The sequence below is a fragment of the Pantoea sp. JZ29 genome, assembly GCF_035190385.1.
Lineage (GTDB): Bacteria > Pseudomonadota > Gammaproteobacteria > Enterobacterales > Enterobacteriaceae > Pantoea > Pantoea stewartii.
In genome coordinates this window covers 115,344-171,560 of the sequence record NZ_CP045241.1, presented here as the reverse complement: position 1 = coordinate 171,560, position 56,217 = coordinate 115,344, and the positions used below count along the sequence as shown (strand labels likewise).

At 51.3% G+C, this 56,217-nt stretch carries 57 protein-coding genes and 1 pseudogene (2 of these 58 running past the window's edge); 36 read left to right on the top strand and 22 right to left on the bottom strand.

Translation table 11 applies throughout. The annotated features are described in order from the left end of the window. From fieF to cpxP, 3 genes are all read right to left on the bottom strand, one after another. Positions 1–810 carry the 5' portion of a CDF family cation-efflux transporter FieF gene (fieF, locus tag GC090_RS00810; protein ID WP_006121287.1) on the bottom strand. Its footprint begins 93 nt before the window's first position, so 810 of the gene's 903 nt are visible here — the first part of the coding sequence; the start codon lies at positions 808–810; its stop codon lies beyond the left edge, outside the window. Positions 811–1,041: 231 nt separating this feature from the next. Next, positions 1,042–1,206 carry a KGG domain-containing protein gene (locus tag GC090_RS00805; protein ID WP_028723167.1) on the bottom strand — a complete coding sequence of 55 codons (165 nt, stop codon included), beginning with the start codon at positions 1,204–1,206 and terminating at the stop codon, positions 1,042–1,044. Positions 1,207–1,641: 435 nt separating this feature from the next. Beyond that, the gene (gene cpxP, locus GC090_RS00800; RefSeq protein WP_033738090.1) at positions 1,642–2,151 is read right to left on the bottom strand and encodes a cell-envelope stress modulator CpxP; all 510 of its coding nucleotides are present in this window, start codon (positions 2,149–2,151) and stop codon (positions 1,642–1,644) included. 148 nt (positions 2,152–2,299) lie between these two features. On the opposite strand from cpxP, the gene cpxR reads away from it, so the two are divergent. The 3 genes from cpxR to trmL are packed head-to-tail and all read left to right on the top strand — an operon-like array spanning position 2,300 to position 4,883. After that, positions 2,300–2,998: an envelope stress response regulator transcription factor CpxR gene (gene cpxR / locus GC090_RS00795; protein WP_006121283.1), complete on the top strand. Its 699-nt coding sequence runs from the start codon at positions 2,300–2,302 to the stop codon at positions 2,996–2,998. Then, the gene (gene cpxA, locus GC090_RS00790; RefSeq protein ID WP_058701579.1) at positions 2,995–4,374 is read left to right on the top strand and encodes an envelope stress sensor histidine kinase CpxA; all 1,380 of its coding nucleotides are present in this window, start codon (positions 2,995–2,997) and stop codon (positions 4,372–4,374) included. The genes cpxR and cpxA overlap by 4 nt, the downstream gene beginning before the upstream one ends. 35 nt (positions 4,375–4,409) lie before the next feature. Next, the gene (trmL, locus tag GC090_RS00785) at positions 4,410–4,883 is read left to right on the top strand and encodes a tRNA (uridine(34)/cytosine(34)/5-carboxymethylaminomethyluridine(34)-2'-O)-methyltransferase TrmL (protein ID WP_006121281.1); all 474 of its coding nucleotides are present in this window, start codon (positions 4,410–4,412) and stop codon (positions 4,881–4,883) included. Here trmL and cysE read toward each other — a convergent pair. The 5 genes from cysE to GC090_RS00760 all read right to left on the bottom strand — a co-directional run bounded on the left by cysE (position 4,880) and on the right by GC090_RS00760 (position 7,990). Then, a complete protein-coding gene (cysE, locus tag GC090_RS00780; RefSeq protein ID WP_006121280.1) occupies positions 4,880–5,701 on the bottom strand; it encodes a serine O-acetyltransferase in 822 nt (273 codons plus the stop codon). The two genes, trmL and cysE, sit on opposite strands and share 4 nt — an antisense overlap. 67 nt (positions 5,702–5,768) lie before the next feature. Further along, positions 5,769–6,785 (bottom strand): NAD(P)H-dependent glycerol-3-phosphate dehydrogenase, encoded by a 1,017-nt coding sequence (gpsA, locus tag GC090_RS00775; protein WP_006121279.1) that lies wholly within the window; start codon positions 6,783–6,785, stop codon positions 5,769–5,771. Beyond that, a complete protein-coding gene (secB, locus tag GC090_RS00770) occupies positions 6,785–7,249 on the bottom strand; it encodes a protein-export chaperone SecB (RefSeq protein WP_006121277.1) in 465 nt (154 codons plus the stop codon). The genes gpsA and secB overlap by 1 nt, the downstream gene beginning before the upstream one ends. A gap of 38 nt (positions 7,250–7,287) precedes the next feature. Continuing rightward, positions 7,288–7,542 (bottom strand): glutaredoxin 3, encoded by a 255-nt coding sequence (grxC, locus tag GC090_RS00765; protein WP_033738087.1) that lies wholly within the window; start codon positions 7,540–7,542, stop codon positions 7,288–7,290. 16 nt (positions 7,543–7,558) lie between these two features. Continuing rightward, positions 7,559–7,990: a rhodanese-like domain-containing protein gene (locus tag GC090_RS00760; RefSeq protein ID WP_006121275.1), complete on the bottom strand. Its 432-nt coding sequence runs from the start codon at positions 7,988–7,990 to the stop codon at positions 7,559–7,561. A 252-nt stretch (positions 7,991–8,242) separates the two neighbouring features. Between GC090_RS00760 and envC the strand changes: the two genes are divergently transcribed. Further along, on the top strand, positions 8,243–9,544 hold the full coding sequence (gene envC / locus GC090_RS00755; protein ID WP_133745880.1) for a murein hydrolase activator EnvC: 1,302 nt from the start codon (positions 8,243–8,245) through the stop codon (positions 9,542–9,544). After that, positions 9,545–10,456 carry a divergent polysaccharide deacetylase family protein gene (locus tag GC090_RS00750; protein WP_205955841.1) on the top strand — a complete coding sequence of 304 codons (912 nt, stop codon included), beginning with the start codon at positions 9,545–9,547 and terminating at the stop codon, positions 10,454–10,456. Between the two features lie 62 nt (positions 10,457–10,518). Here the strand turns inward: GC090_RS00750 and tdh are convergent, their stop codons facing one another. Both tdh and GC090_RS00740 read right to left on the bottom strand, forming a co-directional pair. Beyond that, positions 10,519–11,547, bottom strand: a complete 1,029-nt coding sequence (tdh, locus tag GC090_RS00745) for an L-threonine 3-dehydrogenase (RefSeq protein WP_058709102.1) — start codon at positions 11,545–11,547, stop codon at positions 10,519–10,521. A 9-nt stretch (positions 11,548–11,556) separates the two neighbouring features. Then, a complete protein-coding gene (locus tag GC090_RS00740) occupies positions 11,557–12,753 on the bottom strand; it encodes a glycine C-acetyltransferase (protein ID WP_110268854.1) in 1,197 nt (398 codons plus the stop codon). A gap of 227 nt (positions 12,754–12,980) precedes the next feature. Here GC090_RS00740 and rfaD point away from each other — a divergent pair, with 227 nt between their 5' ends. Genes rfaD through GC090_RS00710 form a run of 6 tightly spaced genes read left to right on the top strand, consistent with a single transcriptional unit; the run spans position 12,981 to position 19,328 of the window. Continuing rightward, complete coding sequence (gene rfaD / locus GC090_RS00735; protein WP_033738074.1) at positions 12,981–13,913, top strand: ADP-glyceromanno-heptose 6-epimerase; 933 nt, start codon at positions 12,981–12,983, stop codon at positions 13,911–13,913. Positions 13,914–13,929: 16 nt separating this feature from the next. After that, positions 13,930–14,988 carry an ADP-heptose--LPS heptosyltransferase RfaF gene (gene rfaF, locus GC090_RS00730; protein ID WP_054632876.1) on the top strand — a complete coding sequence of 353 codons (1,059 nt, stop codon included), beginning with the start codon at positions 13,930–13,932 and terminating at the stop codon, positions 14,986–14,988. Beyond that, a complete protein-coding gene (rfaC, locus tag GC090_RS00725) occupies positions 14,976–15,944 on the top strand; it encodes a lipopolysaccharide heptosyltransferase RfaC (protein WP_054632875.1) in 969 nt (322 codons plus the stop codon). Before rfaF ends, rfaC begins: the two co-directional genes overlap by 13 nt. Beyond that, complete coding sequence (locus tag GC090_RS00720) at positions 15,941–17,110, top strand: glycosyltransferase (RefSeq protein WP_324020683.1); 1,170 nt, start codon at positions 15,941–15,943, stop codon at positions 17,108–17,110. The genes rfaC and GC090_RS00720 overlap by 4 nt, the downstream gene beginning before the upstream one ends. After that, the gene (locus GC090_RS00715) at positions 17,107–18,363 is read left to right on the top strand and encodes an O-antigen ligase family protein (protein WP_262959650.1); all 1,257 of its coding nucleotides are present in this window, start codon (positions 17,107–17,109) and stop codon (positions 18,361–18,363) included. Before GC090_RS00720 ends, GC090_RS00715 begins: the two co-directional genes overlap by 4 nt. Beyond that, positions 18,360–19,328, top strand: coding sequence for a glycosyltransferase family 2 protein (locus GC090_RS00710; RefSeq protein WP_033738069.1), 969 nt, complete (start codon positions 18,360–18,362; stop codon positions 19,326–19,328). The genes GC090_RS00715 and GC090_RS00710 overlap by 4 nt, the downstream gene beginning before the upstream one ends. A 22-nt stretch (positions 19,329–19,350) precedes the next feature. Here the strand turns inward: GC090_RS00710 and GC090_RS00705 are convergent, their stop codons facing one another. After that, complete coding sequence (locus GC090_RS00705; protein ID WP_324020682.1) at positions 19,351–20,322, bottom strand: polysaccharide deacetylase family protein; 972 nt, start codon at positions 20,320–20,322, stop codon at positions 19,351–19,353. Positions 20,323–20,642: 320 nt separating this feature from the next. On the opposite strand from GC090_RS00705, the gene GC090_RS00700 reads away from it, so the two are divergent. Continuing rightward, positions 20,643–21,728 carry a glycosyltransferase gene (locus tag GC090_RS00700; protein WP_324021502.1) on the top strand — a complete coding sequence of 362 codons (1,086 nt, stop codon included), beginning with the start codon at positions 20,643–20,645 and terminating at the stop codon, positions 21,726–21,728. A 104-nt stretch (positions 21,729–21,832) separates the two neighbouring features. Here GC090_RS00700 and GC090_RS00695 read toward each other — a convergent pair whose 3' ends face one another. After that, the gene (locus GC090_RS00695) at positions 21,833–22,213 is read right to left on the bottom strand and encodes a glycosyltransferase family 9 protein (RefSeq protein WP_416381863.1); all 381 of its coding nucleotides are present in this window, start codon (positions 22,211–22,213) and stop codon (positions 21,833–21,835) included. A gap of 214 nt (positions 22,214–22,427) precedes the next feature. Between GC090_RS00695 and GC090_RS00690 the strand changes: the two genes are divergently transcribed. The 6 genes from GC090_RS00690 (at position 22,428) to coaD (ending at position 28,277) form a co-directional block, all read left to right on the top strand. Then, positions 22,428–23,378: a glycosyltransferase gene (locus tag GC090_RS00690; RefSeq protein ID WP_324020681.1), complete on the top strand. Its 951-nt coding sequence runs from the start codon at positions 22,428–22,430 to the stop codon at positions 23,376–23,378. Positions 23,379–23,451: 73 nt separating this feature from the next. Next, positions 23,452–24,528 carry a putative lipopolysaccharide heptosyltransferase III gene (gene rfaQ, locus GC090_RS00685; RefSeq protein ID WP_033738063.1) on the top strand — a complete coding sequence of 359 codons (1,077 nt, stop codon included), beginning with the start codon at positions 23,452–23,454 and terminating at the stop codon, positions 24,526–24,528. Next, entirely contained in the window at positions 24,521–25,657 is a 1,137-nt protein-coding gene (locus GC090_RS00680) for a glycosyltransferase family 4 protein (RefSeq protein WP_324020680.1), read from the top strand. Before rfaQ ends, GC090_RS00680 begins: the two co-directional genes overlap by 8 nt. A gap of 90 nt (positions 25,658–25,747) precedes the next feature. After that, a complete protein-coding gene (gene waaA, locus GC090_RS00675) occupies positions 25,748–27,022 on the top strand; it encodes a lipid IV(A) 3-deoxy-D-manno-octulosonic acid transferase (RefSeq protein ID WP_039342468.1) in 1,275 nt (424 codons plus the stop codon). Continuing rightward, positions 27,022–27,801 (top strand): glycosyltransferase family 2 protein, encoded by a 780-nt coding sequence (locus GC090_RS00670; RefSeq protein ID WP_054632867.1) that lies wholly within the window; start codon positions 27,022–27,024, stop codon positions 27,799–27,801. The genes waaA and GC090_RS00670 overlap by 1 nt, the downstream gene beginning before the upstream one ends. Beyond that, on the top strand, positions 27,798–28,277 hold the full coding sequence (gene coaD / locus GC090_RS00665; protein WP_006121252.1) for a pantetheine-phosphate adenylyltransferase: 480 nt from the start codon (positions 27,798–27,800) through the stop codon (positions 28,275–28,277). Before GC090_RS00670 ends, coaD begins: the two co-directional genes overlap by 4 nt. Here coaD and mutM read toward each other — a convergent pair. The 4 genes from mutM to radC form a co-directional block, all read right to left on the bottom strand. Continuing rightward, complete coding sequence (mutM, locus tag GC090_RS00660) at positions 28,274–29,083, bottom strand: bifunctional DNA-formamidopyrimidine glycosylase/DNA-(apurinic or apyrimidinic site) lyase (RefSeq protein ID WP_033738058.1); 810 nt, start codon at positions 29,081–29,083, stop codon at positions 28,274–28,276. The genes coaD and mutM overlap by 4 nt on opposite strands. A 69-nt stretch (positions 29,084–29,152) precedes the next feature. Beyond that, positions 29,153–29,320, bottom strand: coding sequence for a 50S ribosomal protein L33 (gene rpmG / locus GC090_RS00655; protein WP_001051798.1), 168 nt, complete (start codon positions 29,318–29,320; stop codon positions 29,153–29,155). Between the two features lie 20 nt (positions 29,321–29,340). Next, positions 29,341–29,577 carry a 50S ribosomal protein L28 gene (rpmB, locus tag GC090_RS00650; protein WP_006121249.1) on the bottom strand — a complete coding sequence of 79 codons (237 nt, stop codon included), beginning with the start codon at positions 29,575–29,577 and terminating at the stop codon, positions 29,341–29,343. Between the two features lie 238 nt (positions 29,578–29,815). Next, positions 29,816–30,472 (bottom strand): RadC family protein, encoded by a 657-nt coding sequence (gene radC / locus GC090_RS00645; protein ID WP_033738055.1) that lies wholly within the window; start codon positions 30,470–30,472, stop codon positions 29,816–29,818. Between the two features lie 181 nt (positions 30,473–30,653). Here radC and coaBC point away from each other — a divergent pair, with 181 nt between their 5' ends. The 3 genes from coaBC to slmA all read left to right on the top strand — a co-directional run bounded on the left by coaBC (position 30,654) and on the right by slmA (position 33,027). After that, entirely contained in the window at positions 30,654–31,874 is a 1,221-nt protein-coding gene (gene coaBC / locus GC090_RS00640) for a bifunctional phosphopantothenoylcysteine decarboxylase/phosphopantothenate--cysteine ligase CoaBC (RefSeq protein ID WP_058701585.1), read from the top strand. Beyond that, positions 31,852–32,310 carry a dUTP diphosphatase gene (gene dut, locus GC090_RS00635; RefSeq protein WP_058701564.1) on the top strand — a complete coding sequence of 153 codons (459 nt, stop codon included), beginning with the start codon at positions 31,852–31,854 and terminating at the stop codon, positions 32,308–32,310. Before coaBC ends, dut begins: the two co-directional genes overlap by 23 nt. A gap of 120 nt (positions 32,311–32,430) precedes the next feature. Further along, on the top strand, positions 32,431–33,027 hold the full coding sequence (gene slmA / locus GC090_RS00630; protein WP_006121245.1) for a nucleoid occlusion factor SlmA: 597 nt from the start codon (positions 32,431–32,433) through the stop codon (positions 33,025–33,027). Positions 33,028–33,057: 30 nt separating this feature from the next. Here the strand turns inward: slmA and pyrE are convergent, their stop codons facing one another. Further along, a complete protein-coding gene (gene pyrE / locus GC090_RS00625; RefSeq protein WP_006121244.1) occupies positions 33,058–33,699 on the bottom strand; it encodes an orotate phosphoribosyltransferase in 642 nt (213 codons plus the stop codon). A gap of 49 nt (positions 33,700–33,748) precedes the next feature. Continuing rightward, complete coding sequence (rph, locus tag GC090_RS00620; protein ID WP_006121243.1) at positions 33,749–34,465, bottom strand: ribonuclease PH; 717 nt, start codon at positions 34,463–34,465, stop codon at positions 33,749–33,751. Between the two features lie 154 nt (positions 34,466–34,619). Here rph and GC090_RS00615 point away from each other — a divergent pair, with 154 nt between their 5' ends. Further along, positions 34,620–35,804: a NupC/NupG family nucleoside CNT transporter gene (locus GC090_RS00615; RefSeq protein WP_039342462.1), complete on the top strand. Its 1,185-nt coding sequence runs from the start codon at positions 34,620–34,622 to the stop codon at positions 35,802–35,804. A gap of 34 nt (positions 35,805–35,838) precedes the next feature. Here the strand turns inward: GC090_RS00615 and GC090_RS00610 are convergent, their stop codons facing one another. Continuing rightward, entirely contained in the window at positions 35,839–36,282 is a 444-nt protein-coding gene (locus GC090_RS00610; protein WP_054632866.1) for a DUF3574 domain-containing protein, read from the bottom strand. Between the two features lie 160 nt (positions 36,283–36,442). Between GC090_RS00610 and GC090_RS00605 the strand changes: the two genes are divergently transcribed. Then, entirely contained in the window at positions 36,443–37,306 is an 864-nt protein-coding gene (locus GC090_RS00605; RefSeq protein ID WP_033738048.1) for a YicC/YloC family endoribonuclease, read from the top strand. Between the two features lie 186 nt (positions 37,307–37,492). Here GC090_RS00605 and GC090_RS00600 read toward each other — a convergent pair. Then, positions 37,493–38,588: pseudogene (locus GC090_RS00600) on the bottom strand (IS3 family transposase). 338 nt (positions 38,589–38,926) lie between these two features. Here GC090_RS00600 and GC090_RS00595 point away from each other — a divergent pair. The 6 genes from GC090_RS00595 to GC090_RS00570 all read left to right on the top strand — a co-directional run bounded on the left by GC090_RS00595 (position 38,927) and on the right by GC090_RS00570 (position 45,114). Then, on the top strand, positions 38,927–39,742 hold the full coding sequence (locus GC090_RS00595) for a DUF3289 family protein (protein ID WP_324020679.1): 816 nt from the start codon (positions 38,927–38,929) through the stop codon (positions 39,740–39,742). Then, positions 39,739–40,218, top strand: coding sequence for a DUF943 family protein (locus tag GC090_RS00590; protein ID WP_324020678.1), 480 nt, complete (start codon positions 39,739–39,741; stop codon positions 40,216–40,218). Before GC090_RS00595 ends, GC090_RS00590 begins: the two co-directional genes overlap by 4 nt. A gap of 668 nt (positions 40,219–40,886) precedes the next feature. Then, positions 40,887–41,162 (top strand): YmdA family protein, encoded by a 276-nt coding sequence (locus GC090_RS00585; RefSeq protein WP_033738047.1) that lies wholly within the window; start codon positions 40,887–40,889, stop codon positions 41,160–41,162. Positions 41,163–41,675: 513 nt separating this feature from the next. Further along, positions 41,676–42,599, top strand: coding sequence for a kdo(2)-lipid IV(A) palmitoleoyltransferase (gene lpxP / locus GC090_RS00580; RefSeq protein WP_033738046.1), 924 nt, complete (start codon positions 41,676–41,678; stop codon positions 42,597–42,599). A gap of 786 nt (positions 42,600–43,385) precedes the next feature. Then, complete coding sequence (locus GC090_RS00575) at positions 43,386–44,027, top strand: oligosaccharide flippase family protein (protein ID WP_033738045.1); 642 nt, start codon at positions 43,386–43,388, stop codon at positions 44,025–44,027. A gap of 469 nt (positions 44,028–44,496) precedes the next feature. After that, positions 44,497–45,114 (top strand): trimeric intracellular cation channel family protein, encoded by a 618-nt coding sequence (locus tag GC090_RS00570; RefSeq protein ID WP_006121350.1) that lies wholly within the window; start codon positions 44,497–44,499, stop codon positions 45,112–45,114. Here GC090_RS00570 and ligB read toward each other — a convergent pair. Continuing rightward, the gene (gene ligB, locus GC090_RS00565; RefSeq protein ID WP_324020677.1) at positions 45,028–46,797 is read right to left on the bottom strand and encodes an NAD-dependent DNA ligase LigB; all 1,770 of its coding nucleotides are present in this window, start codon (positions 46,795–46,797) and stop codon (positions 45,028–45,030) included. The genes GC090_RS00570 and ligB overlap by 87 nt on opposite strands. Positions 46,798–47,038: 241 nt before the next feature. On the opposite strand from ligB, the gene gmk reads away from it, so the two are divergent. The 7 genes from gmk to GC090_RS00530 all read left to right on the top strand — a co-directional run bounded on the left by gmk (position 47,039) and on the right by GC090_RS00530 (position 56,153). Beyond that, the gene (gene gmk, locus GC090_RS00560) at positions 47,039–47,662 is read left to right on the top strand and encodes a guanylate kinase (RefSeq protein ID WP_006121348.1); all 624 of its coding nucleotides are present in this window, start codon (positions 47,039–47,041) and stop codon (positions 47,660–47,662) included. 54 nt (positions 47,663–47,716) lie between these two features. After that, a complete protein-coding gene (rpoZ, locus tag GC090_RS00555; protein WP_003851346.1) occupies positions 47,717–47,992 on the top strand; it encodes a DNA-directed RNA polymerase subunit omega in 276 nt (91 codons plus the stop codon). Between the two features lie 20 nt (positions 47,993–48,012). Then, on the top strand, positions 48,013–50,118 hold the full coding sequence (spoT, locus tag GC090_RS00550; RefSeq protein ID WP_006121343.1) for a bifunctional GTP diphosphokinase/guanosine-3',5'-bis pyrophosphate 3'-pyrophosphohydrolase: 2,106 nt from the start codon (positions 48,013–48,015) through the stop codon (positions 50,116–50,118). Between the two features lie 3 nt (positions 50,119–50,121). Continuing rightward, a complete protein-coding gene (trmH, locus tag GC090_RS00545; RefSeq protein ID WP_006121342.1) occupies positions 50,122–50,823 on the top strand; it encodes a tRNA (guanosine(18)-2'-O)-methyltransferase TrmH in 702 nt (233 codons plus the stop codon). Then, the gene (recG, locus tag GC090_RS00540; RefSeq protein WP_033738042.1) at positions 50,820–52,898 is read left to right on the top strand and encodes an ATP-dependent DNA helicase RecG; all 2,079 of its coding nucleotides are present in this window, start codon (positions 50,820–50,822) and stop codon (positions 52,896–52,898) included. The genes trmH and recG overlap by 4 nt, the downstream gene beginning before the upstream one ends. 83 nt (positions 52,899–52,981) lie before the next feature. Then, positions 52,982–54,355 carry a nucleobase:cation symporter-2 family protein gene (locus tag GC090_RS00535; protein ID WP_006121340.1) on the top strand — a complete coding sequence of 458 codons (1,374 nt, stop codon included), beginning with the start codon at positions 52,982–52,984 and terminating at the stop codon, positions 54,353–54,355. A 118-nt stretch (positions 54,356–54,473) separates the two neighbouring features. Then, a complete protein-coding gene (locus GC090_RS00530) occupies positions 54,474–56,153 on the top strand; it encodes an AsmA family protein (RefSeq protein WP_033738039.1) in 1,680 nt (559 codons plus the stop codon). A gap of 32 nt (positions 56,154–56,185) precedes the next feature. Here the strand turns inward: GC090_RS00530 and fabY are convergent, their stop codons facing one another. Then, positions 56,186–56,217, bottom strand: partial view of a fatty acid biosynthesis protein FabY gene (gene fabY / locus GC090_RS00525; protein WP_172912711.1) — the 3' end only. 916 nt of this gene lie beyond the right edge of the window; only the last 32 of its 948 coding nucleotides appear in the window; its start codon lies beyond the right edge, outside the window; it ends in the stop codon at positions 56,186–56,188.

Genomic DNA, 56,217 nt, shown 5'->3' with positions numbered 1-56,217 from the left:
TGCTTTTTCAACCTGATCGGCGATTCGGTGTGCCTGCACTAACGGTAATTGATCTTCCAGCTCTACGTGAAGCTGAATAAATTTCGTCGGGCCAGACTGACGCGTCCGCACATCATGAACGCCTTGCACACCGGGCCAGTTTGATGAAATCGCAATAATATGTTGTCGTTCTTCATCGGGTAAGGCTCTGTCCAACAGGGACTGAACGGCTTCATAGCCCATCCGAAGTGCGCTGACGAGAATATACACGCCAATGCCCAGCGCAAACAGCGCATCGGCGCGAGCGAATCCGTAGCTGGTTAACACCAGCGCGACCAAAATTGCCCCGTTCATGAAAACATCGGATTGATAATGCAGCATATCGGCCCGAATCGCCTGACTGCGTGTTTTTCGTACGACCCAGCGCTGGAAAGCCACCAGCAGTAATGTCGAAATGAGAGCCAGCACCGTCACGATAATGCCCATACCGGGCGATCGCAGTTCATTCGGGGAAGCGAGATGCTGAATACCCGTCAGAAAGAGGAAAAGTGCCGAACCTGAAATGAACATGCTTTGCGCCAGGGCGGCCAGCGATTCCGCTTTACCGTGGCCAAAGGTGTGATCGGCGTCAGCGGGCTGAAGGGAATAGCGCACCACCAGCAGGTTTGTCAGAGAAGCGGCAATGTCCACCAGCGAATCAACCATGGCAGCCAGCAGGCTAACCGATCCGGTATACCACCAGGCAAAAATCTTGATAATTAACAAGGTCGTCGCCAGCAGCGTCGCCGCAATCGCCGCAGATTTAACCCACTTTCCATACGAAGCCTGCATGCCATACTCCATGAACATCATGACTAAAGAGATAAAATAACAGCAGAGAAGGGCTAAGTTTAACACTGACGCAGGCGATGCGCCCGACTGATACCGTTCGGACAGAGTGATGAGGGATAAGATGGGAAGAGATAATACGACTTCGCCCCATCGGGTAACGATGGGGCGAAGGATTGCTTACCTAAGTAAGCGCCAAATCAACGTGCAGATTTGGTTCAGTGCTCAGCAAAATTATTTTTTGCCGCCTTTCTTGCCCGCTTCGGAGGCTTTTTCGGGGTTATTTTTGAAATTACCGCCGCCGCCGTTGCCGCTGCTCTTTCCGCCTTTTTTACCGGCTTCAGAGGCTTTTTGCGGGTTGTCTGCGAAATTACCTGAACCACCACGATGCTCTGCCATAATTTACTCCATTAATAGATTAATTCGGACTACATGATGTGGTTGCTGCTCTCCGTTAATTTCAGAAGTGCATCGGCTTCCTTGCTGAGACAATATAAGTGTAGGCGAGGCCGGATAAGGTGCAAGCGGAGCGGGATATTTACAGCCCCTTGAAAAGCAAGGAAAATGCATAAATAAATTAATGTAATCTTTATATTTATCAATCGATTGGAAATAACTCACGACCTGTAAAACAGATCGGCAAGACAGTAATAACAGACAGGAAAGCGTGCGTAAGAAAAATAAAAAAACGTTGCCATTCAATCGTCCAGATCATTTTTTCGCGCACTGTAAAACTACAGTAAATAATGGCGAAAAACAGATAAAAAAAACCCCCTCATCATGAGGGGGAAGACAGGGATGTGTCTATGGCAAGGAAAACAGGGATACTATTTACTACTGGTTACTACTGGTACGACTTACGGGTTGCAGCGTCGAAGCTGGCTGCAAACTTGAGAGCTTACGCATGGCATTCAGGCGCTGCTCATAATTCTTCTGTAACGCGGCCTGCTGCTCGGGCGTTAACAGGTGGTACATCTGATTACGCACTCTCGCCATCTCAACTTGCTGTTCAACCTGAACTTTGGCGATGGCCTCTGCCTTGTCACGTATGGCCGCTTCGTTAAATTTATCTGCCGTCACCAAATCGTGCATAGCTGCGATATCATCAATATTCGTTGCCGGACGGTCATGTCGGGCTTGCTGCATAAGGTCACGCATTTGTTGTCGTTGATGTTCCGTCAACTCAATGCCGTCGAACATGTGACTTTGCGAATTTTGCGTCATACTGCCTGTCGTAAATCCGCCGTGATGCACCTCGTCAAGCGCCATCGACTCTGCTGCTCCTGCGCTGGCGTGACTGAGAACCATCGCTGAGGCAAGAACGACGGCGGTTAATTTGCGCATCGTTTACTCCAGTTCGTTCTGTTTTGCGATTCAACGATAGCCAGTGTACGGCGATAGCTGCAAACATCCGTCAGGGGGTGTAAAAGTACGTAAAGCGATGGATTGGTATCATAGGAACACGCTATTTTGCCTGCGGAGGGCTACAAAAATGAATAAAATCCTGTTGGTAGATGATGACCGCGAATTGACTTCGCTTTTAAAAGAACTGTTAGAAATGGAAGGGTTTGAAGTGGTGGTTGCCAGCGATGGTGAGCAAGCACTGAATCTGCTCGATAACTCAATTGATTTGCTTTTACTGGATGTCATGATGCCCAAGAAAAACGGTATCGACACCCTGAAAGAATTACGCCAGCAGTATCAAACACCTGTGATTATGCTTACCGCCCGCGGAAGCGAGCTTGATCGTGTGCTGGGCCTTGAGCTGGGCGCCGATGACTATCTGCCTAAGCCCTTTAACGATCGGGAGCTGGTTGCGCGCATACGCGCTATCCTGCGCCGTTCGAACTGGAGCGAACAACAGCAGCAGCACGATAACAGCTCACCTACGCTGGAAGTGGACTGCCTGCGCCTGAACCCGGGCCGTCAGGAAGCCAGTTTCGATAACGAAACGCTGGATCTCACCGGCACAGAATTCACCCTGTTGTACCTTTTGGCTCAGCATTTAGGTCAGGTTGTCTCGCGCGAGCATCTTAGCCAGGAGGTGCTGGGTAAACGCCTGACGCCTTTTGACCGTGCCATCGATATGCACATCTCGAACCTGCGCCGTAAACTCCCTGAACGTCGCGATGGGCATCCGTGGTTCAAGACCTTACGTGGCCGCGGTTATTTGATGGTTTCGGCATCATGATAGGCAGTTTGACTACCCGCATCTTTGCTATTTTCTGGCTGACGCTGGCACTGGTATTGATGCTGGTGCTCATGGTACCCAAGCTTGATTCACGCCAGATGACGGCGCTGCTGGAAAGCGAGCAGCGCCAGGGCACGATGATCGAGCAGCACGTTGAAGCCGAGCTGTCACGCGATCCGCCTAATGATTTGATGTGGTGGCGGCGCTTATTTCGCGCTATTGAGAAGTGGGCTCCACCCGGCCAACGTTTGCTCCTGGTCACCAGTGAAGGCCGGGTCATCGGCGCACAGCATAATGAAATGCAGGTCATTCGTAACTTCATCGGTCAGTCAGATAACGCCGATCACCCACAGAAGAAGAAATATGGCCGGGTAGAGATGGTAGGTCCTTTCGCCGTCCGGGATGGAGAGGATAACTATCAGCTGTATCTGATCCGCCCCGCCAGCAGCTCTCAGTTGGATTTTATTAATCTGTTGTTTGATCGCCCTTTGCTGCTGCTCATTGTTACCATGCTGATTAGCTCACCGCTTCTGTTGTGGCTGGCGTGGAGCCTGGCGCGTCCTGCACGGAAACTTAAATATGCCGCGGACGAAGTCGCCAGCGGTAATCTGCGCCAGCATCCTGAACTAGAATCAGGCCCACAGGAATTTCTGGCGGCAGGTTCCAGCTTTAACCAGATGGTCAGTGCGCTGGAACGGATGATGAACGGTCAGCAGCGCTTACTGTCTGATATCAGCCACGAATTACGCACGCCGCTAACGCGATTACAGCTGGCGACCGCCCTGCTGCGCCGCCGTCATGGTGAAGGCAAAGAGCTGGAACGTATAGAGACGGAAGCACAACGCCTCGATGGCATGATTAATGACCTACTGGTGCTGTCGAGGACCCAGCATAAGAACGCGCTGGTCAGCGAGGCCATGAAGGCAAATCAGCTGTGGAACGGCGTGCTGGAAGACGCCCGATTTGAAGCGGAACAAATGGGTAAGACACTGGAGATCCCTTATCCTCCGGGGCCATGGCCTTTGTATGGTAACCCCCATGCGCTTGAAAGTGCGCTGGAGAATATCGTGCGGAATGCGTTGCGCTACTCTCATACCCATATCAGCGTCAGTTTTTCCGTTGATATTGCAGGCATTACCGTTCACGTTGACGACGATGGTCCCGGCGTGAGCCCGGAAGATCGTGAGCAGATATTCCGACCGTTTTACCGCACTGACGAGGCGCGCGACCGAGAGTCCGGCGGCACCGGCCTGGGGCTGGCCATTGTGGAAACGGCCATTCAGCAGCATCGTGGCTGGGTAAAAGCAGATGACAGCCCACTGGGTGGTCTGCGTCTGACAATCTGGCTGCCACTTTACTCCTCTGGCAGACAATAATTTGCTATGCTTCGGCCCTCGTTACCGGGGGCCTTATGCTTAACATCGTACTCTTTGAACCAGAAATTCCACCCAATACAGGTAATATTATTCGCCTGTGCGCCAATACCGGCTTCCAGCTTCACCTTATCGAACCGCTGGGTTTTGCCTGGGACGACAAGCGCCTTCGTCGCGCGGGACTGGATTACCACGAGTTCACCGCCATTAAGTTCCATGCTGATTTTCAGGCGTTCATGACGACCGAGCAACCTGCGCGGCTGTTTGCGTTGACAACGAAGGGGACGCCCGCGCACAGTGCCGTCGCCTGGCAGCAGGGAGATTATCTGCTGTTTGGTCCAGAGAGTCGGGGCTTGCCCGCAGAGGTGCTACAGACGCTGCCTGCAGAGCAAAAAATACGGATTCCCATGCGGGCGGAAAGCCGCAGTATGAATTTATCAAATGCGGTATCCGTGGTGGTATACGAAGCCTGGCGCCAACTCGACTACGCTGGCGCGTTGATTAAGTCCTAAATTCCGTCACCAAACTGAAAACCTGCGCCATTGCCGCTGAAATGCTGGTCCATATCCATGGACGGCTTTTCACTGCCGGGCTTGCCAACGATGCGCGCAGGCACGCCAGCGGCGGTGGTGTGAGGCGGAATGGGTTGCAGCACAACAGAGCCAGCACCAATCTTGGCACCGCGACCAACTTCAATATTGCCCAGAATTTTTGCACCTGCGCCAATCATGACGCCTTCGCGAATTTTCGGATGACGGTCGCCGCTGGTTTTACCGGTCCCGCCGAGCGTCACCGACTGCAGGATGGACACATCGTTTTCCACGACGGCCGTTTCACCGATCACAATACCTGTAGCGTGATCCAGCATGATCCCGTGTCCAATTTTTGCGGCCGGATGAATGTCCACAGCAAAGGAAACGGACACTTCATTTTGCAGGTAAACGGCTAAGGCGCGTCGGCCTTCATTCCAAAGCCAGTGCCCGATACGATGGGCCTGGAGCGCATGAAAACCTTTCAGATACAGCAGCGGCGTCGAATATTTATCAACCGCAGGATCGCGCTGGCGTACGGCCTGAATATCGCAGGCAGCGGAAGCAATCATTGAGGGATCTTTTCGGTAGGCCTCTTCGACAACTTCACGAATCGCGATAGCAGGCATGATTGGATTCGCCAGCTTATTGGCCAGCATATAGCTCAGGGCGCTGCCCAGATTCTCATGCTTAAGCAATGTCGCATGATAAAAGCTGGCCAGCATTGGCTCGCAGTCTGCCAGCGCGCGTGCTTCTGCCTTAATGTTGTTCCAGACCAGTTCTAACTCATCAGACGACATGCTGTTTTCTCCCGATAAAAAAAGCGCCTTGACCGGCGCTACAGGTGATGACGCTTGGCTTCCTGCTTTAGTTTGTGCTGTTTTCGTCCTTCCGTGAACGCCCCAGCAGGCTTAATGCTGCATCTCGTGCCGGTTTTCCGCAATAGAGCACCTGATAAATCTGTTCGGTGATAGGCATTTCAACCCCTGTGCGTGCCGCCAGCGCTTTGACTTCTTTGGTATTTCTGTAGCCTTCTACAACTTGTCCGATAATGCGTTGTGCGCTATCGACATCTTCACCCTGCCCGAGCATCATGCCAAAACGACGATTGCGCGATTGGTTATCAGTACAGGTCAGCACCAGATCGCCCAAACCGGCCATGCCCATAAATGTTGTGGCATCTGCGCCTAATGCCGCACCCAGACGACTCATCTCGGCCAGCCCGCGCGTAATTAACGCCGTGCGTGCATTCGCACCAAAGCCGATGCCATCAGACATGCCAGCACCGATAGCAATGACGTTTTTCACCGCGCCGCCCAGTTGAACCCCGATAAAATCGGGATTGTTATAGACGCGAAAGCTTTTGCCGCAGTGCAGTCGCTGTTGTAAATCGTCTGCGAACTGCGCGTCAGTAGCCGCCAGCGCAATCGCTGTCGGTAAACCCGCTGCCAGTTCTTTTGCAAAAGTGGGGCCGGAGATGACGGCCAGTGGAATCGTTTCGCCCAAAATGTCGCGGGCAACATCCTGCAGCAGACGACCCGTTTCCTTCTCCAGTCCTTTCGTTGCCCAGACGATGCGTGAGTCATCACGTAAACCGGGCTTTATCTGCGTCAGCACATCGCCGAAAACATGGCTCGGTACAACAACCAACAAATCGCGGCTGGCGGCTATAACGGTATTCAGGTCAGGTTCAACAGTCAGATTATCGGGAAACGTTACATCTGGCAGGAAAGCACGGTTGCAGCGGTCGGACTGAAGTTGTGCCATATGGGCAGGATTGTGCCCCCACAGCAGCACCGGGTGGCCATTGCGGGCCAGCGTAATCGCCAAAGCGGTGCCGTATGAACCGGCACCGATGACGCTAATCGAAGCGTGAGTGGTCATCAGGCATCCTGATGTTGCGCTTCTTCGCCTTGCTGCTGCTGCAGATAATTCATAAACAGCGCATCAAAGTTCACTGGCGCAAGGTTAAGCTGCGGGAAGGTACCACGTGAAACCAGGCTGGTGATGCATTCGCGGGCATAAGGGAACAGGATATTTGGGCAGTAAGCGCCAAGGCAATGCGCCATCTGGGTACCTTCAATGCCACCGATGGTGAAAATACCTGCCTGCTGAACTTCACACAGGAAAGCGGTATCTTCGCCAACGGTTGCCGTAACGGTCACACGCAGCACCACTTCATACACTTCATCAGCCAGCTGCGAAGAGGCAGTATCCAGATCCAGCTTAACGTCTGGCTCCCACTCTTTCTGAAACACCTGCGGCGCATTGGGCGCTTCAAAAGAAATATCCTTCGTGTAAACGCGCTGAATCTGGAATTGCATTTCGTTAGTGTTATGTTCTGACATGTGACTAAGTCCTGTAAGTTAAAATGTCTGGCGTAAAACTACGCCTGAAGTAACGGATCTAAACCCTGACGATCGTTAAGTGCCATCAAATCGTCGCAGCCACCAATATGCTGGCCATCGATAAAGATCTGAGGCACTGTCGTGCGGCCGCTGCGCTTAATCATCTCTTCACGTTTTGCCATGTCCCCATCAATGGGGATCTCCTGGAACGCCGCGCCTTTCTCATTCAGCAGCGCTTTTGCGCGATGACAATACGGACAGGTTGGTTTGGTATAAATCTCAACGTTTGCCATAGGGACCTCAGGATGGTTATTTACCGCGAACTAACGGCAGATTTTCGCCGCTCCAACCGCTAATACCGTCTTTGAGCACGCTCACCTGATTGAAACCTGCCGCGCTCAGATGTGCAGCAGGATCGGCCGCGCTCTGCCCGGTAGCGCATACCACAATTATGGGCTGTGTTTTATGCTTTTCCAGCTCGCCAAAACTGCCTTTCTTGATATCAGCTGCAGCGACGTTGACCGCGCCCGAAATATGCCCCTTGCGGTAATCGTCGCGCGAACGCACGTCTACCACCACCGCATCCTCTTTGTTAATAAGTCGGGTTGCTTCGCCTCGACTGATCGTTTTTACTTTAGAGAACATCCCTTTAACGGTGGTCACAATCACCAGTATAAGTAAAACGACCCATGCCAGACTCAGGATGGGGTGATTGCTTGCAAACTGCATAATTTCTTGCATGAGGGGTAACGACTCCAGACCGGGCTAATAAGCTAAAACAAGGCTTCTGAGTATACCTGCGCCACTTCGCATGTACAGACGCTAAGCGGGCAGAGTGATAATTTGTGCGTCATTTTCCAAAAAAATTCACCGAATGGCAAAAATGTCGTGACGCTTATGCCTTGTACTGTTGAAAATGGTCACGTTTAGGGAAGCAAAAGCCGGTCGGCAATGCTGGTAAGCAACTGTTCATCGTGGAATAATCATCGACCTATGAAGGGAAAGACAACTGCTCTGCCAACATGGACCCGTCACAACGGCGTTACCGTGCCGCTGTTTACACGCTTGTCCGTTCTGTCTTTTAGCCTGCTTTATGCGGGCCTGTTGTCATTGCCCTTACCCGGGCTGGCCGCTGATGATAACAAAGCGCAACTGAAATCCATTCAGCAGGAAATTGCTGAAAAAGAAAAAAGCGTTAAGGCGCAAAAAGCCCAGCGCAGCCAGTTGCTTAATCAGTTGCAAAGTCAGGAAAAAATCATTGCGCAGGCCAGCCGGCAGTTGCGTGAAACGCGCAATAGTCTGTCCGCCTTAAACAATGACATCGTGCAGGTCACCGCCTCCGTTGCCCACCTTGAGAAACAACAGGCTCAGCAGGAAAAACTGCTGGCAGAGCAACTGGATGCCGCTTTTCGTCAGGGCCAGCACAAGGGCCTGCAACTGCTGTTAGGTGGCGAAGAAAGTCAGCGCAGCGAGCGCATCCTGGCCTACTTTGGTTACCTGAACACGGCACGTCAGGAAAATATCACCGCCCTGCAAACTACCCGCAAGGAACTGGCTCAACAGCGCGCATCGCTGGAACAAAAACAGCAGCAGCAAAAATCGTTGTTAACTCAGCAGCAAGCACAGCAGGACAAACTTCAGCAAGCCAGCGCCGCCCGCAAAAAAACGCTAACTTCTCTGGAAAGTGCGCTGCAGAAAGATCAGGCTGATTTGGTCGAGATGCGGCAGAACGAAAGCCGCCTGCAAGACAAAATTGCCCGTGCCGAGCGAGAAGCGCGTGAACGCGCCGCACGGGAAGCGCGTGAGGCTGAAAAAGTCCGCCAGCGTCAGGTGCAGGCAAAAGCGAAAGGCTCCAGCTATCAGCCAACCCAGAGTGAACGCGAACTGATGGCGCGCACAGGCGGGCTTGGGCGGCCAAATGGTCAGGACATCTGGCCAGTAAGAGGACGGATTGAGCATCGCTTCGGTGAGGAGCTTCAGGGCGAATTACGCTGGAAAGGGCTGGTCATTAACGCGCCTGAGGGCACAGAAGTTAAAGCCATTGCCGATGGTCGCGTGTTGATGGCTGACTGGTTACAGGGTTATGGCCTCGTCGTCGTGATTGAACATGGCAAAGGGGATATGAGCCTCTATGGTTACAACCAAAGCGCACTGGTCAGCGTCGGCGCTCAGGTAAAAGCAGGTCAGCCTATTGCCCTGGTCGGCACCAGCGGTGGCCGTGGTACACCTTCGCTCTACTTTGAAATCCGGCGTCAGGGTAAAGCGGTTAATCCACTTCCGTGGTTAGGAAAATAAGTGTTACGTCAGCGAAAGACCCTGGTTGCGCTGCTGAGTGGATTGCTGCTCAGTTTCGCAGCCCAGGCCGGTAAGCTCGCCATTGTTATTGATGATGTCGGCTACCGGCCTACAGAAGAGAATAAAGTGTTGCAGATGCCGCAGGCGATATCGGTTGCCGTCCTCCCCGATGCGCCCTATGCACGTCAAATGGCAATCAAAGCGCATCAGGGCGGACACGAAGTCCTGATCCATCTGCCCATGGCCCCTCTCAGTAAGCAACCCCTTGAAAAAAACACGTTAACGCCCGAGATGAGCAGCGCCGAGATTGATCGCATCATCCGCAGTGCAGTAAATAACGTGCCTTATGCGGTGGGGCTGAATAACCATATGGGCAGCAAAATGACGTCCAGTCTGCCGGGTATGCAAAAAGTCATGCAGGCCCTTAACCAGTACAATCTGTACTTCCTTGACAGCATGACGATTGGCAACAGCCAGTCTGTACCCGCCGCCCAGGGCACGCATGTCAGAGTGCTAAAGCGCAGGGTCTTTCTGGACGACAGCCAGGACATCAACGCCATCCGTCAGCAATTTAGTCGGGCAGTGAAACTGGCCGAGCGGGATGGCTATGCGATTGCGATTGGTCACCCGCACCCGAACACTGTGCGCGTGTTGCAACAAATGCTGCCCACTTTGCCTGCGGATATTACGCTGGTGACACCGGGTCAGTTATTAAATGAGCCGCTGCGTAACGGCAGTGCTTCGCTGGCAAAAACCCTGCCGCGCAATAAACCTGCGCAAGGCTTCCAGGCGCCAGGCGAATGTAAAGTGAAGCAACCACTGTCACCTGTGCCTGCTACGCGTGCACTGGGCGTGATTGGTGAGAGCATCGCTGAGAGCCCGCTGTATCGCCGTATTAATGCACTTTTTTGACACACTCAGCATCGGCCTTAAACCCGATGCTGAGCGTCAACGTTAAAAAACAAAGGGCAACATTACGTCCAGCTCAGAATCACCTTTCCTGATTGCCCCGACCGCATATCATCAAAACCTCGCTGAAAGTCATCTATATCGTAGCGATGGGTAATGATCGGGGTGAGATCCAGACCTGACTGTATCAGTGCGGCCATCTTGTACCAGGTTTCAAACATCTCCCGCCCGTAAATGCCCTTAATAAACAGCCCTTTAAAAATCACCTGATTCCAGTCGATGGCCATTTCACCGGGCGGAATGCCCAGTAAGGCGATACGGCCGCCGTGATTCATGACGTCAAGCAGGGTCCGAAAAGCAGGCGGTGCGCCCGACATTTCTAAGCCCACGTCAAAGCCCTCTCGCATATCGAGCGTATGCATGACCTCACGCAAGTCCTGTTTCGCCACATTGACCGCACAGGTCACGCCCATTTTACGGGCCAGTTCAAGGCGATAATCATTAATGTCTGTGATGACGACATTTCGTGCACCCACATGACGACATACCGCCGCCGCCATGATTCCAATCGGCCCTGCCCCAGAAATCAGAACGTCTTCTCCCACCAGATCGAAGGACAAAGCGGTATGAACTGCGTTGCCAAACGGGTCAAAAATCGACGCCAGTTCGTCTGATATATTGTCGGGAATTTTGAAGGCATTAAAGGCAGGGATCACCAGATATTCAGCAAAGCATCCCTGCCGGTTGACACCTACACCTTGCGTATTGCGGCATAAATGTGTCCGCCCTGCCCGGCAGTTACGGCAGTGCCCGCAGGTAATGTGACCTTCACCCGAAACGCGATCGCCAATCTGAAACCCTTTCACTTCCTGCCCCACAGCCACCACTTCGCCTACATATTCATGGCCAACAATCATGGGCACGGGGATCGTTTTACGGGACCAGTCATCCCAGTTGTAAATATGTACATCGGTGCCGCAGATCGCGGTTTTGCGGATTTTGATCAGCAAATCGTTGTGACCAGGCTCCGGAATGGGCGCATCGTTAACCATCCAGATACCCTGCTCTTTTTTCAGTTTCGCAAGTGCTTTCATGGTCTGTCCTCAGGCGATCACGCCAAGTTGCTTACCAATCCGCGTGAAAGCGGCCACAGCGGTATCGAGCTGCTGCTGGCTGTGCGCGGCTGAAATTTGTGTGCGAATACGTGCCTGACCTTTTGGCACTACCGGATAGAAAAATCCGGTCACATAAATCCCCTCCTGCTGAAGCAGATGTGCAAACGCCTGCGCTACGCTGGCTTCGCCCAGCATGACCGGAATGATGGCGTGATCGGCCCCCGCCAGCGTAAAGCCCGCTGCCGTCATTTTTTCGCGGAACAGGCGTGCGTTTTCCCAGAGGCGCTGACGCAGTCCGTCGCCTTCGCTTAACAGATCCAGAACGCGCAATGAGGCAGCCACGATTGCGGGTGCCAGTGAATTAGAGAACAGATAAGGTCTTGAACGCTGACGTAGCCATTCTATAACCTCGGCTTTGGCTGCCGTATAGCCACCGGAAGCCCCCCCCAGCGCCTTACCCAGGGTGCCGGTGATGATGTCTACCCGCCCCATGACATCACAATACTCATGCGTTCCCCGCCCTGCCTTTCCCACAAAACCCACCGCATGGGAATCATCGACCATGACCAGGGCTGAGTATTCGTCTGCCAAATCGCAAATGCCTTTCAGATTGGCAATTACGCCATCCATAGAGAAGACGCCATCGGTTGCAATCATGATGGTCTTTGCGCCGTTATCTTTGGCTTCCTGCAGGCGGGCACGTAACTCGGTCATGTCATTATTGGCGTAACGGTAGCGTTGTGCTTTACACAGACGCACACCATCAATAATCGACGCGTGATTAAGTGCGTCAGAAATGATGGCATCCTCAGCCCCCAGCAGTGTTTCAAATAATCCGCCATTCGCATCGAAGCAGGAGGAGTAAAGTATGGCGTCTTCCATACCCAGAAAATCAGCCAGTTTTCTTTCCAGTTGTTTGTGCTTATCCTGCGTGCCACAGATAAAGCGCACCGATGCCATCCCAAAACCGTGCGAATCCATTCCCTCTTTCGCGGCCTGAATCAAAGCAGGATGGTTAGCCAGCCCAAGGTAATTATTTGCACAGAAATTAATGACAGCGTGATGATGCCCAACGTCGATTTCAGCCTGCTGCGCGGAAGTGATAATACGTTCTTTTTTGAACAGCCCTTCTTGCTGGGCGATAGCCAGTTGCTGACGAATATGCTGATAAAAATGCGCTGACATTATTACACTCCTGAAAAGGTAGGACGGGGCAAATACGACTGAACATATCGCCTTTTAACGCCTAATCGACCAAAATAATGTGAATTATGTAGCACAGTTCACGTCACAGGCATTTTGGGTCCTGACCTTACGGAGTCATCTGGCTGTCTGTGGCGGGATGAAATGTTATGATGGTGACATTACGCGTGAGACGTCCCGTTTCACCACAAAACGTTAAAGGTAGCAATATGATTATCGTAACCGGTGGCGCAGGTATGATCGGCAGCAATATCGTTAAGACGCTGAACGATCGTGGCCATACAGATATTCTGGTCGTAGATAATCTGAAAGATGGCACCAAGTTCGTGAATCTTGCCGATCTGGACATCACAGATTACATGGATAAAGAAGAGTTCTTAACCTACATCATGTCGGGTGAAGATCTGGGTCCGATTGAAGCGGTGTTCCATGAAGGTGCCTGCTCAGCCACAACGGAGTGGGATGGTAAGTACATGATGGATAATAACTATCAGTACTCAAAAGACCTGCTGCACTTTTGCCTTGAGCGTGAAATCCCCTTTCTGTATGCCTCTTCGGCAGCCACCTATGGTGGACGCAATGAGAATTTCATCGAAGAGCGTCAGTACGAGCAGCCGTTAAACGTTTACGGCTACTCAAAAATGCTGTTTGACCACTATGTACGCCAGATTCTGCCAGAAGCAACGTCACCAGTCTGTGGTTTCCGTTACTTCAACGTTTACGGACCGCGCGAAGGCCACAAAGGCAGTATGGCGAGCGTTGCCTTCCATCTGAATACGCAGATCAGTAATGACGAAAATCCAAAACTGTTCGAGGGCAGCGACAGCTTTAAACGCGATTTTATTCATGTTGATGATGTTGTGTCAGTCAATCTGTGGTGCTGGGAGAACGGCATTTCCGGGATTTATAACTGCGGCACAGGCCGCGCCGAATCGTTCCAGGAAGTTGCGGACGCCGTGCTTAATTTCCATCAGAAAGGTGAAATTGAATACATTCCTTTCCCGGAAAAACTGAAAGGCCGTTATCAGGCTTATACCCAGGCTGATCTGACGAAACTGCGTGAGGCAGGCTACGACAAGCCTTTTAAAACAGTGGCACAGGGCGTGTCTGAATATATGGCCTGGTTAAACCGCAACGTCTAAGGAACGGATACCGGTAATGAAAATTCTGGTGATCGGCCCGTCGTGGGTCGGCGATATGATGATGTCGCAAAGTCTCTATCGTACGCTCAAGGCCGAACATCCTGATGCGGTGATTGATGTGATGGCACCTGAATGGTGCCGTCCTTTACTTTCCCGAATGCCTGAAGTGAATCAGGCGCTGGCCATGCCACTCGGCCATGGTGCGCTGGCGATAGGCGAGCGCCGCCGTTTGGGTAAATCACTGCGCGATCAGGGTTATGATCGCGCTTACGTGTTGCCCAACTCATTCAAATCGGCATTGGTGCCCTTTTTTGCGGGTATTCCTCGCCGCGTCGGCTGGCGCGGAGAAATGCGCTATGGTCTGTTGAATGATGTGCGGGTACTGGATAAGGCCGCGTTTCCTTTAATGGTAGAGCGTTATGTTGCGCTGGCCTATGACACGCCTTTCCGTTCAGCCCGTCAACTGCCACAACCCTTGCTGAAACCGCAGTTACAGGTCAGCGAAGCGGAAAAAAGCGTAATGGCTGCGCAGTTTCAACTTTCCTCTGAGCGCCCGGCTATTGGCTTTTGCCCCGGGGCCGAATTTGGTCCGGCAAAACGCTGGCCGCATTTTCACTACGCCGCACTGGCAGAACAGTTAATTCGCGAAGGGTTTCAGATCCTGCTGTTCGGTTCAGTAAAAGATGGCCCCACTGGCGAAGAAATCATCGCGTCGCTGCCCGAGAAAAGTCGTGAGCATTGCCGCAATCTGGCAGGTCAAACCCAGCTGGAACAGGCTGTCACTCTGCTGGCCCAGTGCCGGGCGGTAGTGAGCAATGATTCTGGTCTTATGCACATTGCCGCCGCGTTGAACCGCCCACTGGTGGCTTTATATGGTCCCAGTAGCCCGGACTTCACCCCGCCGCTGTCGGATCAGGCGCGTATCATCCGTTTAATCAGCGGTTACCATCGCGTCCGTAAAGGGGATGCTGAGCAGGGCTACCATCAAAGCCTGATTGACATCCAGCCTTCACAAGTCCATGAAACATTACGCAGTTTGTTGCGTGAAGCCCAGGAGAGTTCATGCACGTCCTGATTGTTAAAACCTCGTCAATGGGGGATGTGCTCCATACGTTACCTGCCCTGACTGATGCTATGCATGCCCTTCCCGGTATTCGTTTTGATTGGGTGGTAGAAGAAAATTTTGCCCAGATTCCTGCATGGCATCCCGCCGTTGATAAGGTTCTGCCCGTTGCAATCCGTCGCTGGCGTAAGCACTGGTTCGGCAGCGAGCAGCGTGAAGAACGTGTTCGATTTAAACGCGATTTACAGTCTCGCCACTATGATGTGGTGATTGATGCTCAGGGGCTGATTAAGAGTGCCGCACTCGTGACGCGTCTGGCTAAAGGTGTCAAGCACGGTCTGGACAGCCGCAGTGCGCGTGAACCCTTTGCCAGTTGGTGGTACGACAAAAAGCACGAGGTCAGTAAGCAGCAACACGCAGTAGAGAGGACCCGGGAACTGTTCGCGAAAAGCCTGGGTTATGAGAAGCCGCAAACGCAGGGAGACTATGCTATTGCTGGCCATTTCCGCAATGTGGCATTACAGGGTGAAAACGCTTATCTGGTCTTCCTGCATGCCACGACCCGTGATAACAAGCACTGGCCGGAATCCCACTGGCGCGAGTTAATTGAACGGCTCCAGCCGACAGGTTTGCGCGTAAAACTGCCCTGGGGCGCTGAGCATGAGCATCAGCGTGCGATCCGGCTGGCTGAGGGTTTTGAGCATGTAGAGGTATTGCCCAGGCTCACTCTTGAAGCGGTTGCTCAGCAGCTGGCAGGTGCGAAAGCTGTTGTCTCAGTAGACACAGGTTTGAGCCATATGGCAGCAGCACTGGACAGACCCAATATTACGTTATACGGTCCGACCGATCCCGGCTTGATTGGTGGTTACGGACAAAATCAGCATGTTTTGCGGCCTGCAGAGGGCAGCAAATTGGCAGATATTAGCGCTAAGGACGTGGCAGATATGGTTTTTGAGATTACCGCATGAAGAAACTTCATATCATTAATCTCGGCAAAATGGGTGGCGTTGAGCGTCTTTTCCTACAGTACATCAACGATTTTTCTGACGGGCGTGACGATGTTATTTGCATCAGTAACGAGATCGATGATGACATTCGCCGTCACATCCCTCAACAAAAAATCATCTTCGCCAATCGATGGTTAAATAACCTGAAAATAAAAGTCCCACAATTTCTTCGGAAATATTTGCTACAAAAGCGCGTAGAGTCGAGCGATGCCGATGTAATCGTCGTCTGGGATTTGATTCCGGGATTAAGCGCAAAACCTGAGCGGGCAAGTCTGGTTTATTACGATCATGGCTGCTCATGGCGATATCCTAAAAATAAAAAAACGCTGGGCTTTATGGCCATGCTGGATGGTGTCATTTCTGCTTCTTATGCCTCTAATCGCGTGATGCAGCTTCGTTTTAATCTGCCCTGTCCCCATCACGTAGTGATTAATCGCATCATGGTGCCTCAGGGAATCCATTCTGGCATCCGGACGCTAAATAACCCGATCCGTCTCGGCACTGCTGCTCGTCAGGTTAGCCTGAAGGGTATTAGCGTCGCGCTGTTAGCTTTAAAGGAATTACGCCAGCGCGGCCGGAATGTCGTACTGGAAATTGCGGGAAAAGGGCCCGATCATGATGCTTTTGTTGCACTCGCTAAACGTTTAGATATCAGCGAATTCGTTACTTTCAGCGGTTTTCAGCATGACATTGGTGCATTTTTCAATCGTATTGATATTTATCTTAGCACACCTGTCACTGAACCCTTTGGTCTTTCCTGTATGGAAGCACTCTATTTCGGCGTCCCCGTGATATTCCCGATGATCGATGGACAGCCTGAAGTGGTCAGGCATCAACAATGTGGCCTGGGGTTGATTCCTTCAGTAACGATTGATGAACATGAAAAATTAACAGAAATTCATGTGGATTTCCCTTATAAGATTTACGATCCTGTGCGGGATGTAATGCAAGACGCCAAACTGGTTTCTCATATTGATTGCGCCGATGCCGTTGACGTTTTATCTCAGCATGAAACCTATCAGCAATACAGTGACACAGCAAAAAACTGGACAGCAGAACATTTTGATTATGCGCTGTTTAAGACAGAATTTAACGATGCTTTAATGGACGTTATAAGAAAAAAATGAAAATGGACTCTTTGCTTTTTAAAAAAGAAGGCCCTGTCCGGTTTTTAAGCATGCTTATTTTTCTTGGATGCACTTTCGCCTTCATTACTTCGCCACTTGGTGGCTCTATTGGCAGAAACGTTTTTTATCTGACGAGTTATCTTTCTTTTTTAGCCGTCATTTTCAATCTCAAATTTTATGTCGCTAACAAACGCAACCTCATTCTGCCTGGTGCATTTTTTGCTGTCGGCTTTATCAGCATTCTCTGGACAGTTATGTATAAACAACCCGGAGATTTTATTAGTCTTTACCGGCAATACCAATCGACAGGACGATTACAGATTGCCGCCGCGTTTATTTTGCTGGTAACGCTTAATGAAAAAAAAGCCTTACAAAAACATACAGCCCTTGCTGCGCTCGTTTGTGGGCTGGTCGTGAACGGCTATGCGCTTTATCAGGGGGTTTATTTACATATTGAACGTGTAGAGCTTAACTTCGAGAGAGCAACTGTTGCCGCCTATATTATCACAGCTGTTAATTTGGTTTTCATCAAAGCGGTTTTGCTTTTAAAATCAAGATACAGAGTGCTGCTTTTCCTTGCGGCCTTTACCTTTAGCTATGCTGCGATCGTGCTGACCGGAACACGGGCCGCCATGCTTGCTTATCCTGTCCTGACCTTGATCATTGTGCTGATGAGTACCCACATCATCAGCCGCCGGCATAAAATCATTCTGTTCACGCTGGTCCCTGTGATGATTGCGCTAAGTGCAGCCATCTTCCATAACGTTATTGCTTTACGCATTCAGCAATTCAATGAAGATATTGCGCATATGCATGAGCAAACGGGTGAAAACTCAATTATTTCACGCTTAAGTATGCAAACCGTGGCATTTCGGACAGGCTCAGAAGCCATTTGGGGAGAGTCCGCTGAGCAAAGAGCGGAGGAAGCAAAAGCCATTGTGGCAAAAGAACCCGCCCTTTATGGCGCGCTTACTTATCTCACGGTTCACATGCATAACGAAGTAATGGAAACCTTTTCGATTAAAGGCATTCTGGGCGTGCTGGCGTTGATTGGCCTGTATTTCTGTTTATTATGTAATGCTTTGCTGCGTTATCGTAATCCAGCGTTGTTGGCCGTGACCATTTCGCTCATCACCTATGGTCTGAGCGACGTCATCTTTTTCAGTACTGAAGGCACATTGATCTATTGCCTGGCTGTCATCATGAGTATCTTACTCATAAAAACATCCGACGGATTACAGGAAACGGAATGAGTCAACACCGGGACTGGCTATTAAGCATCATCATCCCTCTATATAATAGTCAACAATATATTCATTCTTGCCTGACGTCGCTGTTCATTCAGGCAGGTGAGGATATCCAGGTCATCATTATCGATGATGGTTCGACAGATGACTCTGCGCTGCGTGTTAAAGAATTGCTGAGCACAAATCCACCCTGTTCAGTTGAATTTATCCAGCAAACTAATCAGGGCGTTTCTGCGGCCCGCAATGCAGGCCTTCAGGAAGCCAAAGGAAAATTCATTACCTTTCTGGATGCTGATGATTTGCTCAGCAGAAACTATCTCTCAATTATCCGGCCACTATTGTTAGCCGATGTGGATGACCTGATTGATTTTAATTATGCCCGATTTGAGCACAGTATTCCGGAAGCCACAGATGACGAACTGCCCCAACGCATCGCGTACGATTTTTCAGGTCAGGGGTTGAATTGCCTGAATTCACTCTTTACCCGATCCATGTGGCACCTGTGGAATCGCATTTACAGACGCACTTTGCTGGAAGGTGAGCGCTTTGAAGTAGGGAGACGTTACGAGGACGTGATGTTCACTCCCTTTCAATACCTGAAAACACAAAAAATCGCTCATCTTGAGAACACACTCTATTACTACCGTGATAATAACCACAGTATTACGCGGAATGTACGTAAGAGTGATATTCAGGATATGCTGTTCGCGATGAACAAAATGTGTACGATGGCGCAGTCAAATAATGAACTGCGCGATCTTGCGGCGGGCATGATCGTTAATTGCTTTAATGAAGTCAAAAGCATGTCGAAAAAAGTTTATGGCTTTTATCATTATGACAATCAGACTAAACACGCAATCAAGTCTGCAGCACGTCTTTGCAAGGGCAGTTGCAAAACAAAAAAATACATGCAAATGCGCTACCCGGAAGTCGACACGTTTTTTTCATGGCTTCGCTACAAAAGCCAATAGCGGGCCTTTAACGTTCCCCCGGTCATGACACCGGGGATTGTTTTTTCTTTAGGGCGTATTCAGTCAGCGTCATGCCCTGAGTGCGTACCTGAAGCCAGCTAAACAGCTGTTCCAAATCATCATACAGACGGTCTATATCAGCGTGGTTTTTGAAGGTCGGGCTCCCGTCTGGCATAAATTCAGACGAATGCAGCATGAACTCAACGTAATCATTGCCCTGCGCCAGGGTTTGTTCAACCACCTGTTTCATTTGTGCCAGATTTCCACCCACGGGCCTCAACCAGTTTACCCTTGGTCCTCTTGATTTACCCCGAACATTATCCCATGCTTTTTTTAGCGTATTTTTCAATGCACCATGCCGGTACTGAATGCTCATCGGTAATTCTAATAAGGTCGAGTCGCCAGGTTTCGAAATGTCGTTGATATCGACATAATAAGCCTGGTCAGGGAAACCACTGTAATCGGTCCCGCCCGTTCCCTGAGGTGCCCCCAACGAATTGCGCCAGTCAACACGTGGTGTGACGGAGCAGTCCACCAGATAACCACGCTCAATTAATGCACGTGCGTATATTTCATTAAAGGCCCAACGTCCGGCCCGATGACTGCGCATTTTTGTCTTAAAGGCGGTCTCAAGCAAATCCGTCATACGGGCGACTTTATCCCGCAGGATGTTGTCAGGATATTCAATCAGGTAAGGTTTATAACGCCAGTCATCTTCAGTCAGCGCATAATCAGGAGGACTATACCAGGCATGCAGATGCATACCGATTTCACCCTGACCTCGTGAAAGAAGGTCACGCCCGAATTCAACATAAGCCGGATCGCTAACCATTTCATAGTTGGTAAGCCAGGTAGGTTTGAACGCGTATTTTTCGCACAGAGACTGAAAACGTGGCAAAAACCGAACATTGTGCGTAGTGACATTGCCACTGCGATTGCGCCAGATATTATCGCCTTCAGTATCCAGGGTGATTAAAAACGCGGGTTTGTCCATAACTAATCCAACAAGCGGTAGAGATCATCCTGCTATGTTACGCAGGGCAACCGACGCAAGCAAAACTATAATTGTCCAAAGCACGATCTTTATCCGTGGTCATCCGCTAAGTGATATCCTAGAATAATGCGTTTAATCAGGATGTCTTCATCGTGAAAATACTGTAGAAGTATGGCGATGTTTTCATGATATTCAGTGAGATACCTCAGAACAGTCCGGTCCGTTTTTTGGTATCCCTTTTATGCCGGGAAATGTCAGCGTTGAGATCATGCATAAATTGTCGGCGTTGATGAGGTGGTAAGTTGTCCAAGCGTATTTTGATGATAATTGATGGGTTACCCGGCGGCGGCGCTGAAAAAGTGGTGCTGACGCTGGCTCAGGGTATGATCAATGAAGGACATCGCGTATCGCTTTTTTCACTGCGGGACGTTTGCGATTATGCCCTTCCGGCAGGGCTTGATTATCAGGTCATTCGCGACACATGTCGTCGCCCCTGGCGGAAGCTCACAGAAACAGCTCGCCGTGCCACTCTGCTGGACAATGCCGTCCGACTCAGCGAGGCCCGGGAGGGCAAATTTGATTTAGTGCTCTCACATCTTCATAAAACTGACCGCATTGTAAGCGCTTCGCGTGCACTTAACGCCCTTAAGACCTGGTACTGCATCCACGGCGTCTTTTCAGCCTCTTATCTGGCGCGCAAATCCGGCTTTTCGTTGTGGCTCAAACGTCAGAAAATCCGTCACGTCTATCGTAATCGCCAGGTGATAGCCGTTTCTCAGTATGCGCTTGATGATCTAATGACACGCGTTGGCGTGAAACCTTCCCGGGCCGGTGTGATTTTCAATCCTTTTGATTTTGATGAAATCAGACAACGCGCATCAGAACACTGCCCACTCGAAGGCACTGAATTTCTTCTACATGTCGGGCGCTTTCATGAAACTAAACGCCACGACCGTTTGCTGGATGCTTATGCGCAAAGTGGGATTCACGCACCTTTAGTTCTACTGGGTCAAGGCAACGAAGGGGCAAAAGAAAAATTATATCGTCTGGCTCAACAATTGGGTATTTCAGACCGCGTACAATTTGCAGGCTTTCAGTCGAATCCTTATCCCTGGCTACGGCATGCGCGAATGCTGATTTTGAGTTCGGACAGTGAAGGATTTGGCAATGTGCTGATTGAAGCCATGAGCTGTGGAACGCCGGTGGTCAGCACACGATGCCCCGGTGGACCTGCAAGTATTTTAACCGGCGATTTAGCACGCGGTCTTTCTGAAATGAATGCCGCCTCGCTGGCTGAAAAAATGCGTGACATCTACGCTAATCCGCCCGATTTGAACCAGGTGGACTTAAGCATCTATAGTCTTTCCACGATTTGTCACCAATATCTGCAGTTAGCAGAGACCTGAATCCTCGCGCTCGCCGTTACTTAACTTTCCTTGTGCTCGTTAGCCGTTCTGTCATCGCCTTAACAGATGACAGGAACGGCATGTTCGAGAGGGCTATGTCTTATTCAGGACGTCTGAAAAAAATCAGGCGACTCACTGAAGGTTGACTGCCTGTATTCTCCTTTTTGCGAGATCCCCTCGAGTTCTCGCCAGGCGTGGATAACGTATTCCGGGGTGAAATCATTGCTTTCACCAGAAGGTGACTGCAAAATTTTGTATTCACCTGACCACGGATGCCAGCCAAGGGCATCCGTATCACCAAAAAACACGACCTGTTTTTTGTGCAAACCCGCTGCGGTATGCATTTGACCGCCGTCACTACACAAAATCTGATCACAGCAATGAAAACCCGCCATCAGATCACGCACTGACCCTGTAGGATAGGCTGCTATTCGTGAAGAATTAACTAACTGCAAGAGCTTCTCAGCACGCGCGTTATCCCTCATATCCTCATGACCAAAACCGTTATAATTGAGCCTGTTCATCCTTTAAGAGGTAAAATTGCATAAGAAATAATTTCTGCTAATCATTTATTTGACTCTAAATGCACAAAAAGTTCTGAATACTTTCGTGCTAGCATGAGTAAAGTTCCGTCTCGATTTTATTAAAATGCATAATGCCGTGATACAGAATTCACCTTTATTGTCCATAATCACGCCGATGTTTAATGCTGGTGCCGGTTTTGAAAGGTTTATCCAGTCTTTACTGGCGCAGACGCTCACATCACTTGAAATCATCATCGTTGATGATGGTTCCACCGATGACTCCGGTAAACAGGCTGACAACTACGCGCAACGCTATCCTCACATTCGGGTCATTCACCAACCAAACGGTGGCGTATCCCGTGCGCGCAATGCTGGCCTGGCAGTGGCTCGCGGCAAGTACGTGACCTTTCCTGATGCTGATGACACCATGAAGCCCGACATGTACCAGACGCTGACAGACATGGCAGAAGCGGATAATCTGGATGTAGCGCAATGTAACGCTGAATGGTTTTTTCCGGCCGACAATGCGATTCAACCGCTAATACCGCTGGAGCGCCTTTCTGGCACGTCAGTTCTCAGCGGCCCAGAGTGGCTTAACAAGGCGCTGAAAACACATCGCTATAAGCATGTTGTCTGGCTGGGCATTTATCGCCGTGAACTGATTGAAAAAACAAAACTGGCGTTCGAACCCGGACTACACCACCAGGACATTCCGTGGACGACAGAACTTATGCTCAATGTGCAGCGCGTGCGCTACACCGACAGACAACTGTACCGTTATCATACGCATGACGCTTCAATCAGTAACCGCAAGCGCACCGGACAGGCCAATGTCGAATATCAGCGCCATTACCTGAAAATTGCCAGAATGCTGGAAGAGATTAATGCGCGCTACCGCGATAAAGTTAAAATATACCCGACGTTCCATTATCAGATAACGCATGAAGCCCTGAGCGTTTGTCACAGTATTCGACGTGAGCCCGATGAGGCTGCGCGTCAGGCGATGATTGCAGATGTGTTCGCGACCGGGACGCACAAACGTATGTTGCGCAATGCACGTGGTATTAAGCAGTGGTATCACCTGCTGCTGTGGCTGGGACGGATTTATTACTGGCGCAGGAAATAAGCGCCGTCACTTGCTTTAACCCCTAAAGGGTTTGCCCTACAATCAGCTCACTGAATTTTGAGAGCATTTGAGTATGACAAGCCCGATTCCAGTCCAGTTTGCACCGAAAAAAATACTGATAATCAAACTGCGTCATCATGGCGACATGCTGCTGACCACGCCTGTCATCAATGCTTTGCATCGGCATTACCCACAGGCCGTGATTGATGTTCTGCTCTATAAAGAAACCCGTCCTATGCTGGAAGCACATCCTGCCATCCGCCATCTGCATGTCATTGACCGCGGCTGGAAAAAGGAAGGTGGCTGGCAAAAATTCCGCCATGAAATGGCGCTGGTCGCTGCCGTCCGCAACTGTCAGTATGACCTGGTCATTAACCTTGCCGATCAGTGGCGCAGCGCCATTATCACCGGTTTATCTGGTGCACCAGTACGTATTGGCTTTGCCTTCACAAAACGTGACAAGGCCATCTGGCGCTGGTGCCACACGCATTTGGTTACCACTGAAAATCATGAGCAATTACACACAGTGGAACAAAATCTGTCCGCACTTTCTCCATTGACTATTCCAGCGGAAGGCATCGGTGCCTCAATGCATTTCAGCCCCGACGATGCGCAAAAAGTGCAGGACAAGCTCCGTCAGCAGCAGGTTGCCGGGGGCTATATTGTTTTACAGCCCACTTCACGCTGGCAGTTTAAATGCTGGGAAGAGGACAAGGTCGCGGCCACCATCGATCAGTTAGCCCAAGCCGACCGCAAAGTGATACTGACGGCAGGCCCCGATGCAAATGAACGGGAGATGGTCGAACGTATTCTGGCACAATGCCATTCCCCTCACGTTATCTCGTTTGCGGGTCAACTCTCTTTACCTCAGTTGGCGGCGCTTATCGCGGGCGCGCAACTCTTTATCGGTGTCGACTCCGCGCCCATGCATATGGCGGCGGCGCTGGATACACCCTGCATCGCCCTTTTCGGACCGACCAAGCTGCAGCACTGGCGTCCGTGGGGAGACAACAATCGGGTGATTTGGGCGGGCGACTATGGATCTCTGCCCCATCCGGATTCTATTGATACCCGGACCGATCAGCGTTATTTATCGGCCATCCCGGTTGAGGATGTCGTGAATGCCGCAAGGAGCTATCTGAATGCGTAAGTTACGTCTGGCCATTGTCCGGCAAAAATATCGTCCTGATGGCGGCGCAGAACGGTTTATCTCACGCGCGCTGGAAGCGCTGGGAAGTGGGCAACTGGATCTCAATATCATTACCCGCAGCTGGCAGGGCAAACCCAACCCAGACTGGCATCTGCACATCTGTAATCCAGGCAAACTGGGGCGGGTTTCACGCGAGCGAGGATTTGCACAGGCTGCGCGGGCCTGCTGGGAGCGGGAGAAGTTTGATATCGTACAAAGCCATGAGCGCATCGCAGGCTGTGATATTTTTCGGGCCGGCGATGGCGTTCACCGTGTCTGGCTTGAGCAACGTGCCCGCATTGTGTCACCACTACAGCGCCTGAGTGCCAGCCTGAGTCCTTACCATCGTTACGTTTTGCGGGCGGAAGCGGACATGTTCCAGTCTCCCTCACTGAAAGCGGTGATCTGCAATTCTGAGATGGTAAAACAAGACATTTTGCGCTGTTTTACGCTGCAGGCAGACAAAATACACGTTATCTACAATGCGATTGATGCCACGCGCTTTCAGCCTGCGACCGAGGCCACGCGCCATGCCATGCGAACCCAACTGAATCTGCCCACCAACGCGACAGTGCTGATTTACGTGGGATCGGGTTTTGAACGCAAAGGCCTGAAAGCGGCCATTGAAGCGCTGGCCAACAGTCATCGTTATCTGATTGTGGTAGGCCAGGACAAACAGGTAAAACGTTATCAGCAGTTGGCTAATCAACTGAACTGCCTTGACCGCTTGCGTTTTGTCGGCGTGCAGCAGGACGTACAGCCTTTCTATCATGCTGCCGATGGTTTGCTGCTGCCGACCTTATATGATCCCTTCCCCAACGTCGTACTGGAGGCGATGGCCTGTGGTTTACCGGTCATTACCAGCACCGGCTGTGGCGGCGCTGAGTTTATTCGCGAAGGCCAGGAAGGATTTGTTCGCGATGCGCTGGATATTAAAGGCCTGAACCAGGCGATAAACGCCCTGTCGAGTCTGACCGTCGACGCGCGAATGGGAGAAGCGGCGCGGCGCAGGGTTGAGCCATACAGCCCACAGCACCTGGCGCATTCCCTTACCTCCCTCTATGAGCAGGTGCTGCGTACCCAATCATGATGTGAGATGAGTGATCATGCTGTTTCTGATAATATGCAGTAATCTGACTTTAAACTGCTTTTTTGACGCCAACGTGTCATAACGGTAACTATGACGACCATTTACACCGCATTGCTCTATTTCATTCAGCCACTCATCTGGCTGCGCCTGTGGCTGCGCGGTCGTAAAGCCCCGGCCTATCGCAAACGCTGGGCAGAGCGTTATGGCTACTGCGCCGGAAAAGTGAAGCCGGACGGCATTGTCCTGCATTCGGTTTCTGTGGGGGAAACGCTGGCGGCGGTGCCGTTGGTACGCGCGCTGCGTCATCGCTATCCTACCCTGCCCATTACCGTGACCACCATGACGCCAACCGGTTCGGAGCGCGCGCAGTCCGCTTTTGGCAAAGATGTACACCATGTCTATTTGCCTTACGACTTACCCGGCGCCATTAATCGTTTTCTTGATACGGTGAATCCACGTTTGGTCATCATTATGGAAACGGAGCTGTGGCCTAATATCATCCGTATTCTGCATCAGCGCCATATTCCGCTGGTGATCGCCAATGCTCGCCTGTCAGAACGCTCAGCCAAAGGCTATCGCAAGCTGGGCAAGTTTATGCGCAATCTCCTGCAGAGCATCACGCTGATCGCTGCGCAAAATGCCGAGGATGGTGAGCGTTTTATCCAGCTTGGGCTGAAACGCTCTCACCTGTCGATCACCGGCAGCCTGAAATTCGATATTTCAGTTACTCCCGAGCTGGCGGCACGCGCCGTCACGCTGCGTCGCCAATGGGCTCCGCGCCGTCCGGTCTGGATCGCGACCAGTACACATGAAGGTGAAGAAGCGATTCTGTTGGATACGCATCGCCGTTTACTGGAGACCTTTCCCGATCTGCTGCTGATTTTGGTACCACGCCATCCTGAGCGCTTCAACGATGCGCGCGAACTCACTCAAAAACGTCACTTCAGCTTTACCTTACGCAGTAGCGGAGAGATCCCCTCCAGTTCAACACAGGTTGTCATTGGTGACTCAATGGGCGAACTGATGCTGCTCTACGGTATAGCCGACCTGGCTTTCGTAGGAGGCAGCCTGGTTGAGCGTGGCGGTCATAATCCGCTGGAACCGGCAGCCCATGCTATCCCGGTACTGATGGGCCCGCATACCTGGAACTTCAAAGATATTTGCAGCAAACTGCAGGAGGCACAGGGATTGATCACTGTGACTGACGCGGCGTCGCTGGAAAAAGAAGTGACGAATTTGCTACAGGATGACGACTATCGTCGTTATTACGGTCGCCACGCCGTCGAGGTGCTGCACCAAAATCAGGGTGCGCTGCAGCGCCTGCTACAGTTACTTGAACCTCATTTACCGCCACGGGCTCATTGATGACCGCTACGCGCCAACGCCTTTCAGTGGTGATGATTGCCAAAAATGAAGCCGCCTTGCTGCCTGACTGTCTTGCGTCAGTCAGCTGGGCCGATGAAATTATCGTGCTGGATTCCGGAAGTACCGATGGCACCCTCTCGCTGGCTCAACAGGCCGGCGCACAGGTTTTTCAGGCAACGGAATGGCAGGGTTATGGAAAACAACGCCAGCGGGCGCAAAGTTTTGCCAGTGGCGATATGATTTTGATGATCGATGCCGACGAGCGCGTGACGCCAGAATTGCGTCAGGCGATTGAACAGGTTCTGGAAGCGCCGCCGGGGCCAACCGTTTACAGCCTCAGTCGTAGCAACCTGTTCCTGGGCCGTTTTATGCGTCACAGCGGCTGGTATCCTGACAGAGTGATGCGTCTGTATCCGCGTACACTGGGTTATAACGATAATCAGGTCCATGAGTCACTCAAAACCGAAGGTGCGCCCGTTAAGGTACTGAAAGGGGATTTACAGCATCTGACCTGCCGTGACCTGATGGTTTTCCAGCGAAAACAACTGGCTTATGCTGAAGCCTGGGCGCAGGAAAGATTCCAGCGTGGAAAAACGTGCAGCCTGTTTTCTGTCTTCAGTCATACAGCGGGTGCCTTTGTAAAAACGCTGCTGCTGCGTGCCGGATTCCTTGATGGCAAACAGGGCTGGCTACTGGCAGTCGTTAATGCCCAGTACACATTCAATAAATATGCAGCGCTTTGGGCGCTAAATAAGACTTCGGCGGAAGGGCGCACATGACGACAAAAGCGATTTATCCTGGCACCTTCGATCCCATTACCCTGGGCCATATTGATATCGTCACTCGTGCAGCACAGATGTTTGATCGGCTTGTTGTGGCGATTGCCGCCAGCCCGAGTAAAAAACCGCTGTTTACGCTGGACGAAAGAGTGGCGCTGGCGCAACAGGCCACTGCACATCTGCCCAATGTCGACGTGGTCGGTTTTAGCGATCTGATGGCAAACTTCGCCCGGGCGCAGCAGGCAAATGTGCTGGTTCGTGGATTACGTGCCGTGTCCGATTTTGAATATGAAATGCAGCTCGCGCGTATGAACCGACACCTGTTGCCAACGCTGGAAAGCGTATTTTTAATGCCTTCAGAAGGCTTTTCTTTTATCTCATCGTCACTGGTCAAAGAAGTGGCGCGGCATGGTGGCGATGTCTCTGCCTTCCTGTCCGCACCTGTCCATCAGGCCTTACTCGCAAAGCTGCCTTAATGCTGGCAGTTGGGGCACCAGTAGGTGCTGCGCTGCCCGTGCTTCCCACTCACAATCGGCGTGCCGCATGCCCTGCAGGGTTCGCCAGCCCGGCCGTAAACCTGTAACTCCTGAGCAAAATAGCCTGGCTTGCCATCGCTTTGTAAAAAGTCACGCAATGTCGTTCCACCCTGCTCGATAGAGCGGAGCAGTACCGCTTTAATAGTGTTAGCCAAAAACGCCGCTTCATCGTGAGACAGGCTCATCGCTGCTCGATCAGGCAGGATCCCTGCTGTAAACAGTGACTCGCTCGCATAAATATTGCCCACGCCCACCACGACTTTATTGTCCATCAACCACTGCTTGATCACTGTTCGCTTACCGCGGGATTTTTCAAACAAATAGTCGCCACTGAATATTTCACTCAGTGGTTCTGGACCTAAATGGGCAAGTACGCTGCTTCCGTCCAGATCGCTGCTCCACAACCAGGCACCAAAACGTCGGGGATCGGTGTAGCGCAGGACCTTCCCGTTGCTCATCACCAGGTCAACATGATCGTGTTTGGCGGCAGGCAATTCTTCGGGCAGAACGCGCAGACTGCCAGACATACCAAGATGGATAATGATCCAGCCGTGTGGCAGCTCAAGCAAAAGGTATTTAGCGCGCCGCTGAACACTCAGTACTGGCTGATCGCTTAATGCGAGGATTTCATTGGATACCGGCCAACGCAAGCGTGCGTTGCGAACGACGGCGTGAAGAATTGTTTGACCAACCAGATGTGGCTCAATGCCGCGTCGGCTGGTTTCTACCTCTGGCAACTCTGGCATAACCTCTCCCCTGCGCATTACACAAACAAAAAACCCGGCCGGAGCCGGGTTTTTAGCAGAACACCAAAATTATTTAATTTTGGCTTCTTTGTAGATCACATGCTGACGTACAACCGGATCGAACTTTTTCAGTTCAAGTTTTTCTGGTTTAGTACGTTTGTTCTTCGTGGTGGTATAGAAGTGACCTGTACCAGCAGAGGAAACCAGCTTGATCTTCTCACGAATACCTTTAGCCATGATTCAGTTCCTTAGTACTCTTAGTACTTCTCACCACGGGCACGCATGTCGGCTAACACCGTATCAATGCCCTTTTTATCAATAATACGCATACCTTTTACAGATACACGCAGAGTAACGAAGCGCTTCTCGCTCTCAACCCAAAAACGGTGTGAGTGCAGGTTCGGAAGGAAACGGCGTTTCGTCGCGTTCATTGCGTGGGAACGGTTGTTACCGGTCACCGGACGCTTTCCAGTTACCTGGCAGACTCGTGACATGTCTATTCTCCAAAAATCAAATCAGCTCGAGCTTTAAAAATTAGGTTTTGGCCGCCTCGTCAGGCTTGCAGCCCGCCAGGCGAGTTCCATGGAACCCGCTAAGCTGGCCTAACCGCCAAACCCGAGATTCTCAAAGGTGGCGTAGTATACGCCGCTCGGCCCAAGTGCTCAAGTCCCGAACAGATAAAGATCCCGAATGATCGTGTAAAAAGCCGCCACCTGGACCAGATTTTCAGGCTCAGAGCCATCCGCGTTCGACAAATGAGACAGATTGACCGTGTCCAATCACCAGATGATCAAGCAACCGGATATTCAATAAGCGACAAGCTTCGCAGATTTTTAGTGTAATGTCGCGGTCAGCCTGGCTGGGTTCAGCAATTCCTGACGGATGGTTATGCGCTACGATGAGCGCAGCCGCGTTGATTTTCAGGGCTTCACGCACAATTTCACGAGGATGGACTTCGACGCTGTTGATGGATCCGGAAAACATTTCTCTGGCCATTAATACCCGATGTTGATTATCCAAAAACAGCACGACAAACACCTCACGCTCCTGCCTGGCCAATAATGTCTGCAGGTACTGACGCGTCGCTGCGGGACTGTCAATTGTGCTCTCACGCGCCAGCTGGCTGGCGAAAAACCGTTTGGCCAGTTCTGCCACTGCGCGCATCTGAATCAACTTGATTTCGCCAGCGCCTTTAATGCCCTTAAAGTCTGCAGCCGTCGCATTAACGATATTATAAAGCGACCCCAGCTCCTGCAGCATCTGCTGCGCCAGCATCATGACAGGAACGCCTTTTGAACCTGTTCGTAAGAAAATCGCTAACAGCTCTACGTCACTTAACGCATCCGCACCCCATTGCTGAAGTTTTTCTCGTGGTGGCAAATTTTTCATTGCTGCTCTCCCTGTCGCCCCCTGTATCATCGCGTGCGAACCTATCCGCCACCAGCGCGTGATTGTGATTCTCCGGCATGTCTCGCAAACGCAGCCATTGAAAAGGTGCATGCCACGTTTTGTGATAAAATTCGGCCATTACACCGTCCCTGCGACGGCAATCGAAAATGAGGTCAACAGCATGATGGGATTAGCCGGTAAAAAAGTTCTTCTGGGCGTCAGTGGTGGAATTGCTGCCTATAAAACCCCCGAGCTGGTCCGTCGTCTGCGCGATCGCGGTGCCGATGTCCGCGTGATGATGACTGAGGGCGCAAAGGCTTTTATCACACCACTCAGCCTGCAGGCCGTCTCCGGTTATCCTGTTTTTGATGATCTGCTTGACCCGGCAGCCGAGGCCGCAATGGGACACATTGAGCTGGCCAAATGGGCTGACCTGATCGTGCTGGCCCCGGCCACGGCCGACCTGATTGCGCGCATTACGGCAGGGATGGCCAATGATTTAGTCACCACTGCCGTGCTGGCAACAGCAGCGCCTGTCGCGATTGTGCCGGCGATGAATCAGCAGATGTATCGCGCTGCCGTAACGCAGGAAAACCTGGTCAGGCTTCAGGCGCGCGGCCTGTTAATTTGGGGGCCAGACAGCGGCAGCCAGGCCTGCGGGGATATTGGCCCCGGTCGCATGCTTGACCCTTTAGCTATCGTTGACCACGCCGTACAGTGGGCCGCGCCCGTCAACGACCTGCAACATCTCAATATTATGATTACCGCGGGTCCCACCCGGGAAGCGATCGACCCCGTGCGTTATATCAGCAACCACAGTTCGGGAAAAATGGGGTTTGCGATTGCGGCGGCGGCGGCAAAGCGCGGCGCCCGCGTTACGCTGGTAAGCGGTCCGGTTGCCCTGCCAACGCCCGCCGGCGTTAAACGAGTGGATGTGACCTCGGCCCTGGAAATGCAGGCGGCGGTAATGGGGGAGATAAACGCACAACATATTTTCATTGCAAGCGCAGCCGTGGCAGACTACCGGGCAATTGAGATCGCGGATGAAAAAATAAAGAAACAGGATGACGATGAGAAAGTCAGCCTGCAGCTCATTAAAAATCCCGATATTGTCGCGGGGGTGGCGGCCTTAACGCAGAGCCGGCCATTTGTGGTTGGATTTGCGGCTGAAACCCAGAATGTGGAAGAATACGCCCGAAAAAAACGCGCGCGTAAAAACCTGGACCTGATTTGTGCTAACGATGTGTCAAAAGCAGGCCACGGGTTCAATAGCGACACCAATGCTCTTCACCTTTTTTGGCAGGAAGGAGAAAAAACCTTACCGCTCAGCGATAAGTCACTCCTTGGTCAACTTTTAATAGACGAGATTGTCAGCCGTTATGATGAAAAAAATAGACGTTAAAATTCTTGATGCGCGCGTCGGCAAAGCGTTTCCCTTGCCGACCTATGCGACACCGGGTTCCGCTGGGTTAGACCTTCGTGCCTGTATTGATGATGTGATGGAAATCGCACCCGGCACAACCACATTAATTCCTACCGGTCTGGCTATTCACATCGCCGATCCGAACCTTGCCGCCGTGATTCTTCCGCGCTCTGGCCTGGGCCACAAACATGGTATTGTCCTGGGTAATCTGGTTGGTCTGATTGATGCCGACTATCAGGGACAACTTATGGTATCGGTATGGAATCGCGGGCAGGAAAGCTTTACGCTTCAGCCGGGCGACCGCATGGCCCAGATGGTTTTTGTCCCTGTCGTCCAGGCCGAATTCAATCTGGTAGACGAGTTTGACGCCAGCTTGCGCGGTGAAGGTGGCTTCGGTCACTCAGGCCGTCAGTAACCAGCACGACCGATTTTCACTTACGCCAATCTTATTATTTCTCATCGCCCCAAGGCTTTCTCTTGTGGCAGATGCGTAGGTGTTGCCTGTATATGGTGAAATTCAGGGGTTTTTAAGGGCATGGCAGAGAAAAAAGTCGTAAAGCGGAATCGCCGCGAGGAGATTTTGCAGGCGCTGGCGCAGATGCTTGAGTCAAGTGATGGCAGCCAACGCATTACTACTGCAAAACTGGCGGCTAACGTCGGTGTATCGGAGGCGGCGCTTTATCGTCACTTTCCCAGTAAAACGCGGATGTTTGACAGCCTGATCGAATTTATTGAAGACAGTCTGATTACCCGCATCAATCTGATCCTGAAAGATGAAAAAGAAACAATGGCGCGCCTGCGTCTTATTGTGCAACTGATTCTGGGATTTGGTGAGCGTAATCCGGGGCTGACGCGGATTTTGACAGGTCACGCGTTAATGTTTGAACAGGACCGTCTGCAGGGGCGCATTAATCAGCTGTTTGAGCGCATTGAAGTGCAGCTACGCCAGGTGATGCGCGAACGCAAAATGCGCGAAGGTGAAGGCTTTCAAACGGATGAAACCTTACTGGCCAGCCAGCTGCTGGCCCTGTGTGAAGGGCTGTTATCGCGGTACGTCCGTTCCGAGTTCCGGTTTAGCCCAACGGCCGACTTTGACACCCGCTGGCCGCTGATTGCGGCACAACTGGTGTAATACAAAGGCGGGCGCAATGCCCGCCAGTTATCAGACGCCGTACGCCTTTTGGTACGCCCGAACCTGCGCTAAATGATCGGCCATGTGCGTTTTTTCAGCCAGGTAATCAATCAGGTCGTTAAGCGTAATTATCGCGGTAACTTTGCAGGAATAATCCCGTTCCACTTCCTGAATAGCGGAGAGTTCACCCCGGCCGCGTTCCTGACGGTCCAGTGAAATCAGCACGCCCGCCAGGCTGGCATCATGTGCATTGATAATATCCATGGATTCGCGAATCGCCGTGCCGGCCGTGATGACATCATCGACCAGCATCACTTTACCCTGCAGCGGGCTTCCCACCAGCAAACCGCCCTCACCATGATCTTTCGCTTCTTTACGATTGAAGCAGTAAGGTACGTCACGATCGTGATGATCGGCTAACGCAACGGCTGTGGTGGTGGCGATAGGGATGCCTTTGTAGGCCGGACCAAATAACAAATCAAAATCGATTCCGCTGTCGACTAACGCCTGCGCATAAAACCGTCCCAGCAGCGCTAAATCCCGGCCCGTGTTAAATAAACCGGCATTAAAAAAATAGGGGCTTTTACGACCCGACTTTAATGTGAACTCACCAAATTTGAGCACCTGCTTATTCAGTGCAAATTCAATAAACTGCCGCTGCCAGGCTTTCATGTCTTACTCCTCAGATAAAAAAAAGGCGACTCTGTGGTCGCCTGTTACCTTAATTTTCCAGCGCCGCTTTCTGCGCCTGAATCAATTCTTCAATACCGCCACGCGCTAACGCCAGCAATGCCAACAGTTCTTCGTGGCTAAAGGGTTCACCTTCAGCGGTGCCCTGCACCTCAATCATGCGGCCATCTTCCATCATGACGACATTCATATCCGTTTCAGCGGCAGAGTCCTCAACGTATTCAAGGTCACACAACGCTTCACCATTGACAATCCCCACTGACACGGCGGCAACCATGCCTTTCATCGGATTCGCTTTCAGCTTACCACTCGCGACCAGGGAATTAAGCGCATCTGCCAGGGCTACACAGGCGCCAGTAATGGAAGCCGTACGTGTACCGCCATCGGCCTGAATGACGTCACAATCGAGCGTAATCGTGTATTCACCAAGCATGGTGAGATCGACCGCAGCACGCAGTGAACGGGCGATCAGACGCTGAATTTCAAGCGTGCGACCACCCTGTTTGCCTTTCGCGGCTTCACGCGCCATACGACTGTGAGTGGAACGCGGCAACATGCCATATTCGGCAGTGACCCAGCCCTGGCCCTGCCCTTTGAGAAAGCGCGGAACTCCTTCATCCACCGTTGCAGTGCAGAGCACTTTGGTTTCACCGAATTCCACCAGAACGGAGCCCTCTGCGTGTTTAGTGTAATTGCGGGTCAATGTGACTGGACGCACCTGATGTGCGCTACGGCCTGCTGGACGCATGGTTATCTCCGGCTTGCTAATGATTGGCTGCGTATTATACGGACTTCCTGGCCTGCTGTCTCTTGCAGTGGTCAGTGCAGCCTGGGATGAAATTCATGCCGGAGTATGGCTAAATGCCTTACCTTTTCCTGCATATCCGCTAACTGACTAAACTATGACCGCTCTTCTTCATTTCCTGCTGGCGCTGGTGGTAATTTTTGCCCTTGCGCTACTGGTCAGTCATGACCGAAAACGCATTCGCCTGCGCTTTATCATTCAACTGATTGTTGTAGAAGCCGCACTGGGCTGGTTCTTTCTTCACTCAGCCAGTGGACTGGCGCTGGTAGGCACGGTGGGGCATTTCTTTGAAACGCTGCTGCGTTTTGCTGCACAGGGCACGGAATTTGTGTTTGGTGGCATGAGTCAGCAGGGGCTGGCCTTTATCTTCCTTGGCGTGCTCTGCCCTATTATTTTTATTTCCGCACTGATTGGTATTTTGCAACACTGGCGCATCCTGCCGTTACTGATTCGCGTTGTTGGCACGCTATTATCAAAAGTTAACGGCATGGGAAAACTGGAGTCCTTTAATGCGGTAAGCACGCTGGTGCTGGGCCAGTCAGAGAACTTCATTGCCTATAAAGGTATTTTGGCCGATATCCCACCACGCCGACTTTACACCATGGCGGCAACCGCGATGTCTACCGTTTCGCTGTCGATTGTTGGTGCGTATATGTCGATGATCGAGGCCAAATATGTCGTTGCGGCTCTTCTGCTTAACATGTTCAGCACGTTTATCATCCTGTCGATTATTAACCCCGGCAAAGGCAGTAATGAGCAGGCTATTCCGCTGGATAAATTACACGAAGATCAGAGTTTCTTTGAAATGCTGGGGGAATACATCCTCGCCGGTTTCAAAGTCGCGATGATTATTCTGGCCATGCTGATTGGTTTTATTGCCTTAATCGCGGCCATCAACGCCCTGTTTGCCACCCTGTTTGGGTACAGTTTCCAGCAGCTTCTTGGCTATGTTTTTTATCCTTTTGCCTGGCTGATTGGCATTCCCGCTACTGATGCATTACAGGCTGGCAGTATTATGGCCACGAAGCTGGTGGCGAATGAATTCGTCGCCATGATTGAACTGAAAAAGATAGCGGCAGGCATGACGCCACGCGGATTGGGCATCCTGTCTGTTTTCCTGGTTTCCTTCGCGAACTTTGCTTCTATTGGAATTGTTGCGGGCGCGATAAAAGGCCTGAACGAACAACAAGGCAATGTCGTCTCAAGGTTTGGCTGGAAACTGGTCTATGGTTCCACCCTGGTCAGCCTGCTTTCCGCTGCATTTGCCGGACTGTTTATCTGATGGACTCAACGGCGGCACTGGCCGCCGTTTGTCCCTAAAAACTAATGCAGGCTGGCGTATCCACGCGCATAACCGATTCCTGACCAAACTGTTTTTTATAGCGAGCACGCAGCGCTTCGACACGACTGTTGCTGTCACTGTCGAACTGATAGATAAGCACTAACGCCTTGCTTTTCTCACGTGCTAACTGACCGTTTTCGCCCAGCCATTGGCCCTGCGCATCATAAACAGACAAGCCAGACCTGAAGCGCGGTGTTACCTCTTTATCGACAAAATTCATCCAGTCCAGTGCGCTCACATTGCCGCCCTGCGGCTTGCTGAGACCAAACCACAATGTGGTTTGCATCATGACCTCACCGCCGGCGCACACCGGAACGGGTCGGGTAGAAGGCGGATATGATGGTGATGATGGAGACGGCGACTGACAACCCACAAGCAGCAGGCTGAGTATGAGTGGAAGAGACGATACGCGCGACATAAAAAGAGGGCCTCAACGAGTAAACCAGTAATTAGCATAAGTGGCTGTTGAGAAAAGCGGAAACATTTTGTTATCGCATCCTGTACACGCTTACACCTGTTCTGGTCAGCCTTGCCTCGTTATACTGGCCTCAACCTTATTTAAAAAAAGAGTAACGCTTATGATCCGCAGTATGACCGCCTATGCCCGCCGTGAAATTAAGGGCGACTGGGGCAGCGCCGCCTGGGAGTTGCGTTCTGTCAATCAACGTTATCTTGAAACCTATATTCGTCTGCCTGAACAGTTTCGCGGACTGGAACCGATGATCAGGGAGCGCATTCGCCAGCGACTGACGCGTGGAAAAATCGAATGTAATCTGCGCTTCGAGGCCGATCCTGGCGCGCAGGGCGAACTGATGCTCAATGAGTCACTGGCCAAACAACTGGTTCAGGCGGCTAACTGGGTCAAACTGCAGACCGATGAGGGCGTTATCAATCCGCTGGATATTCTGCGCTGGCCGGGCGTCATGGCAGCACCTGAACAGGATTTGGATGCAATTAATACTCAGCTGATTCAGGCGCTGGATGGCGCGCTGGATGATTTCATCGCCGCACGTGAAAGCGAAGGCAGCGCTCTGAAGGCACTGATCGAGCAGCGGCTGGAAGCGGTAACGCATGAGGTCAGCAAAGTCCGCGCTCAACTGCCCGATGTGATTAAGTGGCAGCGGGAGCGCCTGATCGCCAAACTGGAAGATGCTGAGGTGCAGCTTGAAAATAATCGCCTTGAGCAGGAATTGGTGATGATGGCACAACGTGTCGATGTCGCAGAAGAGCTGGATCGTCTGGATGCGCACGTTAAAGAGACCTATAACATTCTGAAGAAAAAAGAGGCGGTAGGCCGTCGTCTTGACTTTATGATGCAGGAGTTCAACCGCGAGTCAAACACACTGGCTTCAAAATCCATTAATGCAGAAATTACGAATTCAGCGATTGAGCTAAAAGTGTTGATTGAACAGATGCGAGAGCAGATTCAGAATATCGAATAATTTCCACCTCCATCCGTTATAACCATAAGCCCATGTTAAATGGGCTTTTTTATTGTCATCACATTCCACCAATAAACATACCTCTCCTGACCTGCCCCCAGTATTAGATATAACCGTCAGTCAGTAATGTCGGTTTGTTGACCCGCTCCCCGTATGTGATCCATTCATAGTCACGAATATCCGGCTTCAGTCTGGCTGCATATTCTGGTAACCGGTAAATTCTGACGGCGTCATCCAGCCCAGTGCAGAATGGGGACGTTACTGGTTATTGTGTATGCGCCAGGCCTCAATTTTGCACCGGGCATCTTCCAGCGACATGAACCAGTTTTCATTCAGGCATTCCTACCGCAGTCTGCCGTTGAACGACTCCACCGTCGCATTATCCGTTGGGGTTCCCGGGCGTGAGAAGTCTATACGGATCCCTCTTTCATACACCCACTTGTCCAGCATTTTCCTGCAAACTCAGAGCCGTTATCGGTTTTCAGCAACTGTGATAAAGGACGTCTGAACGCAATACTGTTAAGCATCTCCACAACCTCCATTGAGCGCAGGTTCTGGCCCATGCAGATCCCCAGGCATTCACGCGTGTAGAGATCAATTACCGTCAGCAGGCGTAACCGACGCCCGTAAAATAATGCGTCAGAGACAAAGTCCATGCCCCGGATACGATGCGGATACAATCCCTGAGGCCGGGGTTCTCGGCGTTGTGCCGATTTGTTACGACGCGGACGTTTGAGATGCAGGGACAGCCCCTGCTCGCTGTAGATTCGAAAGATGTTTTTATGGTTACCCCGCCAGCCTTCAAGCCTGAGCATGACGTGAACTCTGCGGTAGCCATGGTGTACCCGGGTTTCGCTGATCTCCCTGATGCGCAAGCGTAGCGCACTGTCGTCTGCCGCCACAGAACGATACCTGAACGCGTTGCAGCTTACCCGCAGGGCAAAGCATATCTGCCTTTCGCTGGCTCCGTAGCATGTCTGTAGATACCGGACCCATTCGCGCAGTCGCGCCAGCGTCAGTTCTTTTTTGCCAGCACATCCTGCAGCATAGCCTTGTCCAGGCTCAGATCGGCAACCAGCTTCTTCAGCCTGAGATTCTCTTCCTCAGGCTGTCGCATGTGCTTCAGTTAAGAGGGGGAAATCCCGCCGTATTTCTTGCGCCACGTACAGAATGTGGCATCGGAGACCCCCAGCTTGCGACAGATTTCCGGTACAGATGTACCCAGTTCAGCCTGCCTGAGGGCAAAGACAATCTGTTCTTCAGTGAATCGTGACTTTTTCACCGGCTCAACCTCCGCTCGGGGGAGTATTAATCATGCCGGGATTCTTTTTATGAATGGAGCTGGATTATGCGTCAGAGTCAGTAAGCACTAACATTGGTTAAGTTGAATATTGAGACCAGGCTATAACAATAATTTGAGAAAAAGATGAGATTCTCTGCACTTCCATTTCTCGTCTATGAAGTTTATTATTACACCAATCAGCTACAGATTACGAATCAGAAATAAAAATTCCGTAATATCAAGGAGTTGAGTTTACAGGCATGACGATATTTAAATATTTGGATCTACTTTTACAAGAATGAAATCGGTCTGGAAACTAATATCATAGGGAAGTTATTATGGCAGCTATAGTGTTTCCAGCCACACTTTATCAGACTAAACATCAGTTCAATGACCACAGCTCTGATGATATGCAATGTGGCGATCTTACTGAAAAACAGCTTAGAAGCGATTTAGGTCTTGATGATGTATCTAATGTTGTCGATCCGTGGACTGGAGAGGAAGTCTCAATATTTAGTTCCTTCCGTAAATCACAACCAAAATCAAAAACGGAAATTGCTCAAATCCTTTTCGATGGGTTTCTTCGAGTTTCCTTGCCTACATATTACTTAGGGCAACATAATTTATTTAATAATCTTGTTAAGCATTTTTATCATGGCAATGGAAAAAGTTATTCCAGCCCTTTTCTTGATAGTGCATATAAAAGTTTAATATTAAACGAACAATCCACTCCAACATCTTCGCTAAAAATAATCCAGTCTATGCTCGATAAGGTTGCCATTGATGTAAAAAATGGCTTATCTGATGCCGACAAAGATTCAATAACTAAAGCAATAGGAAATTCAATACTTCCTAAGTTCAATAGATGGGCTGATAGCTTCAATGGGTTAGGAATGTCAATACATGACATATATGCCACAAAGATACAACTCACTAAGCTTGATATCACTAAGAGTGGTTATGTAGCGAAAATAACTTTTACGGGACAAGATCATTTTGGTCTCGACAAAACTGATATTATGAATATGAAGTTTCACTATATTAGGGCATTCCGCATCTGGTTTGTGCTTCAACGATGGGAAAAATTTGCATTTAGACCTTTTTTTACAAATATGAAAGCCGAGTTTGAAATTAGTAGTCGGAGGAATGGATGAAAGCCAGAAAAATCATAATATTCATATTAGCAGCTATTATTTTTGCATTTTTTTATTTTATTTTCTTTAATTCTACTAAGGTCCTTGCCGTTCACGGCACTGGCCCTAATAAAGAATTTTTAGTAAAAAACATGCCTTTCAGTGATAGTAGTAAAATTGAGTGGTGGGATAATAATGGCGCTAAAGCCCTCTCATCACCTGAAACTTATTATGTTTCAATCTGGAATTTTGACGGAAAATATCAAAAGCTTGCTCCTAAAAATTCAGGTATTTTTCCAGATCATGATACTGATTATTTACTATGCTTCGATGACATGAATACAGAAGAAAATTGTATTGATAAGTCTGACTGGATCATGGACATAACTAAGACAAAGGATGGCTATACCTATTACCGGATAGGAACAGAATCTTACTATCGGAAACCTTCTGGTGAACTCATGCAAGGTGAAAGATCGAAGACAACCATTCAATGACAGATGTAATCGTAACCTGGCAAGCTGAACAGCTTGCCACTGTTATAAATGGGGAGTTGATTGGGGAGTAAAATGGCAATTGCGTCACAGAGCAACCCATTAAAGCGCTGATAAATAGCGTTTATTTAATTTCAGTCAACATCCTGGTTCAGAGTATCGAGTAATCAGGCTATCTGTCGTCATTTGGCAACCTTACCAGAAAAAGTCCGCGTAGATGCGGACTTCTTTTATTTTTTCAGCCATTAAACAGGTACATAACAATAATCGCTTGATTCGGTTAACGTTGTCAGTCTTTATTGAAATTAGCCCGTTTTATAAGGATGGAAAAATTTCCAGTCAGATGATGTCAGGCATTTTTTAACAAAACTACCGAGGCGTTGATTTTTCTATAGCTGGTTTAAATATTTCACTTTGAAAAAAATAGCAGGCTATATATCTACCCGTTTTCCCCCTCTCCGTCACAGCCTGCTCAGGCAAAGAAAAGGCCCAGTCCGCTAAAAAAATAACCGTGCCACTATTTCAGACGATGCGTGGACGTCTTTCTCAAATCGCGGCGTGATCACAATTGTGAATAAAATAACAACAGAAAGGAAACAAATACATCTGTTCGACTAAAGTTTTAATAAGGATTGCCGTTATTTAAGTAACCCCCACCTGAGATCGCCATTATGAAAAAATCAGCCGTTTTACTCGCATTACTCATGCTATCACCCCTTTCATTTGCCACAAGTGGACAAATTAACTTCAGGGGCGCGATTGTCGAAAGTCCTTGCGACACGCTGATTGCGCCCAACCAGATACAGCAAAGCTGCACACGAGGAGGAAAGACCGTTATTAATAAGGTCAGTCTGAACAATGCCCAGCAACCCATGCCTTATAAACTTGGCACGGTGCAGGTCAGGCAAACTGGTAACGTTAAAATGATGACGGTCAGCTACAATTAACGCTGCTTTATCGTTATTTTAATGGGTACGGCTTATCGGCTAAACCCGCCTCTGGATAAGGTCAAATAACATGATTAGGACAGGATGCCTCTCATAAGGTGAGATGACTGGCGCAGAAGCGATTGTCATCTCCGTTATTTTACCTTTTACCAATGACAGCCAAATTCCTGTTCAATTTTTCAACTTTCGCCACAATGGAATGTAAGTTTTTCGAAAAGAGTACATTTTTTATTGCAGAACCGTCCTAATTTTTATTGCTCTCTTTGCATCGCCTGTTAAAAGCATAAAAATACAATCTATTGTTTTATAGATAATTTAAATAAAAAAAGCGCTATCTTTCTTCTGATTATGACGCTGTCAATCCCTCATTTTATTCCTCGCTGTAACTGACGCTTCCTGTGCTTTAAGGCACTTTTTGATAAAGTGTGGGTCGTAGTCAGTACAGCTGTACCGCTTGAGAACTTAAGGAATGGGTCTTTTTGCGCTACATCCATTACTTCCTTAAGGTTCATAATGAAAAACACCAGGCAGTTTAGTCGTTCCCTTTTACATCCCCGCTATTGGTTTACGTGGTTTGGTCTTGGCATTCTTTGGCTGTTGGTTCAACTCCCCTATCCTGTGCTGATGCGACTTGGCGCAGGTGCCGGCCGGCTTTCCCGCCATTTTCTTCAGCGCAGAGAGCGCATTACGCGCCGTAATATTGAACTCTGCTTTCCGGATATCAGTGACGAAGATAAAGAAATCATGATTGCGGGAAATTTTGCCTCTCTCGGCATGGCACTGATGGAAACGGGTATCGCCTGGTTCTGGCCAGACCATGCCGTTAAACGTCTGTTCAACGTCTCGGGCCTGTCGAACCTCTACTCAGCCCAGAATGAGCGTCGTGGCGTAATGCTCATCGGCATCCATTTCATGTCGCTGGAGCTGGGTGGTCGCATCAGCGGGTTGTGTCAGCCGATGATGGCAATGTACCGTCCCCATAATAACCACGCGATGGAGTACGTACAGACCAGAGGCCGTATGCGTTCGAATAAAGCGATGATAGACCGTCGCGATCTGAGAGGGATGGTGCAGGCGCTGAAACAAGGTGAATCTGTCTGGTTTGCGCCAGACCAGGATTACGGTCCCAAAGGTAGTACGTTTGCCCCCTTGTTTGCTGTAGAAAAAGCCGCGACGACCAACGGTACCTATGTGTTGTCCCGGTTGGCTAAGCCCGCTATGGTTCCAATTATGCTGATTCGTAATCCTGGCAATGATGGCTATAAGCTGATTATTGAACCGATTCTGGAAAATTACCCGCATGCGGATGAAGCCGCAGCCGCAGCTTATATGAATAAAGTGATTGAGAACCAAATCATGCGAGCGCCTGAGCAATACCTCTGGCTACATCGCCGCTTCAAAACGCGTCCGCCTGGCGAAGCCTCTCTTTACGTATAGACAGACATAAAGCAGGTTTCGGCCTGCTTTTTCGTGTGACAGACCTCTCTGTTAATTTGGAGGCTTCCTTCTGACGGCCTGTTTTCACTATTACCGCGATAATCCTGCCTCCCTGCCACGGGCTCTGTTCGCCTTCTTAGCCCGAACTCAGATCCAGACTGAGCCATAAATCGTACGCATTACAAATATTTTCGCAGTCAAAATGCATTAGCAGTATATCGGGTCTGAATGCTTACCCTTCGGTTATTATTTGCCCTTGCTTAAGCATGCTGTATGGGAAAAATCCTGGAGAATGACGGGCGAACCCGTGTATGTACGGCTTATTTAACGTTTTTTTATTTTTTTCATGTATTGCTTCAGTTTCCAGACTTAACGAAAAAAGAAAAAAAGAGAACGCTGTGATAAGGCCTGTGCAAATAATGCTGTAAATGATGAATATTATTTCCTTAGTCAAATCACATATCAGATTTTCCTTATGATGTTAACTTTCATAAAACGCGCTATAAATCATCTGCACACAGCAAAGCTATTCAAAACATAACAGCATGACATTTCCGGCGAACATTATTTCCGCCGGAAAATTTAAGCAATTTAAAATGAACGGATAATAATAATGACAACAGGGGAAATTCATCACCAGGGGAACGTTTATTATTAGCAGTATGCTTTAACACACAGCTCATTATAAAGATAAAAATTTACTTTATTAAATTATAGTAATGCCAGCGCGGTCCTGATGAATACTCATCGGCGCAGCGCCCTACTACTCTGCCCGGCGAGAAAAAAATGACAACACGAAAAATAAATCTGGAAAACGTCAAGTGGCCTTTTCTTTCATCGGTCAAAATGCTGAGTATGGGTGTGTTACAACTTTCAGTATTGGGAAAAGTCCTGCAGGCCGATACCTATAATCTGCTGGCGGTCGTCATTACAGGCTTGATGGTTATTGACACACTGGCCGATCGTGGTTTTTCCAATACGTTGATTCGATATGCACCGCTGCCAGTAAAAACGCTGTCCGTGCTTTACTGGGGCAATATATTCATGGGCCTGGTCATTTTTTCTGCCCTTTTTACTTGCGGTCTTATGCTTGAACATATGTTTGGGCTACCCGAGGTGGCCAGGGTTGTTGAAATCGCATCGGTCATCTTTATTATTATTCCTCAGGGCCAGTCTTATCGCGCCCTGATGCAGCGTGAAAAGCAATTCTCTGATATCGCTTTTTGCGAGATCGCCTCTGTATTTGTCGGCCTGATCATTACACTATTGACCCTATGGCTGGCGCCTTCCGTTTTATGTGCTTTATGGGGCTATCTGGCAATGGCATCAGTGAGAATGCTGACGTATTGCTTTTATGGTCGTAAATGGTTTCGACCCGACTATGACTTCAACCTGAAAGCGTTCTTTCAGCTTCATATGAAGCACTGACAAACCGCTATTGGCTGGAAGCAGCCAGACGGTAAAAGCAGGAAAACGTGCTGTTAACCGGTACGTTTTCCTTAATAAAACCCACCACTTTTCATTTCAGACACCTTCTGTGTGCGTTGTTGTCCTCTTTATCCTTATTCTCACCTTACTTCCCCCCGCATTTAGCCCACGGACAGGTCCCCATGCTCTGCTTTGCGTGGTTTGCTTTCTCTGTCTGTCACCACATAATGTCGCCGACGGGCAAGGGTTCAACGTTGTAAACAGGCTGGCGTCATATCGGCGAAAAATTCGCATCACGACGTTTTTTTAATTCGTCTCCGTGTAAAAACCGATACAGCCTTTTGATAATAAAGGGATTACTCTTGCCCGCATAATTTTTACTAATACTTTAACTCTTAATAACAGAAAAACTCAGTCGCGCCGTTTTTGTCAGTGGCGTAGCCTTGCCGCCGTCTTCCTGGAGCCTGCTATGTTACTTACTGTTCTTTATATTATTGGGATCACCGCCGAGGCGATGACAGGTGCGCTTGCCGCAGGTCGCCGTAAAATGGATCTGTTCGGCGTCATTATCATTGCTTCCGTTACCGCGATAGGCGGAGGCTCCGTGCGCGATATATTGCTGGGGCACTATCCGCTTGGCTGGGTCAAACATCCTGAGTACATCATGATCGTGGCCGCTGCTGCTGTAGTAACGACTTTTTTGGCACCGCTAATGACGCACCTGCGCAAGGTGTTTCTGGTATTGGATGCGCTGGGCCTGGTGGTATTTTCGATTATTGGCGCGCAGGTGGCACTGGACTCAGGCCACGCCATGATCATCGCCGCAATCAGCGCCGTGATCACAGGCGTCTTTGGCGGCGTTTTACGCGATATGTTTTGTAACCGCATCCCACTGGTATTCCAAAAAGAGCTGTATGCCGGCATCGCTTTTGCAGCAGGCTGGATGTATATCCTGCTCCTGAAAACGCCGCTGCCGCATGAAGCAGTGGTGATTATCACCTTACTCTTCGGCTTCTTTGCGCGTCTGCTGGCGCTGAGATTCCGTCTCGGGCTGCCCATCTTCAATTACCCTCATCCTGAGCATTGATGAAGAAGGAATGCCCTGCTGCTGCAAAAAGTGGATTAACGCTCTGAGCCCGGCATCCTGAAACTGCGCCGTAATCTGCTCTGCCCGGCGTGCGCCAACGCTCGGCAGAGATTGCCAGGCCTGTTTATCCCGGGCAAGAACACTCTCCCAGTCGCCGTCGGCCAATGACAGTAGCGCCTTTTGCGGCAACGCCACCCCTAACGCGCTAACCCAGCGGCGCAAAGGCTGTTGACGGGTCAAACTGAATTGATGCCAGATTTGCTGCGCTCTTTCGGGTGAAATACTCGCTGCTGTCGCGATCTGTTCGGGGGTTAAGGCCAGCCACGCAAACAGATGTGTAATCAAACCCGTTTCCAGTAACCGTTGCCAGGTGCTGCGTTGCACACCCGCAATATTCAGCACCGATTTTTGACTCAACCAACTGAGGCGCGCCAGTAACTGACGATGGCACTGCGGTGCCAAAATATAACAACTTAGCGACGTGAAACGATCCGTCTGAGGCGGCTCAGGATAGTCACGTTGCGCAACGCGCCAGATAACGCGATCCAGACGTGGAATGCCTTGTCCGGCAAGGCTGACCGTCACCTGGTCGCCCGCAATAATGTCCCGCTCTCGCCAGCGTTTTAGTGAGCCGATGCTGACTCGCCGGACGATTTTGTCATCCAGTTGAACGGGTTGCAGGTTGAGTACGACCGCGATTTTTCCCGTTCGCCCGATTGAGAAATCAACGGAACGGACCTCAGTGCTGACCTCAGGAGGCGGGTATTTCCAGGCGACAGCCCACTCGCCTTCACCGGGCCGCCAGTGTTTGCCTGCAGGCCGGGCCGTCTGATGCACAACGATGCCATCGGTTACAAAAGGCAGTGGCGCGTGAAACCAGCGCTCGCGCCATTCAGCCGCGTCCTCTTCATCCTGAACAGGCTGACTCCATTGACGGGCAAGGCTAAACCCCCAATCCGATAAACGCGTCAGTCTTTCCCGCATGGCATCTGGTCCGTCAGGCCATCCCCAGATAAAAATGCCCAGTTGTGTCAAAAGCGGTGTGGCGTCATTACGCAACATTGCGCCTGCGACCAGAGCCCTGGCATTCTTCCCGCCGTCAACCGCCTGGTGATGACCGGTCATCTGCAAAAAGAGTTCGCCCTGTAAAACCACGCTCTCTTCATCGCTGTCAATCTCCAGCGGAATAGCAGGGATCAGCCTGGCTTTTTCGACCCACTCCTCACCGTGTAAACCGTCGCCACGACTGATGAATGACACCAGTTTCCCGTGCCGATAGACCAGCGAAACGGCCACGCCATCGACTTTGGGCTGCACCCAGAGATCCCGGCGTGGCTGCATCCAATAGCCTAAAGCACGCTTATCCCGAACCTTAGAAACACCAGTATGCGCAACGGGATGCCAGCGCGTGCCATCGTTGGGCAATACCGGTACATCCTCTTTCTCACCCGTACTGAAGCAACGTTGCCAGTGATTGAGCCGCGTCTGCAGGCTATCGTAGTCGGCATCGGTAACGGACGAATGGCCTTGCTGATAATACGCCGCGTCCCACTGCCGGAGCTGTTGTTTTAAATGGTCAATCTCCTTTGCCGCGCGACCCGGCGTCCAGGCCGGGCACAGCGCCCCAAACGCGGAAAATGTGCTGGCTGTTATGAGCAGCCCGGCGACTAAGCATCCTTTCATCCCTGACCTCCTGATGTTTAGGATATTCAACCGCCAAAACAGCCGGTTCAGCCAGCCCCGCTCCCCGGTTCTGGAACGCCTCCTGGAAAATGAATACCTATTTACAGCCTGCGAAACAGTGGTTGCGGCGCACCCCGTATAAACTTTTCGTGATGAGGGCGGTGCAAACGCTGCGTGGCGCGGGGAAGCCGTGTATACTGTGCAGGAAATCGACTCCGCAATTAATCAATTCAAGAACATCATGGCCCAAGGTACGCTCTATATTGTTTCTGCTCCTAGCGGCGCAGGAAAATCCAGCCTTATTCAGGCACTGTTAAAAACGCAGCCGCTGTACGATACGCAAGTGTCTGTTTCGCACACCACTCGCGGCATGCGCCCCGGTGAAGCGCACGGTGAGCATTACTTCTTTGTGCAAAAGCATGAGTTTGAAAAAATGATTGCGGAAGATGCTTTCCTTGAACACGCGAAAGTTTTCGATAACTACTACGGCACGTCACGCAAGGCGATCGAACAGGTGCTGGCAACCGGCGTCGATGTTTTCCTTGATATAGACTGGCAGGGCGCACAGCAAATTCGCGCTAAAATGCCCGACGCGCGCAGTATATTTGTCCTGCCTCCTTCTAAAGAAGAGCTGGATCGTCGCCTGCGCGGCCGCGGTCAGGACAGCGAAGAGGTGATTGCCCGTCGTATGGCACAAGCCGTGGCCGAAATGAGCCACTATGGCGAATACGATTATTTAATTGTGAATGATGATTTTGATCTGGCGTTATCCGATCTGAAGACCATTATTCGTGCAGAACGTCTGCGCATGGCCCGCCAGAAAGCGCGCCATGATGCTTTAATCAGCAAACTGTTGGCAGTCTGAACCCAGTTTCAGTATGATGCCGAGTCATTTCTTCATCTGTGGAGTAGCACACCTATGGCACGCGTAACCGTTCAGGACGCAGTAGAAAAAGTTGGTAATCGTTTTGACCTGGTGTTGGTCGCTGCACGTCGTGCACGTCAGATGCAGGTAGGCGGCAAAGATCCGCTGGTTCCGGAAGAGAACGATAAACCGACCGTTATCGCATTGCGCGAAATCGAAGAAGGTCTGGTCACCAATCAGATTTTAGATGTGCGTGATCGTCAGGAGCAGCAAGAGCAGGAAGCCGCTGAGTTACAGGCCGTTACCGCTATCGCTGAAGGTCGTCGTTAACCGCGAACTGCAGGTCAACCTTGTATCTGTTTGAAAGTCTCAATCAACTGATTGAACAATACTTGCCTGAGGACCAGATCAAGCGCCTCAAGCAAGCCTATCTCGTATCACGTGATGCCCACGAGGGACAGACACGCTCCAGCGGTGAGCCTTACATTACCCATCCTGTTGCGGTGGCGTGCATTCTGGCGGAAATGAAGCTCGACCATGAAACCCTCATGGCCGCGCTTTTGCATGACGTTATTGAAGATACGCCCGCGACCTATCAGGACATGGAACAACTGTTTGGCAAAAGCGTAGCTGAACTGGTTGAAGGCGTTTCGAAGCTGGATAAGCTGAAATTCCGTGATAAGAAAGAGGCGCAGGCAGAAAACTTCCGCAAGATGATTATGGCGATGGTGCAGGACATCCGCGTTATTCTCATCAAGCTGGCTGACCGCACCCACAACATGCGTACGCTCGGGTCCTTACGCCCTGATAAACGTCGTCGCATCGCGCTGGAAACGCTGGAAATATACAGCCCACTGGCGCACCGCCTGGGTATTCATCACCTTAAAACGGAACTGGAAGAGCTGGGTTTTGAAGCGCTCTATCCGAACCGTTTTCGGGTAATTAAAGAGGTCGTGAAAGCGGCCCGCGGCAACCGTAAAGAGATGATTCAAAAAATCCTCTCTGAAATCGACGGTCGTTTGCAGGAAGCCGGTATTCCCTGCCGGGTAAGTGGTCGCGAAAAGCACCTTTACTCGATTTACCGCAAAATGACGCTGAAAGAGCAGCGTTTTCACTCGATCATGGATATCTATGCCTTTCGCGTCATCGTGAAAGATCTGGATACCTGTTATCGCGTACTGGGCCAGATGCACAGCTTATATAAGCCGCGTCCGGGCCGGGTCAAAGATTACATTGCTATCCCCAAGGCTAACGGCTATCAATCGCTGCATACCTCTATGATCGGGCCGCATGGCGTGCCGGTTGAGGTGCAAATCCGTACCGAAGATATGGATCAGATGGCCGAAATGGGGGTGGCGGCACACTGGGCCTATAAACAGGCCGGTGAAAGCGGCACAACCGCACAGGTGCGTGCGCAACGCTGGCTGCAAAGCCTGCTGGAGCTGCAACAAAGTGCCGGTAGCTCATTTGAATTCATCGAAAGCGTCAAATCCGATCTCTTCCCGGATGAAATCTATGTCTTTACACCGGAAGGCCGCATCGTCGAGCTGCCTACCGGGGCAACGCCTGTCGATTTTGCCTACGCGGTCCATACCGATATCGGTCATGCCTGCGTTGGCGCGCGCGTTGATCGCCAGCCTTATCCGCTGTCACAGCCGCTTACCAGCGGCCAGACCATCGAGATCATCACAGCGCCTGGTGCGCGTCCTAACGCGGCCTGGCTCAACTTTGTCGTCAGTTCCAAAGCCCGCGCGAAGATTCGTCAGTTGCTGAAAAACCTGAAGCGCGAAGACTCGGTGAATCTGGGGCGTCGCCTGCTCAGCCATGCGTTGGGTGGCAGTCGTAAACTGGCGGAGGTGCCAGCCGAAAACATCAAGCAGGAGCTTGATCGGATGAAGCTGACCTCACTGGACGATCTGTTAGCCGAAATCGGCCTGGGTAATGCCATGAGCGTGGTCGTCGCCAAGAACCTGTTGCAGACCGACACCAGCGCGCTCAACAACAAAAAACAAGGCAAGCTGCCGATTAAAGGGGCAGACGGCGTCCTCATTACCTTTGCAAAATGCTGCCGCCCCATTCCAGGCGATCCTATCGTTGCCCACGTCAGCCCGGGCAAGGGCCTGGTCGTTCACCATGAATCCTGTCGCAATATTCGTGGCTACCAAAAAGAGCCCGAAAAATTCATGCCTGTGGAGTGGGATAAAGTTACAGAACAGGAGTTTGTCGCAGAGATAAAGGTGGATATGTTTAACCACCAGGGCGCACTGGCCAACCTGACGGCCGCCATCAATACGGCGGGCTCCAATATTCAGAGCCTGAATACGGAAGAACGCGATGGCCGTGTTTACAGTGCTTTTATTCGTCTGACCGCACGCGATCGCGTCCACCTGGCCAATATCATGCGTAAGATCCGTGTGATGCCGGATGTGATTAAAGTTCACCGCAACCGTAACTAGTGCATGAATCCTCAACGTTTTGCCCGAATTCAGGAAATGCTGGCCTTGCGCCAGCACGACCTTACCGTCTGCATGGAGCAGGTACATAAGCCGCACAATGTTTCTGCTGTCATTCGCACCGCGGATGCTGTCGGTATCCATGAAGTCCATGCCGTATGGCCAGGCCAACGCATGCGAACGCAAGCCTCAGCCTCGGCTGGCAGCAACAGTTGGGTAAACGTAGTAACGCACCGCTCAATCAGCGACGCGATTAGCCACCTCAAAACGCAAGACATGCAGATACTGGCGACGAACCTGTCGGCGGATGCTGTGGATTTTCGTGAGATTGACTACACCAAACCTACCTGCATTTTGATGGGTCAGGAAAAAACGGGCATTACCGATGAAGCCCTGGCGCTGGCCGACCACCATATCATTATCCCGATGGTGGGTATGGTCCAGTCGCTTAACGTTTCCGTTGCCTCTGCCCTGATTCTGTATGAAGCCCAGCGCCAGCGGCAGAATGCTGGCATGTACCGTCGTCAGTCCAGCCTCCTGGCAGAGAAAGAGCAACAGCGTCTGCTGTTTGAGGGCGGCTATCCCGTTCTGGCGCGCGTGGCAAAACATAAGCGGATGCCTTATCCCCATATTAACGCGCAGGGTGACATTGAAGCCGATGAGAGTTGGTGGGCCGCCATGCAGTCAACGGGCAGACGTCAGAAATGAAAGGCCGTCTGCTGGATGCCATCCCGCTCAGTACCCTGACCGGCGTCGGCGCCAGTCAGGCAGCAAAGCTGGCTAAAATCGGCCTGCACACCATTCAGGATTTACTGCTTCACCTTCCTCTGCGTTATGAAGATCGTACGCAGTTATATGCCATTAACGACCTGTTGCCTGGCATTTGGGCGACAGTGGAAGGCGAAGTCCTGCATACCGATATCACTTTTGGCCGTCGGCGCATGATGGTCTGTCAGATCGGGGATGGCAGTGGCGTTTTAACGCTGCGCTTTTTCAACTTCAATGCCGGCATGAAAAACAGCCTCGCACCGGGCCGACGCGTCACCGCTTACGGCGAAATCAAACGCGGTCAGCGCGGCGCAGAAATCATCCATCCGGAATACCGCGTACAGGGCGAGCACAGCCATGTCACGCTGGAAGAAACGCTGACACCCGTCTATTCCACGACCGAGGGCATTCGTCAGGCGACCCTGCGCAGCCTGACCGATCAGGCTTTAACCCTGCTGGATAGCTGTGCCATCACAGAACTTTTGCCGCAGGCGTTAAGCGGCGGGCTGTTAAGCCTGCCTGAAGCCCTTCGCACGCTGCACCGCCCGCCGCCGGACCTCAAACTCAGCGAGCTCGAGAGTGGGCAGCATCCCGCACAGCGCAGGCTGATTCTGGAAGAACTGCTGGCGCATAACCTCAGTATGCTGGCCGTCAGGGCCGGCGCACAGCGCCATTACGCCCTGCCGATGCCTGCCCGGCATACATTGAGTGACCGGTTACTGGCCGCCCTGCCGTTTTCCCCCACGGCAGCCCAAAAACGCGTTGTCGCAGAGATCGAAAAAGACTTAGCGAATGACTTCCCCATGCTGCGCCTGGTACAGGGAGACGTCGGTTCAGGTAAAACCCTGGTTGCCGCGCTCGCCGCGCTGAACGTTATCGCCCACGGTAAGCAGGTGGCCCTGATGGCACCTACAGAGTTACTGGCTGAACAACACGCCAATAATTTTCGCCAGTGGCTGGCACCGCTTGGCCTTGAGGTCGGCTGGCTGGCGGGCAAACAAAAGGGCAAAGCGCGACAGGCCCAGCAAGAGGCGATTGCCAGCGGGCAGGTTGCGATGGTGGTCGGCACGCATGCCCTGTTCCAGGAGCAGGTGAAGTTTAACGGGCTGGCGCTGGTCATCATTGATGAGCAACACCGCTTTGGCGTGCATCAGCGACTGGCATTATGGGAAAAAGGAGAAGAGCAGGGTTTTCATCCCCACCAGCTCATCATGACAGCGACGCCGATCCCGCGCACGCTGGCCATGACCGCCTACGCCGATCTTGATACCTCAACCATTGATGAGCTGCCGCCAGGCAGAACACCGGTGACCACCGTAGCGATCCCTGACAGTCGTCGTAATGAGATCATTGAGCGTGTGCAAAAGGCCTGTCACGAGGGCCGTCAGGCTTACTGGGTCTGTACGTTAATTGAAGAGTCAGACCTGCTGGAAGCTCAGGCTGCGGAAGCCACATGGGAAGAACTCAAAGTGGCGCTGCCTGATTTGCAGGTCGGGCTGGTTCATGGCCGTATGAAGCCAGCGGAGAAGCTGGCGGTCATGCAGGCTTTCAAAGCCAACGAAATCCAGCTGTTAGTTGCTACAACCGTCATCGAAGTCGGTGTGGACGTGCCGAACGCCAGCCTGATGATTATTGAAAATCCGGAACGACTTGGCCTGGCGCAACTGCACCAGCTACGTGGTCGCGTAGGACGCGGCGCGGTCGCCTCTCATTGTGTTCTGCTGTACAAAGCGCCGCTGAGCAAGACGGCCCAGAAGCGTTTGCAGGTGTTGCGTGACAGCAATGACGGTTTCGTGATTGCTCAGCATGATTTAGAGATTCGCGGTCCGGGGGAGCTACTGGGAACGCGCCAGACCGGTAATGCGGAGTTTAAAGTTGCCGATCTGCTGCGCGATCAGGCCATGATCCCTGAAGTCCAGCGCGTCGCTCGTCATATTCACGAACATTATCCTGAGCAGGCGCAGGCGCTGATTGAGCGTTGGCTGCCCGAAACCGGCCGCTACAGCAACGCCTGACCTTTTTTTGCAACCGTGAGCAAACGTTTGCTTTTGATCCGGGGACGATTACAATCGCCTCACTTTTTTTGGGAACCATGACGATGTCGACCACACAGCAACCAGCCCCCACCACCGCCAGTAAAAGTGAACTGATCTATCGCCTGGAAGATCGTCCACCGCTAACACAAACCTTGTTTGCAGCCGGACAACATCTTCTGGCGATGTTTGTTGCGGTGATCACGCCCGCGCTGCTCATCTGCCAGGCGCTCGGTTTACCGGCGCAGGATACACAGCACATTATCAGCATGTCCCTGTTCGCGTCCGGTGTGGCATCGGTACTGCAAATCAAAACCTGGGGACCGATCGGTTCAGGGTTACTCTCCATTCAGGGCACCAGCTTTAACTTTGTCACACCGCTGATTATGGGGGGAATGGCGCTGAAAAATGGCGGCGCGGACGTACCCACAATGATGGCGGCGCTGTTTGGTACATTGATGGTAGCCTCCTGTACGGAAATGGTGCTGTCGCGCGTGCTGCATCTGGCACGCCGCATCATCACGCCGTTAGTCTCAGGTATTGTGGTGATGATTATCGGCTTATCCCTGATTCAGGTCGGCCTTACCTCTATCGGCGGCGGGTTTGCTGCGATGAACGATCACAGCTTCGGCGCGCCGAAAAATCTGCTGTTAGCCGGTGCCGTGCTGGTGGTGATTATCCTGCTGAATCGCCAGAAAAACCCCTATCTGCGCGTTGCGTCGCTGGTGATTGCGATGGCGGTAGGCTACCTGCTGGCCTGGGCAATGGGCATGCTACCCACCCTCAGCACGCCTGCCGGGCAGCCGATCGTGGCGTTCCCCACTCCGCTCTATTACGGCCTGGGATTTGACTGGAATCTGCTGATCCCGCTGATGCTGGTCTTTATGGTGACCTCGCTGGAAACCATTGGGGACATCACCGCCACTTCGGATGTCTCTGAACAGCCGGTCAGCGGCCCGTTATACATGAAGCGCCTGAAAGGCGGTGTGCTGGCAAACGGCCTGAACTCTTTTGTATCTGCCCTGTTTAATACCTTTCCTAACTCCTGCTTTGGCCAGAATAATGGCGTGATTCAGCTGACTGGCGTTGCCAGCCGCTACGTGGGATTTGTTGTCGCGCTGATGCTGATCCTGCTGGGACTGTTCCCGGCAGTGAGCGGACTGGTACAGCACATTCCTGAGCCCGTGCTGGGCGGCGCTACGATTGTGATGTTTGGCACAATCGCCGCATCCGGTGTCCGTATCGTTTCCCGGGAGCCGCTGAATCGCCGGGCTATCATGATTATCGCGCTGTCGCTGGCGGCAGGACTCGGTGTTTCCCAGCAGCCCCTGATTCTGCAATTTGCACCCGACTGGCTGAAAACGTTACTCTCTTCCGGTATCGCTGCGGGTGGGATTACCGCGATTGTGCTGAATCTTATCTTCCCACCCGAAAAGTAACGTTCAAGGCAGGCGGCAACCCGCCTGCTATTTCGGCTGATTTACATCCAGGCGGTTGAGCTATAACGATAATTCAGGCATAACAACCTTTCAGCGGACTGAACCCGGGAAGGATACGATGAAATTTATAGGAAAGTTTTTCCTCACCTTATTGTTACTGCTGCTGTTTGCGCTGATCGTCGTCTATGTTCTGCTGCAAACTCAGTGGGGCGCGGGCTGGTTTAGCCGTTGGGTGAGTGATAAAACAGAATGGCATCTGTCGCTGAGCAAAATTGAGCACAATTTTTCTTCACCTACGCACATTATTCTGGATGACTTCAGCTTTGGTCATGACGGCCAGCCTGCCGTACTGGTGGCCAAACGCGTCGACCTTGGCATCGCCCTGTTACAGTTCAGCGATCCGTTTCATTTTGCCAGCATAGAATTACGTGACGGCGAGGTAAACCTTGCTAACCTGGCGAACAAAAGCGCACTGCCCATGCAGGCAAACCGCCTGCAGTTAAACAACATGCGCATCGACAGCCCTGCCTCAGCGCTACCGCTGGCGGCACAGCAGGTGAATGGCGGCATTGTGCCCTGGCATCCGCAGGCCGGTGATTTGCTGGGTCGTGATGCGCAATTCCAGATGAGCGCGGCCAGGATGACGCTCAACAGCGTTGACGGTGAAAACGTGCTGATTCAGGGTAATGTGTCCCAGGGCCGCATGGTATTTAGCAATATTGGAGCGGATTTAGCTCGCGGTTCAATGACCGGTAACGGTGAGCGCGACGCGCAGGGTAACTGGAAGATTAATCAACTGCGTCTGAACGATATCCGTCTGCAAACGGCGCATACGCTTGTCGATTTCCTGAAACCGTTTGAAGAAGTACCCTCAGTTACGCTCAACCGGGTTGATATTACCGATGCCCGGCTCCAGGGCCCTGACTGGGCGGTGACCGATCTCGATCTGACGCTGAAAAATCTGAGCTGGAAGGGCCGGGACTGGCAGAGCCAGGACGGATCGCTGGCCATGAATGCCGGTAACTTTATTAACGGGCGCTTCGAACTTAACGATCCCATCATTAACATGGATTTCTCGCCTCAGGGGATTGCCCTGACGCAGTTCAGCTCGCGCTGGGCCAATGGCGTTATCCGGGCTGACGGCAACTGGTCACGTCAGGATAAACGGTTAACGCTGAATAATCTGGCGGTGGCCGGGCTGGAATATACCTTGCCTCAGAACTGGCGGGCGTTATGGCAGGATGCCCTGCCTGACTGGCTGGATGCCGTAACCGTGACGCGCTTTACCTCGAACCGCAATTTACTGATCGATATTAATCCGGCCTTCCCTTTCCAGCTCACTTCACTGGATGGCAGCGGCGAAAATCTGCAGCTGGCCCGTCAGCATCAATGGGGAATCTGGTCAGGTAAGCTGAGTCTGAACGCGGCGGAGTCGACCTTCAATCGTACCGATTTACGTCATCCTTCTGTCGCACTGGAGGCTGATGAACAACAAATTAAGGTGACAGAGCTCAGTGCGTTTAGTGGTAAAGGGTTGCTGGAAGGCACGGCGACCATAGGGCAGCAGGCGGATCGACCTGTCAGCCTGAACCTGACGGGACGCGGCGTGCCCGTTAATGTTCTGCAAAACTGGGGCTGGCCGGCGCTTCCCTTGCAGGGTGACAGCAATTTGCAGCTGCGCCTGAACGCCTCACTGAAAGCGAATCAGCCGCTGGCCCCGTCGGTTAACGCGACACTGTCCGTAACCACAGACAGCCAGCAGCTACAGCAGAGCATGCAGGCCGGACAGGTCCGCTAACGCACACAGGGCCGCAATAGCGGCCCTGTGATTTAATTGATACGCGCGCCGGAGCCGCCCTCTT

What these genes read in the sequence shown, in the direction of transcription:
- GC090_RS00805 (WP_028723167.1), bottom strand. Translation starts at nt 1,206, where the DNA reads ATGGCAGAGCATCGTGGTGGTTCAGGTAATTTCGCAGACAACCCGCAA.
- cpxP (WP_033738090.1), bottom strand. Translation starts at nt 2,151, where the DNA reads ATGCGCAAATTAACCGCCGTCGTTCTTGCCTCAGCGATGGTTCTCAGT.
- cpxR (WP_006121283.1), top strand. Translation starts at nt 2,300, where the DNA reads ATGAATAAAATCCTGTTGGTAGATGATGACCGCGAATTGACTTCGCTT.
- cpxA (WP_058701579.1), top strand. Translation starts at nt 2,995, where the DNA reads ATGATAGGCAGTTTGACTACCCGCATCTTTGCTATTTTCTGGCTGACG.
- trmL (WP_006121281.1), top strand. Translation starts at nt 4,410, where the DNA reads ATGCTTAACATCGTACTCTTTGAACCAGAAATTCCACCCAATACAGGT.
- cysE (WP_006121280.1), bottom strand. Translation starts at nt 5,701, where the DNA reads ATGTCGTCTGATGAGTTAGAACTGGTCTGGAACAACATTAAGGCAGAA.
- gpsA (WP_006121279.1), bottom strand. Translation starts at nt 6,785, where the DNA reads ATGACCACTCACGCTTCGATTAGCGTCATCGGTGCCGGTTCATACGGC.
- secB (WP_006121277.1), bottom strand. Translation starts at nt 7,249, where the DNA reads ATGTCAGAACATAACACTAACGAAATGCAATTCCAGATTCAGCGCGTT.
- grxC (WP_033738087.1), bottom strand. Translation starts at nt 7,542, where the DNA reads ATGGCAAACGTTGAGATTTATACCAAACCAACCTGTCCGTATTGTCAT.
- GC090_RS00760 (WP_006121275.1), bottom strand. Translation starts at nt 7,990, where the DNA reads ATGCAAGAAATTATGCAGTTTGCAAGCAATCACCCCATCCTGAGTCTG.
- envC (WP_133745880.1), top strand. Translation starts at nt 8,243, where the DNA reads ATGAAGGGAAAGACAACTGCTCTGCCAACATGGACCCGTCACAACGGC.
- tdh (WP_058709102.1), bottom strand. Translation starts at nt 11,547, where the DNA reads ATGAAAGCACTTGCGAAACTGAAAAAAGAGCAGGGTATCTGGATGGTT.
- GC090_RS00740 (WP_110268854.1), bottom strand. Translation starts at nt 12,753, where the DNA reads ATGTCAGCGCATTTTTATCAGCATATTCGTCAGCAACTGGCTATCGCC.
- rfaD (WP_033738074.1), top strand. Translation starts at nt 12,981, where the DNA reads ATGATTATCGTAACCGGTGGCGCAGGTATGATCGGCAGCAATATCGTT.
- rfaF (WP_054632876.1), top strand. Translation starts at nt 13,930, where the DNA reads ATGAAAATTCTGGTGATCGGCCCGTCGTGGGTCGGCGATATGATGATG.
- rfaC (WP_054632875.1), top strand. Translation starts at nt 14,976, where the DNA reads ATGCACGTCCTGATTGTTAAAACCTCGTCAATGGGGGATGTGCTCCAT.
- GC090_RS00720 (WP_324020683.1), top strand. Translation starts at nt 15,941, where the DNA reads ATGAAGAAACTTCATATCATTAATCTCGGCAAAATGGGTGGCGTTGAG.
- GC090_RS00715 (WP_262959650.1), top strand. Translation starts at nt 17,107, where the DNA reads ATGAAAATGGACTCTTTGCTTTTTAAAAAAGAAGGCCCTGTCCGGTTT.
- GC090_RS00710 (WP_033738069.1), top strand. Translation starts at nt 18,360, where the DNA reads ATGAGTCAACACCGGGACTGGCTATTAAGCATCATCATCCCTCTATAT.
- GC090_RS00705 (WP_324020682.1), bottom strand. Translation starts at nt 20,322, where the DNA reads ATGGACAAACCCGCGTTTTTAATCACCCTGGATACTGAAGGCGATAAT.
- GC090_RS00700 (WP_324021502.1), top strand. Translation starts at nt 20,643, where the DNA reads ATGATAATTGATGGGTTACCCGGCGGCGGCGCTGAAAAAGTGGTGCTG.
- GC090_RS00695 (WP_416381863.1), bottom strand. Translation starts at nt 22,213, where the DNA reads ATGAGGGATAACGCGCGTGCTGAGAAGCTCTTGCAGTTAGTTAATTCT.
- GC090_RS00690 (WP_324020681.1), top strand. Translation starts at nt 22,428, where the DNA reads ATGTTTAATGCTGGTGCCGGTTTTGAAAGGTTTATCCAGTCTTTACTG.
- rfaQ (WP_033738063.1), top strand. Translation starts at nt 23,452, where the DNA reads ATGACAAGCCCGATTCCAGTCCAGTTTGCACCGAAAAAAATACTGATA.
- GC090_RS00680 (WP_324020680.1), top strand. Translation starts at nt 24,521, where the DNA reads ATGCGTAAGTTACGTCTGGCCATTGTCCGGCAAAAATATCGTCCTGAT.
- waaA (WP_039342468.1), top strand. Translation starts at nt 25,748, where the DNA reads ATGACGACCATTTACACCGCATTGCTCTATTTCATTCAGCCACTCATC.
- GC090_RS00670 (WP_054632867.1), top strand. Translation starts at nt 27,022, where the DNA reads ATGACCGCTACGCGCCAACGCCTTTCAGTGGTGATGATTGCCAAAAAT.
- coaD (WP_006121252.1), top strand. Translation starts at nt 27,798, where the DNA reads ATGACGACAAAAGCGATTTATCCTGGCACCTTCGATCCCATTACCCTG.
- mutM (WP_033738058.1), bottom strand. Translation starts at nt 29,083, where the DNA reads ATGCCAGAGTTGCCAGAGGTAGAAACCAGCCGACGCGGCATTGAGCCA.
- rpmG (WP_001051798.1), bottom strand. Translation starts at nt 29,320, where the DNA reads ATGGCTAAAGGTATTCGTGAGAAGATCAAGCTGGTTTCCTCTGCTGGT.
- rpmB (WP_006121249.1), bottom strand. Translation starts at nt 29,577, where the DNA reads ATGTCACGAGTCTGCCAGGTAACTGGAAAGCGTCCGGTGACCGGTAAC.
- radC (WP_033738055.1), bottom strand. Translation starts at nt 30,472, where the DNA reads ATGAAAAATTTGCCACCACGAGAAAAACTTCAGCAATGGGGTGCGGAT.
- coaBC (WP_058701585.1), top strand. Translation starts at nt 30,654, where the DNA reads ATGATGGGATTAGCCGGTAAAAAAGTTCTTCTGGGCGTCAGTGGTGGA.
- dut (WP_058701564.1), top strand. Translation starts at nt 31,852, where the DNA reads ATGATGAAAAAAATAGACGTTAAAATTCTTGATGCGCGCGTCGGCAAA.
- slmA (WP_006121245.1), top strand. Translation starts at nt 32,431, where the DNA reads ATGGCAGAGAAAAAAGTCGTAAAGCGGAATCGCCGCGAGGAGATTTTG.
- pyrE (WP_006121244.1), bottom strand. Translation starts at nt 33,699, where the DNA reads ATGAAAGCCTGGCAGCGGCAGTTTATTGAATTTGCACTGAATAAGCAG.
- rph (WP_006121243.1), bottom strand. Translation starts at nt 34,465, where the DNA reads ATGCGTCCAGCAGGCCGTAGCGCACATCAGGTGCGTCCAGTCACATTG.
- GC090_RS00615 (WP_039342462.1), top strand. Translation starts at nt 34,620, where the DNA reads ATGACCGCTCTTCTTCATTTCCTGCTGGCGCTGGTGGTAATTTTTGCC.
- GC090_RS00610 (WP_054632866.1), bottom strand. Translation starts at nt 36,282, where the DNA reads ATGTCGCGCGTATCGTCTCTTCCACTCATACTCAGCCTGCTGCTTGTG.
- GC090_RS00605 (WP_033738048.1), top strand. Translation starts at nt 36,443, where the DNA reads ATGATCCGCAGTATGACCGCCTATGCCCGCCGTGAAATTAAGGGCGAC.
- GC090_RS00595 (WP_324020679.1), top strand. Translation starts at nt 38,927, where the DNA reads ATGGCAGCTATAGTGTTTCCAGCCACACTTTATCAGACTAAACATCAG.
- GC090_RS00590 (WP_324020678.1), top strand. Translation starts at nt 39,739, where the DNA reads ATGAAAGCCAGAAAAATCATAATATTCATATTAGCAGCTATTATTTTT.
- GC090_RS00585 (WP_033738047.1), top strand. Translation starts at nt 40,887, where the DNA reads ATGAAAAAATCAGCCGTTTTACTCGCATTACTCATGCTATCACCCCTT.
- lpxP (WP_033738046.1), top strand. Translation starts at nt 41,676, where the DNA reads ATGAAAAACACCAGGCAGTTTAGTCGTTCCCTTTTACATCCCCGCTAT.
- GC090_RS00575 (WP_033738045.1), top strand. Translation starts at nt 43,386, where the DNA reads ATGACAACACGAAAAATAAATCTGGAAAACGTCAAGTGGCCTTTTCTT.
- GC090_RS00570 (WP_006121350.1), top strand. Translation starts at nt 44,497, where the DNA reads ATGTTACTTACTGTTCTTTATATTATTGGGATCACCGCCGAGGCGATG.
- ligB (WP_324020677.1), bottom strand. Translation starts at nt 46,797, where the DNA reads ATGAAAGGATGCTTAGTCGCCGGGCTGCTCATAACAGCCAGCACATTT.
- gmk (WP_006121348.1), top strand. Translation starts at nt 47,039, where the DNA reads ATGGCCCAAGGTACGCTCTATATTGTTTCTGCTCCTAGCGGCGCAGGA.
- rpoZ (WP_003851346.1), top strand. Translation starts at nt 47,717, where the DNA reads ATGGCACGCGTAACCGTTCAGGACGCAGTAGAAAAAGTTGGTAATCGT.
- trmH (WP_006121342.1), top strand. Translation starts at nt 50,122, where the DNA reads ATGAATCCTCAACGTTTTGCCCGAATTCAGGAAATGCTGGCCTTGCGC.
- recG (WP_033738042.1), top strand. Translation starts at nt 50,820, where the DNA reads ATGAAAGGCCGTCTGCTGGATGCCATCCCGCTCAGTACCCTGACCGGC.
- GC090_RS00535 (WP_006121340.1), top strand. Translation starts at nt 52,982, where the DNA reads ATGTCGACCACACAGCAACCAGCCCCCACCACCGCCAGTAAAAGTGAA.
- GC090_RS00530 (WP_033738039.1), top strand. Translation starts at nt 54,474, where the DNA reads ATGAAATTTATAGGAAAGTTTTTCCTCACCTTATTGTTACTGCTGCTG.